This is a genomic window from Chryseobacterium sp. GW821-FHT04C04 (assembly GCF_059420365.1).
On the sequence record NZ_JBWKTO010000009.1, the window covers coordinates 1 to 57,671 of the forward strand.

A 57,671-nucleotide genomic window follows, 5' to 3' on the forward strand; every position below is an offset into this window, starting at 1 on the left:
AAATCAATGCTAAATTTTTCTTTTTTATACATAAAAAATGCCCCTAAAAAGTGTCTAACTTTTTGGGGGCAGTCTACACATATAATGTGAGACGGACTTTTATTTTAATTCGTACTAACTAATTAGCATTTTCCGAATGACTGACTGATAATTGTGATTCCAGCTATAATAATAGTTACTCTAATTCCTGTTGGAATTCCCCAAGTAGTACATATAGACAAGCAAGCCTGCCCAGCCGTTCCATTAGGAATACTTAATGGTATGCTGAAACAATATTTTCCAAAACCTAAAGGTAGGTTGATGCACACTTTGTTGTTCTCAACAGTGATTGAAATACACTCTGCTGTTACTAGAAGATACCCTGCGCTAGTATTAGCAAGGCTTAAGTCTGAATCCGCTCCTGATGAACGACGATTTGCCTGACTGTCTTCGTGTGATCTTTTTGCTGCTTCTAATGCGTGTGAAATAGCTTCTTCGCTAAATTTAAATTCTGCCATGATTTTATAGTTTTTGTTTTCTTACTCGTTTGGCTTTTCAGAATCCGCCTCGTTTTTAAAGTGGTTCCTGAACTCCACTGTAATATTACGATGTAAAACTACAGAATTAAAATACTGTATATCACAGTCTTAGTACGGAATTTTCCATTTACGTATTTATACCTAGACCTACGTGGTAAGCGCGCGTGAAGGTTAATTCTCGATACAGAGAAATGTATTTAATGATTAAAATGATGCAATTTTCACATTTTTTGAAATGATTATAAATGAAAAGCACAGGTTAAAAAACCCATGCTTTCATTTAATATCTGACTTCATAAAAGCAAAAAGCACAGACCAAAATCTGTGCTTTTATATTCTATTAAAGATTATTTATTTCTTAGCTGCCGGTTTCTTAACCGCAGGTTTTTTTGCTGTTGCAGTTGTTTTCTTAGTAGTAGCCACTTTTTTAGCCGCAGGCTTTTTCTTCTCAGCAAAGGCTTTAGGATCCTGGTCGGTAATCCATTTTTTAACCTCATCTAAAGAAAGTTCTTTCAATTCATCAGCATCGTATTTTGTATCGTCTGCTTTCTTTGGAATTTTGAACATTGCTTTTCCGAACTTGATGAAAGGTCCCCATCTTCCGTTTTCAATAGAAATTTTTTCTTTTTCCCACTGTTGGATGTATCGGTTGGCTTCTTTTTCAAGCTTTGCATCAATCAGTTCATTGATATCACTTTGAGAAAGATTTTCAAAGTCATATTTCTTTGGAACATTTACGAAAATAGCTTTGTATTTGATAAATGGTCCGAATCTTCCTGTTCCTTTCGTTACGGGCTCTCCTTTATAAGTGGCAATTGGAGCATCAGCAATTTTCTTTTCATTGATGATTTCTTCCGCACGTTTCTGATCTACAGAAAGTGGATCTTCACCTTTCGGAATACTGATATAAGTTTCTCCCCATTTCACATAAGGACCAAATCTACCAACCCCTACAGAAACTGATTGACCGTCAACTTCACCTAAATCGAAAGGTAATTTGAAAAGTTCTAAAGCTTCATCAAAAGTGATGGTTGCAATATTTTGCCCTGTCATTAATGATGCGAAAACAGGTTTTTCTTCATCATCCGTTTCTCCAATCTGGATCATCGCTCCAAATCTTCCGATTCTTGCATGAACATTTTTACCCGTCTTAGGATCTACTCCTAATAATCGGTCTCCTGTTGCACGGTCTGCATTTTCTTCTACATCCTCAATTCTTGGGTGGAATTTTGAGTAGAAATTCGTCATCATTTCTTTCCATTTCTGATCACCGCTTGCAATTTCGTCAAAACTTTCTTCTACTCTTGCCGTAAAACCGTAATCAAGAATTTCTTTAAAATTATCTGTTAAGAAATCATTGACCACTTCTCCGATATCTGTAGGAAGGAATTTATTTTTATCCCCCCCGAATTTCTCATCAAGAACTACTTTTTTGATCTTATCTTTTACCAAAGACATTTTGATCACTTCACGGGTTTGAGGTTCTATTTCCCTCTTATCCACATATTCTCTGTTCTGAATGGTTTGAATAGTCGGAGCATAAGTAGAAGGTCTACCAATTCCCAGCTCTTCAAGTTTTCTCACCAATCCAGCTTCAGTATATCTTGCACTTGGTCTTGTGAATTTTTCAGTAGCAGTAATGGCTTTATAATTTAATACCTCCCCTACGTTTACTTTCGGCAATAGCTTATCGTTGTTCTCCTCATCGTCCTCTTCTGTCTTTACAATACCATAAGCTTTCAGGAAACCATCAAAAATGATTACTTCTCCCTGTGCTTCAAAATGGTGAGGCAATGAGGCATTCCCGATCTCGATCACTGTCTTTTCAATTTTGGCATTCGCCATCTGAGAAGCTAATGTTCTTCTGTATATTAATTGGTATAACTTATTCAGCTGTACATCTCCTATACTTTTCATTCCGAAATCTGTAGGACGGATCGCTTCGTGAGCTTCCTGTGCTGAAGAAGATTTTGTAGTATAATTTCTTGGAGAAGAATATTCTGCTCCGTATTCTGAAGTAATTTGTCTTTTTGCTCCTTCAATAGCTTCTTGGGAAAGGTTTACTGAGTCTGTTCTCATATAAGTAATAAACCCTTCTTCGTACAGTCTCTGCGCAAGACGCATTGTATTGGTAACATTATACCCAAGCCTTGATGAAGCTTCCTGCTGCAACGTAGATGTTGTAAACGGAGCCGAAGCCGAACGTGTACCTGGTTTGGTTTCAACATTCAGAACTTTAAATTCTGTAGTTTTTGCCTTCTCAAGGAATTTTTCAGCGTCTTCTTCTTTTTCAAAGTCTTTTTTCAGTTTGGCAGCAATTTCCTGCTCTGTTTTATTTAAAAAGATTCCATCAAGTTTAAAGCTCGCTTTGGGAGTAAACTCACGGATCTCTTTTTCTCTTTCAACAATTAATCTTACTGCTACAGACTGTACTCTTCCTGCAGAAAGCCCCGGTTTTACTTTTTTCCATAAAACAGGTGACATTTCAAAACCTACAATTCTATCCAGCACTCTTCTTGCCTGCTGGGCATTTACCAGGTTCTGATCAATATCTCTTGGATTGTCGATTGCTTTTAGAATGGCATTTTTGGTAATCTCATGGAAAACAATTCTTTTTCTGTTTTCAGGCTTCAGTTTCAATTCATCTGCAAGATGCCATGCAATAGCTTCTCCTTCACGGTCCTCATCGGAAGCAAGCCATACCATCTCGGCTTTCTTTACTGCGGCCTTCAATTCGGTTACCAATTTCTTTTTGTCTGCTGAAACTTCGTAATCAGGACTGAATGTAGTAAGGTCTATCCCCATCCCCTTTTTAGGAAGGTCACGGATATGTCCGAAACTGGATTTTACTTCAAAATCCTTTCCTAAGTATTTCTGAATAGTTTTTGCTTTGGCCGGGGACTCTACGATTACTAAATTTTTCGACATTCTAACTAAAAATTTTTGCAAAAGTAAAGCTTTTTTATTATATACTTTTTGTTAAGCGGTTTTAATTTAACAATCCGGTCAGTTTACATCTTCTTTAAACACCTATTTTCTAAAGAAATAAATCCTTTTGTAGCGTAGGTTTTAGACTGTTATATACATATCAACAAATAATGATATAGAATTTTTCACCAGCCGTAATAGATGCAAGAAATATGTTGATCAGTAGAAAAACTGAACAAGGACTCTTCTTCCCCTTTTTACTTGATTATTTTAAAGAGTTTATCGTTTTATAATTTTTACAACCGCTTCAGAATCGTTTATCCTTATTAGATACATTCCAGTACTTAAAGACGAAAGATCTGTCTGGTTGTTGATAAACTGTCCAGATTTTACAAGTTGTCCCAGTGCATTAAAAATTTCATAGTCATATTCTTTATTCTCCGCAGCCTTGATATAAAGGATATTGGAAACAGGACTTGGGTATAAGGAAATCTTGTTATCCACAGCTTTAAGCTCAGTATTTGCAGTGCTTAATGTAGGAATATTAGGAATGATTGTAAGTCTTGAGGCCGGCCCTTCCTCATCACCATTGGCATCATATTTTATTTTTACACATCGGCATCCCACCCCGAAATATGGATCGTTATTATCATGAAAGACCATTATCCTATTCATTGTAGGAGCTGCATCAAAAAGGACATTCACTGCTCTTCCAAGATAATTTGAAGTTAAAGCAGCCGTCCAGACAGCAGGATACTGAAAATTGAGACTATTGAATGTTCCTTGGGTTGTTTGATTGGCAATTACACTTCTGAATCCTCTTGATCCTGAATCTGGATAGTTCCCGACAGAATATACAGGATTATTAAACATATATCCTATTGTGAAGTTGGCAGCGTTTCTCACTCTTGTTCCTAAATAATCGGTGGCAATAGTATATGACGTGGCCACATTTTTATCTTTTTTATACCATGGAGTCTGCCCAAAATCAGCTGCGGAAACCAATGCAACATTCGTAAGATCGGGAATCCTCCATCCTTCAGGACAAGGATCAAAAGGGGATTTCTCACCTCCTCTTCCCCATCTGTCAGGAGCTAAATTGGGTTCTGCAGCCAGCCAGTCAGTTCCGTTGGTATAATTGGGTGTTGCACTGTTAAAAGGCGCTAAAGTACTTGGAATCATATATACCAGAGGATTTTTAATAGAATAAGATATGATCTTGGAAATCTTATCTATGGGCTTATCAGTGACCTGTACATTTGATACTGCAGCATACGTATTGTAAGGGATGATATAAGTACCCGACAGATTATTATAATCAGCCTGATTAAGAATAGCATACGAAACAGTTCCATTTGTACCTGCAGAGCCTAAAAATATATTGTAGAAACTTCTATTATCCGCATTTTGAAATGCAGGAATAGGATCTTTTCTTCCCCATTGATAGTGCAGTCCTGTGGAGGCTCGTATTTTTAACAATTCAGCAGCAGTAGGTGCAAGAGGGTTGGCAATATTGGGAAAAGCATCTGTGGCTCCAAGGTTACGATCCATGAAGGTGGTCTGCAATATGACATCTGCTTTATTGACATAGTTCACATAGTTGGTGACTGCCGCCGGAGCTTCCGTAGTATACGTATAAGATTCTACAGGAGAATCCGTAACCCAGATATGCCAGCTCCAGTACACCGGAGCTGTTATACTGCCATTATGCAGGGTAACCACAGCATTTCCGCTCTGATCAGGGGCAATCTCAACAGATATTTTAGCATTAGCAATATCCTGTAATGAAGAGGGTGATGGATTCACCACTGAAATTTTATTGATAAGATTGGCATTCGTCGTCCAGAGAACATTTCCTTTTAAATTATTAAAATTGGAAGGATTCAATATGTCAACATTATTCAACAATTGACTTTGTACCGAGAATGCTTTGCTTACTGGAATTTCAATGGTAGCAGGTGTTCCACTCTTCACAATCTGATAAGCATTAGGGTTATTAATTCCTTCTTTATATTCTATTGATGCAGGTAAATATTCTGTAGGAAAATCATAGTCATTGACAAGATACAGCGGATCTTTTACACATCTGCAGCCATTGGCATCAGAGGTATACATTACTGACATAGGAAAGTAATAATATCGTCCTTTAATATTGGGATAGTTAGGATCCGGAATATCGGGTTGCATCTTATCCGGAATCATAGAAAGCCCTCTGACTGTGACAGCCGGAGAAGTATCGAACTGTCGTGCCATAGTAGCTGTCCACAGTGCGATGTGGTGCTGATCGGTATATTGTCCCAAATGAGCACTTCTGATAAGCTGTCCATTTCCAGGAAATACCCCCATGTTGTATCCTCCGACCGCTGAAAGATCAAAGCCCAAATTAGAATACACCTTAAAGCCAGTCATAAATGTGGGAACTCCGGCATCAGTAGGCTTTATAATATGGTACTTATTGGTTTCAAAAACATTTTTAGACATATTGGTTTTCACTCCGAAAGGCGAAAAGTCTATTCTGACATCGTCTACATAGGATGCAGAAGCCAGATTGGCGACCAGCATAGAAGGTATACGCCAGCCGTTGGGACAAGGGTCATAAGAAGATTTGTCCCTGTAGGGTTTTGCTTTGTCGTCGGTATTGTAAACAGTTTCAATTTTACCCTGTGCATTATCAGACCAAAGATTAAGTTCTGAAAGTCTGTTATTCGGTAAAGTTGTGGATCTTCCAAACCAATTGACAGGCAGATTGACGTTATTATTGTAATAGGCCTGACCAGAATTATCATCTTTATTAACATAGATAAGGCTCAAAGGATTTTTTACAGAAAGCCTGAGGTTGTTGGTGACCTCTGCGCTGGAAAGCAAAACAAATTTTCGGAGATCGTCAATACTGGTAGCATTATCCATGTTTTTTGCCCCTCTATGCCTGATTCTTCCCATAGATCCTGAAGCTTCATAGAAGTCATTTCCTCTTGTAACCAAAGGTGGAATAGGATCTTTTCGTCCCCACTGGTAAAGAAGCCCTATACTCCTGTTCCAGTCTGAAGCCGTGATAGAATTTGTAACCGCCCCAAGATTCCTGTCCATCCATTTCCAATCAGCGTCTGGAATAAGCTCAGAGGCACCGTCCGATTTCATCCTTTTAACGTTGTTGAAACTTCTATAAGTTACTCCATTCGTAGGATCATCTGTTACCCAGATATGCCAACTCCAGAAGATCTCCCCATTTACCTTAAGAGCAACAACAGAATTGCCTTTTTTTGTTTTGTTGATCGGGACTTTTATTTTGGCATCCTGACCTGTCCCTACCATCTCGAGGGCATAGTTTACTCCTGATTTTATAAGTCCATGAACATCTTCCCACAGTACATCTGCGGTAATCGTTCCCGCCGGAATACCATTTCCGTTAAGATAGCCCCCTCCTTCCCACATCGCATATGCTTTCCTTACGGGCACCAGTAATCCTTCACTATTTTGGCTGGGATCAAAGATGTAACTGTTGGGAGCTTTTTTCCAATCCGGGAGCAATAGTTTTGGCAAATCATGTATGGGCCTGACCAATGAGTCCATATTGTTAAAACCCGCCACATGATTTATATGCCCGATCGAGGGAAGGCTTCCTCTGATATTACCTTTTGAATAGATCACCAATGATATCAGGCAGAAAACTGCCGCTAATTTACCAACTAAATTTTTCATACCTTATTGATTTGAGTGTCATTAGCGGAATACAATCTTTAAGCCTAAATCAATAAAAAGATATTTATTTTATAAATATTAATAACATATTTGGATTATGTTGTCAATAACCCAAAAACAAAAATCCTGCAAACAGGCCAAATTCCAGCAATGTGGTCGCATAAAAAAAGACAGCTAAAAGCTGCCTTTATATTTTAATCTATCCAATATTATGGAAGGACATAGTTTTTATAACGTTCTATCGAAAATCTTCCTGCCTTGATATTGTTAAAGATAGAGAAGACGACAAAATTGAAGACAACAAGTGAGATAATAAAAGCATAAATCAAGTTCTTAGTTCTCGCTCCAACAACATACATAGCATTCGGAATAATGATATATGAAAACCCAATAAATGCTCCCGCAAGTCTTGACGAGAAAATAGGATTATTTCTAAAGATAAAATACAAACAGACCCCAATCACGGCATAGTTCCTATGGTATTCGTAGTAAGGATAATATTCTTTCATTTTATTATCAAAAGCAAAAAGGAAAAAGGTCAGAATAGCCATCATCACTTCAGGAATTCCAATACCTCCATTCAGTCGCTGTACGGTTTCATCCATATATCCATTGAATCCCTCTACAAGCATATTATCAGAGGCCATCCCATCTAAAAATCCACCAAAGCTCCTATAGATTTCAAACGGAGATAAAAAGACTGAGCCTATAATCATAATAAGCATCACCGTTTTGTTCAAAGGAACTCGGGCCAGCCAGTACATCGGGAGGAATAAATAGGCAACACTATGTATACCAGAGCCTATGAATATGAAAAATAAGTAATGCCAGAATTTCCGTTCTTTGATATAGCGTATGGCGAAATAAACGATAAAGGTCCCAAGGTTTTGTCTGATCTGTCCACTTTCCCCAATAAAGAAGTTGGGAATAAACATAAAAAGAGTAAAGGTAAAAGGATAAAAAGTATTCTCTTCTGTATACTCCACCTTAAAGATCATCGCAAAAATAGCAATGACCAGGGTCAGCATATAAAAGGGGGCATTAAAGAAATTGAGAAGAACTTTATTAATCAGCGTATACAGCCACTCCACATCCAGGTTTTCTGTTCCCTCCATATGAAGCATCTTCATAAAGATACTGTAATAGCTTTTGGTATCAGAGTAAATATAAATTCCTTTGTAACTTCCGTAATCCGGACCTACATCATTTCTAAGTCCTACAATAATAATGAAATAAACTGCAAGGAACCAGAACCATTTTTTATCAACCTTTTTTCCATATACCTCCTGAATACTGAAGAACAGCATATAGAGGATCGCAATTATATAATAAGGGTGTAATAAACTCATGCTAAATCTCTGATGTTTTTTTAAACTGATGATATGCTGTAATGATTCCAGTCAGAATCAGAGGCAAAAAAAGCCTCACTTCCCAAAAAAGCCCTACTAAAGTAATCATAATAAGGTAAGGAATTGAAAAGAAAAAATATTTCCCAAAAACGGTTCTATTTTCTTCGCCAATACAAAGTCTGTATATAAAGTAAATCACAATTACTGCAAATACCAACCCCGCAAGGTTGAAGGGACTCGAAAAATTTCTATTGATATAAAACCCTTCTACAAAGGTCGTTTCATCTTGTACAACCAAAGCTCTCAATCCCAGATAAGGAACAATAAACGCGATCACCAATGGTATTATTTTCCAGATTACCTGATAATTTCCTTTTTTTAATTCATCAATATTGAAAAATACAGCAGCAAAGAAAGCAATATTCAAGCAGGCTGTTTCTCTTACCAAAGTAGAGATTCCGATCAGGCCAATAAGAATAAAAAAGAATATATTTTTTTGGGTATCTAAATACTTAAGGGTCAAAAACACACCCGTCAGATAACAAAAAAGAGCAATAGTATCACAGTTTGTCGGGGCATATTGTGTTATGACAATAAAAAAAACAGCCAGAAGGTGAATAATTCTCCTTGCATTAAGATTCAAAAGAAGCCCTGTTGACCTCAGTTTAAATATGGCATTCAAAATAAGGGAACACAAAATAAAGAAAACGCTGTTCATCAGGAAAAGCCCGTGATAAAAAGGGGTTCCGTTTTTGGATAAAAAATCTTTGAAAAAAGAAAGAGGTCCATTAATTAGGTGGTACATCAGATCTGTCATCTGTATACTCAGATAATTGGGAATGACTCTGTAAGCATATACCGAGGAAAATAAAAAGTCGGGGGTTGTTTCTGATGTTTTTAATCTTGTATAGGAAGATTCAAATCCATAATAAGACATCGCAAACAGCAGAAGCGGAAGTACTATTACAAATAGGAATCCGTTTATTTTTTCATCATTTCTTTTCAACATATCTAAAACAGATTCTTATTTTTTTAATAATAATTGTGGTTTAAAATACATTTTTTTAAAAGGGAACTTCTGCAAAAGTAGAATATTTTTTCATTCTTCCTAGAATATTTTATTGATTTTCAGTCAAAACTTATCGCTAACTATTTTGAACTAATGCTTAAAAAATTAAATTTGCAGACTTGATATACATGCAATGCATCGCTTTTTTATATTTTTATATTATCTGATTTCCAAAAATAAAATCCTATCTGTACTGACAGCCTTAGGAATTGCCGTTTTATGCCTATTTTTTGCCTCGAAGATTAATTTTGAGGAAGACATCAATCAGATCATTCCTAAAAATGAAAAATCCGATCTTACCGCAAAAGTTATTAAGCAGCTTAACTTCTCGGATAAAATTATTGTCATTATAGAGAATAAATCCCAAGAAGATAACTTTCAGCTTTCTGAAACGGCGGATACTTTTCTACAAAAAATAGAACCTTTACAAAAGTATATAGGTTCTGTGCAGGGTAAAGTGAACGATAATGAAATTTCAGAAACGTTTGATTTTGTCAGCCAGAATCTGCCATTATTCCTCAATGAAAATGATTATAAGGAAATTGACAGAAAGCTTCAGAAAGACAGTATTGCCAAACAGGTAGAGAACAATTACATCTCCCTCGTTTCTCCCACAAGCCTTGTTACAAAAGAATTTATCAAAAAAGATCCTTTGGGGCTTACTTTTTTGGGGATCAAAAAACTGAATGCTTTAAATATCAGTAAGGATTTTAAGCTTGAAGACAGCTACATTGTAACCAAAGACGGAAAAAACCTCTTACTTTTTATTGATCCTAAAAATAAAAGTAATGATACAAAAGCGAATGAAGCATTTGTAGATCAGCTCAACTCCATAAAAGACGCTATCAATAAGCAATTCAAAGGAAAAACAGAAATAAGTTACTTCGGATCTCCGGTGATTGCTGTAGCGAATGCCAAGCAGATCAAAAAAGACATTCAAAATACGGTAGTTATTTCCATGACGGTTCTTTTGATTCTCCTGATCTATTATTTCAGGAACATTTTCACACCTGTTATCGTCTTTTTACCCACCGTATTTTCTGTACTTCTTGCGTTATTGGTTCTTTATTTTATTAAAGATAAGATCTCAGCAATTTCCTTAAGTGTAGGAGCCATTCTAATCGGGATTACCATAGATTATGCCCTTCATATCCTTACCCATTATAAGCACAACAATAATATTGAAGAACTTTACAAAGAAATTACCCAGCCTATTATCTTGAGTAGTGCAACCACAGCCGTCTCATTCTTATGTCTGGTTTTTGTACGTTCTGAAGCATTGAAAGATTTAGGCCTTTTTGCGGCGATCACCGTTATTCTTTCCTCCATCACAGCTTTAATTATCGTTCCTCAGCTTTATAAACCAAAAGAAAAGGGAGAACATCTCAATACCAACTTCATTGATAAAATCGGGGCTTATCCTTATGAGAAAAACAAGCCTTTGATTATTGGATGTTCCATCATCATTCTTGCCTGCCTTTTCGGATTCAGACATGTAGGTTTTAATGAAGACATCGGTGAGCTGAATTACATCCCGAAAGAACTGAAAATAAGTGAAGCTAAACTTCAGAAACTTTCAGATATCACTTCAAAATCTATCTATACTATTTCTTACGGAAATTCTGAAGAAGAAGCCTTAACCAGAAATTCTGAGCTAAGCAGTTTCCTTGAGAAAGAGAAAAAAGAGGGTAAGATTTTAAGTTACAATTCTATCGGAAGTATTGTGCTTTCAGAAAAAGACCAGCAAAAAAAGATTGAGAAATGGAACAGCTTCTGGAGCGACTCTAAGAAGAATCAGACGATTTCCGAACTGACCAGTAATGGAAATAAATTTGGGTTTAACGGTTCAGCTTTTGATAATTTTAATGAAGCTCTGCATAAAAACTATTCTGAATTAAGCCTGAAAGACTATCAAAAAGTAAAAGCTCTTCAGATTTCAGAATTTATGAGCAATGAAAATGGTTTTTACACGGTTTCCAATGTAGTAAAAGTAGACGAAAACAAAAGGGACACTTTCATCAAAGATATTGAGAAGAAGCATGATGCCATTGCTATTGACCGACAGCAGATGAACGAGAATTTTCTTGGTTTGCTGAAAAGAGACTTCAATACACTAATCAACTACTCTCTTCTAGCGATTGTTCTGACCATTATTGTGTTCTTCAGAAATTTTGAATTAACGCTTCTTACCATGTTCCCGATTGTGTTAACGGGGGTTGTAACCGCTGGAATTCTTTATTTCTTAGGATTGGAATTAAATATTTTCAGTACCGTAGTCTGCACACTCGTATTTGGAGTTGGCGATGATTTCAGTATTTTCCTGACCCAGGCGATGCAAAAAGAGCATACAACAGGCAAAAATGAATTGCCAACCTATAGAACTTCAATTATTCTTGCTGTTTTCACCACCATTCTTTCGATTGGTTCCCTGATCTTTGCCAAACATCCGGCTCTGCATTCTTTAGCTTTGGTCGCATTGATTGGAATGTTCTCCGTGATTATTATTACCTCTACTCTATATCCTTTCTGGTTCAGATTATTGATTACCAACCGGGCAAAGAAAGGTCTTTCCCCGATTACTTTCAGGTTATTTTTACGGGCTGTATTCTCGTTTTTATATTATGGATTAGGAGGATTAGTTTTTTCTGCTTTCGGAAGTTTATTTATTAAAAACTCCAGGGGAAGAACGTTAGATATCATCAAATTAATTCTCGCTAAGTTTTTGACATCAGTACTTTATTTAACCCCTTTTGTAAAGAAAAGAGTGATTAAAAATCCGTCAGAAGACTTCAGCAAACCGGCTGTCATCATTGCCAACCACACCTCTTTTTTAGATACACTGGCGATTGCAATGGCCACCCACAAAATCATCTATCTGGTGAATGACTGGGTATATGAATCTCCTGTTTTTGGAAAACTGGTAAGAGCACTTGGCTTTTATCCCGTTTCACAGGGAATTGAAAATGGAATGGATAAGCTGAAAGAAAAGATTGCACAGGGATATTCTTTGGTTGTTTTCCCTGAAGCAGAACGTTCTTATACCAATGATGTCAAAAGATTCCATAAAGGAGCATTCTACCTTGCTGAGCAATTTGGTCTGGATGTTCTTCCACTTTACATCCACGGAAATTCTGAAGTATTACCGAAGGGAGATTTTATTATATACAACGGAAGCATTACGGTAAAAGTAGGCAACAGGATCAGTAAAGATGATGTGAGTTTCGGAAAAAACTATTCTGAGAGAACCAAAAAGATCAATGCTTATTTCCGGGAAGAATTTGCCAAGCTGAGAGAAGAGATTGAAGATGAAAATTATTTTAAAAATAAATTATTCCTGAGTTATCTATATAAAGACAGTGAAGTAGTAAAAGAAGTAAAACAAGATTTTAAAACCAACAAATCCGTATATTTCGAACTTAATAAGCATATTTCCAATGAAGCCAATATTCTGCATATAGCCAACGATTTTGGGCAAAAAGATGCTTTATTAACCTTATATCAGGCCAGCCGAAGAATTTTTTCCCTGATAAAAAATGATGACAGAAGAGCAACAGCAGCACACAGTTATCTGGTAAAAAGAAGAAAGATTCAGTATATAAAAGACTTTTCTGAGGTGAACAAAAAGATTGATGTTCTTCTGATCTCAGATGATAACTTTACCATGAATGATCTACAGGAGCTTCCTGAAACTATCATTTTTTTAAATACGAAAAACACTTCATTTGAAAGTAATAATTATACACAGGAATTGAGTTCCGAATCATTAAAAGTATTTAAAACTCAATAATAAATATGAAAAACATATTTTTGTAAACGCTAAAGAAAACTAATGAAGAAAAATATACTTGTCATATATTATTCACAAACCGGTCAACTCGAAGATATTGTGAGAAACATAGCCAAGCCTTTTGAAGCTCAAAAGGATGCTTATGATATTACGTATTACAACATTCAGCTCAAGGAAGATTTTCCTTTTCCATGGCCAGGTGATGTTTTTTTCAACACTTTTCCTGAATCTTATCTGCAGATTCCGAAAGAAATTCTGCCCCCATCCGAAGAAGTTCTGAACAAAAAGTATGACCTCATCCTTTTCGGATATCAGGTATGGTATCTCACACCATCCATTCCTATTATTTCATTCTTAAAGAGTGGCTATGCAGAATGCATCCTTAAAGATACTCCTGTAGTCACCATTTCCGGAACCAGAAATATGTGGATGCTTTCCCAGGAGAAATTAAAAGTATACTTAAGAGACTTGCAGGCAAAACTTGTTGGGAACATAGCCTTGGTAGACAGACACGATAATTATACCAGTGTACTGACCATCCTTCGATGGCTGACAACAGGTCAGAAAGAAAAATCAGGAATGCTTCCCGCAGCAGGGGTTTCTGATGAAGAAATCACAGGTTCAGTAAAGTATGGCGAGATTATTGAAAGACATTTTAAGAATAACGACCTGAATAATTTACAGCCGGAGCTCGTTAAAAATGGTGCCATTGAAATCCGGGCATTTTTGGTACGGGTAGAGAAGGTAGGAAACAAAATTTTCACAGTATGGTCTAACCTGATTATCAAGAAAAAAGAGAAACGTCCATTGCTGATAAAATTCTTTAAGGTATATTTGATGGCAGCGATATGGATTATCTCACCTGTCGTTTTGGTATTACACCTGCTTACAACCCCTATATTTTGGTTTAAAAGACAAAAACAAAAAAGATATTTACAAGGAATTAATTTAAAATAGAATGTACGACGTATTTATAACAAAAGCATCAAAATACTTACCCAATGAGCCGGTAGCGAATGATGAAATGGAGACTTATCTTGGGCTTATCAATGATGCGCCATCTAAAGCAAAATCACTTATCCTAAGAAATAATAAAATCACGACCAGATACTACGCTTTAGATAAAGAAGGAAATCCTACACACTCTAATGCGCAGCTTACTGCAAAAGCAGTTGAAGGACTTTTTGACGAAAATTTCAAAAAGGAAGATATGAAGCTATTATCCGTAGGAACTACTTCACCAGACCAGATACAGCCTTCTCACGCTTCTATGGTTCACGGTGAACTGAACATCGGAAAATCTATTGAAATTAATACTTCAACAGGTCTTTGCAATTCGGGAATGAATGCCCTGAACTATGGATTCCTTTCTGTAAGAGCCGGTGTACAGGAAAACGCAGTATGTGCAGGTTCCGAAAGAATGTCTGCTTGGATGACTGCTGACAAATTCAACCACGAGGCTGAAAATTTAAAATTACTGGAAGAAAGACCCATAATTGCGTTCAAAAGAGAATTCCTTAGATGGATGCTTTCTGACGGAGCAGGGGCTTTCCTATTGGAAAACAAGCCAAGAGAAAACAGTATTTCTTTAAAGGTAGAATTCATTGATTTCTACTCTTATGCTCACGAAATCGAGGCATGTATGTATGCAGGATGTGACAAACTGGAAGATGGAAGCCTGAAATCATGGGCAGACTATCCTTCTGACGAGTGGCTGAAGCAATCTATTTTTGCCATCAAACAGGATACTAAAATCCTTGATAAATATATCCTTGTAAAAGGTGCAGAGAGTTTAAGATCTTCTTTTGACAAACATAATCTGGATCCCGAAAAAATTGATCATGTATTGGCTCATATTTCTTCAGGATATTTTAAAGACGGACTGAAAGAAGAATTTGCTAAAAAAGGAATGGATTTCCCTGCGGAAAAATGGTTCTACAACCTTTCTGAGGTTGGAAACATCGGAGCAGGATCTATATTTATTGCTCTTGAAGAATTGATGAACTCCGGGACCTTGAAAAAAGGAGAAAAAGTACTTCTTTGTGTCCCTGAAAGTGGAAGATTCGCTTATTCTTGTGCCTTATTAACAGTTTGCTAATGGAAAATAAACTGCCTACGTCTGATAAAGACTTTGTAGAAAGCCTTATTCCACAACGATTCCCATTTGTGATGGTGCATGAGTTATCAGAATATTCTGAAAGTCATCTCTTATCTGGTTTTGAGATCAAAGAAGATAATCTCTTCATCCAGGACGGATTATTTCAGGCTTCCGGATTGATTGAGCACCAGGCACAGAGTGTTGCCCTGCACACCGGATATAAATATTATCTGTTGGGGAAAGAGGCCCCTACAGGATATATTGGAGCCATCAAATCTTTTGAAGCTGAAATATTGCCCAAAATAGGAGACCAGCTGAAATCTGAGGTAACCATCCTCAATGAAGTAATGGGAGTTACACTGGTAGATATTGTTACCAAACTGAACGGTGAAGTGATTGCAAAATCTCAAATGAAAACCGCTGTAAAATAAACTGAAATGGAAATAAAGGAAGAGAATATCATCAATATACACAACTTTTTACCGCATCGTGAACCGATGCTTATGGCAGACTATATCCTGGAGCTGACGCAAGAAAAAGTAGTGACTTCCTTTGAAATAAAAGAAGACAATATATTTGTTCACAACAATGAATTTGTAGAAGCCGGCTTAATTGAAAACCTGGCACAGACCTGCTCATCCATCCTGGGACAAAGCTTCTTTGAAAATCCGGAAGCAGATACCAAAGTGATTGGGTTTATTACCAATATCAAGAAAATTGAGGTTTTTGCCCTTCCAAAAGTGAATGATAAAATTATTTCCAAAGCCTCACTTATTTCACAATTTGAAAACATCTGCCACATCTTCTGTGAAACATTTCATAATGATGAATTATTGATCAGAGCGGAAATCAACCTTTTTATTCAGGAAGTAAAGTCGTAAAGATCAATTCAACATATAATAAAAGCTGTACCAACGTACAGCTTTTTTGTTTTTAAGCCATTCGGTATTTAATGCTTTCAATAGATCCGTGAATATTTGTGTAATTCATTTGTCCCCTTTGTGTTTAAAATCAGTTGATGTTTCCCATTTTTTGAAAACGGGCTAAAGCCCACTCCTATTGAATTGATTATAATGATCTTACAATAAAAACATTTATTTTTTATCTATTTCCACACTCATCACCCCGCAAAAAAACAACTGATAACCAGCTCATTAAAATACAAAAAACCTCATCACAAGATGAATTATTTCACGTGAAACATTGGTGAAATGCGTGAAACTATGATGGTCAGGGAGAAATAATTTTCAGCAACAAAAAAGCGGAACATTCCTGTCCCGCTTTTATGATTATTTTTAACAAAAGAATTAATATCCGAAGATCTCTTCAAGAGATACTTCCTGGAATTCACCCATTTTGTTGATAGATTCCATATTCAGGTTTTCTTTCTTACCGATGATGGCTGTATTGTATTTTACAGGCTTCACTTCAGTATTGTAGAATCCTGTAAGCTGTGGTAATGTCAGCCCTTGGATTTCAGCATAAACATCTTTTCTTAAATCGTAGTCTACACCTAATTTTTTCAAGGCTAGCTGATTGAAGAAAATATTCGTTCTGTTGATTCTGTTAGAAGCAATCTGCTTTAATGCAGATCCTCTTGCGTTTTCAAACTGTGCAGGAATCTGTGGTAAAGATACCATCAGATCATTCATTGCATTTACAGCTAAAGGAAGCTTGTTTGACTGTGTTCCGATATAATTTGTAACATAGTTTGCTTTGCCTTTTTCCGAAGCATTTCCATAAGAAACATAAGCAGTATATGCCAAAGACTTACTTTCTCTGATTTCCTGAAAAACGATTGAAGATAACCCTCTTCCGAAGTACTCATTGAAAACATTTGCTTTCCCGAAATTGCTAAGGTTTACTGTATTTGCTTTTGCGACTTTAGACATTTCCATCTGTACCATGTCATAGTTGGTGAAATATACTTTCCCTTCAGTAGCCGGTTCAGCATATTCTTTTGCCTGCGCAGGCTGAAGACTTGTATTGGAGATAAAAGGCTTCACTGCTTTTTCCAGACCAGACTGATCCTGTCCATAAAGAAGGACCTGATAAGGATATTGGTTCAGGGTTTTCACTTTCTTCATCAATTCTACAGCATCAATGCTCTCAAGACGTTCTTTGGAAACGATATCCGTCATTCTTGAGTTTTTACCATATTTAGAATAGTTTGAAAGGGCAGCCATGATTCTCACTTTATCTTTCTTAGCAGACGCTCTAGACTCCAGAATTGTTTTTACAGTCTGTGCATAAACAGCTTTATCTGCTTTTACATTCGTCATCCAGTGGTTCATCAGCTCTACTCCTTTCTTCATATTGCTTTCAAGACCGCTCAATGTGACAATCATCTGATCGTTGGAAGTTCTCAGGCTATAGCTGATTCCCAGTTTATAAAATTCTTCTTTCAGCTGTTCAGAAGTGTATTTATCTGTTCCAAGATATTCAAAAAGAGTTCCTGCAATAGAAAGTTCTTTGTCATTATCTGTTCCGAAAGGGAAAACATAGCTTACCTGAGCAATCTCATTATACTTGTTTTTCACAAAACTTACCGTCTTATCCTTGATTTGTGAAGTCTGAATAGCCGTTTTAAAATCAATAAATTCAGGCTTGATTTCCGCAACCTTTGTATTCAGAATATCTTTAAGGAAAGGAGACTGAGCCTCTCTGTTCAGCTTAATAGGGGTAATTCCCGGGTTCTGTACACGAACAAGCTTATCATTCACTCCTTTTTCCTTATAAAGAACAACATAATTGTCTTTAAAGAAATCGTTGGCAAACTTCACCACATCAGCTTTAGTGATCTTGTCATACTGATTGATCTCATCAAGCTCCTGCTCCCATGTTCTCACATTGATATAGGAATCATACAGTTCTGTAGCTAATCCGTCTGCTGTTTCCCAGCCTTTCATACGCTGAACTTTTTTATCATTGACGATAGCTTTCAGCATCCAATCTGGAAACTGGCCTTTTTTCACAAGCTCCAGCTGATCCATCAATAGTTTTTTGGCTTCATCAAAGCTTTGTCCTTCTTTAGGAGTCACTACCAGTCCAAATGTGCCATACATTTTGTAAGGCGACTCATAAGCACCAGCTCCAAGCGTTTTTTGCTTCTGGTTGATGTTAAGGTCAATTAATCCCGCATCTCCTCTGTTGCTTAAGATTTCAGAGACTACATCTGCTAATCTTGCTTCCTGCGTTCCATAAGAATCTGTTCTCCATGCAATCGTCATTCTTGGAGTAGTCGGGCTTTTTACTGTTCTGGTAATAATGCCGGTCATTGGCTCTTCTGTAACCATTTTTTTCATCGGAAGCTCTTTATATTTGAACGCTCCGAAATACTGATCAACTAATTTTATAGTTTTATCAAAATCAAGGTCTCCAACCAATACTACCGCCATATTATTAGGCACATAATACGTATCAAAATATTTGTGAATAGCCTCCATAGAAGGACTCTTCAAATGTTCTGAAGTACCTATTGTAGTCTGCTGTCCGTTTGGATGTTTTGGGAAAAGTGCCTGCATCAATGAATAATATACAAGACGGCTGTCATTATCCTGCGCTCTGTTGTATTCCTCATATACCGCTTCAAGCTCAGTATGGAAAAGACGTAATACCAATTCTGAAAAACGTTCTTTCTCTACTTTTAGCCATTTTTCCAATTCATTGGAAGGGATATTGTTTTTATACACCGTTTCATCCAGCGATGTATGGGCATTTGTTCCTGTTGCTCCTAATGAAGAAATTGCTTTGTCATATTCATTAGCAATAGCATATTTAGAAGCTTCCTGAGAAACTTCGTCAATTTTTTTATAAAGCTCTTTCTTTTTTTCAGGATCTTTTTCTGCTTTATGCTGCTCATAAAGATCAGAGATCTGCTGTAGCAAAACCTTTTCTTTTGCCCAATCCTGAGTTCCCAGGTGTGAAGTTCCTTTGAAGACCATATGCTCAAGGTAGTGAGCCAATCCGGTATTATCACTTGGATCATTGTTCGATCCTGTTCTTACCGGAATGTATGTCTGAATTCTCGGTGCATCATCATTTTTAGCAAGATAAACCTTCAATCCGTTTTTCAATGTATAAACACGAACTCCGGCACGGTCATTTTTTACAGTTTCATAAGTGTACCCTTGAGCATCTGTAAGCTTTTGGGTCTCAAATTTCTGTGCCATTGCGCTTATCATACAGAAAAGCGAAACAGAAATAAAAAACTTTTTCATAGTTGTTATTTAATAATTATTTTTTTATCCAAATTTCTAATCCATTAGTCTTACTTATATAAACACTTGTTACAAAAGAATTGTTACAAGCGAAAACAATAACCCTTCACAGATCCCCTTTAAGATTCTTATATATATGATTAGTTAAAGACCTCTTTCAAAAAGGAAAAAATAAAAATCCATTTTTATCACGATTTTGGAGATTTTTTTTGATACTCCCTCTATTTCACAGTAATAACTCTCTCAGATTTAATATGATTTACATATAATGTATTTTCACTATTTTAGCCACCTGATTAAAAGAATCAAAAATAGGTGAACCCTATTTCATCTGGAATTTAAAAAATTAACATTATTTAGATGAAAAAACAAGACCTGCCTCAAGACGAAAGTAACCTAAAATCCGCCAACATGACAGAAGTTCTGTATGTAACGGATGAGAATGATAACTACACGACAGCAAACAGCACAGGCTGGGATGCCAAGAAAGCGGCTCTGGATGAATCGATGGAACTCATTTATGAAAGAATTGAGGAAGCAAAACAAAATGTTGCTAATAATATAGTAAGTCCCATCGTTTATTTTATGGAACTGAATAAAATGGACCCACCTGTACTTGCTTCTTACGTAGGAATGTGGCAATGGAGGGTGAAAAGACATTTTAAACCCGGAATATTCAAAACACTAAGCGAAACTGCACTGAAAAAATATGCCGATGCATTCGGAATTTCAGTGGATGAATTAAAAAACTTCAACGGAAAATAAATGAAATAAGGCCTATATAAAGTGCCGGATTCCATTTGACCAATGAAAAGATACAATCTGCAAATGAAATTAAACTTTGAACACCATCAGACTGCGCATTGCGAAAACGGTGTTGCTTCTAATCTACTGCTTAATAAAGGCCTGAAACTAAGCGAGCCGATGATCTTTGGGATCGGTTCAGGATTGTTTTTTGTCTATCTGCCTTTTTTAAAGGTAAATTTTGCTCCGGGCTTCAGCTACCGTCCGATGCCGGGTGCTATTTTCAGTAAAGCAGCCAAAAGATTAGGAATTAAAATCAAAAGAGAAAAATTCTCAAATCCTAAAGATGCCCAAAAAGCTCTTGAAAGAAACCTGGATCAAAATATACCTACAGGACTTCAGGTAGGCGTTTTCAACCTTACCTACTTCCCGGAGGAATATAAATTCCACTTCAATGCCCACAATCTTGTGGTATACGGAAAGGAAGACGGGAAATTCCTGATCAGTGATCCGGTGATGGATTATACAACATCCCTTTCTGAAGCAGAACTGGAAAAAGTAAGATATGCCAAGGGAGCACTGCCACCAAAAGGGCACATGTATTACCCTATTTATGTTCCTGAAAATATCAATCTTGAAGAAGCCATAAAAAAAGGAATCAAAGACACCTGCAAAAATATGCTGGCACCGGTACCCCTTATCGGTGTAAAAGCTATGAGATGGGTGGCGAAAAGCATTCCGAAATGGGCAGAAAAGAAGGGAACCAAGGTCACCAACCATTATTTGGGACAATTGATTAGAATGCAGGAAGAAATCGGGACCGGAGGCGGAGGTTTCAGATTTATCTATGGAGCATTCCTTCAGGAAGCTTCTGTCATTCTTAAAAATGATGAGCTGAAAGAATTATCAAAAGAAATCACTTCTATTGGTGACCTTTGGAGAGATTTTGCAGTGGATATTGCCAGAGTGTACAAAAATAGAAACTCAAAAAGCAATATTTATAATGAACTTTCAAAAACGATGTTGCATATTGCAGATCTGGAAGAAGCTTTCTATAAAAAACTGAGAAAAGCGATCTGATATGGCAGAAAATATGATTGAGATCAAAAACTTATATAAGAAGTACAAAAATTCTGATGATTTTTCTGTAAACGATATCTCTTTGAATATCAATAAAAATGAAATTTATGGAATTCTCGGACCTAACGGAGCTGGAAAAACAACTTTAATTTCCATGCTTTCAGGACTGATAAAACCTACTTCAGGACAATTTACCATCAATGGTTTATCTCCACAGAAAGATGGTTTCAAAATTAGACAGATTATAGGGATTGTTCCGCAGGAATATGCTTTGTATCCTACTCTTACGGCTAAAGAAAACCTGATGTTTTTCGGGAGCCTGTATGGTTTGAAGCACAATCAGCTTAAAAAAGCAATTGATGAATCCCTGGAAATCATGGGACTTTCAAAATTTGCTAATAAACAGGTAGGACAATTTTCCGGAGGAATGAAACGCAGATGCAACCTCATCGCCGGCACCCTTCACAATCCTAAAATTTTATTTTTGGACGAACCCACTGTAGGAGTGGATGTTCAATCTAAAAAAGCCATTATTGATTATCTCCTGGATTTAAATAAACAGGGAACCTGCATTATTTATACTTCCCATCACCTGTCGGAAGCTGAAGAGTTCTGTACAAAAATTGCCATCATCGACCATGGAAAAATTCATGCGGTGGGAACCCCTGAAGAACTTGTTGCACAGATCGCCAATGCCGAAAACCTTGAAGATGTTTTCATTTCATTAACCGGAAAAGAACTAAGAGATGTTGTTGTATAAACTATGGAGAAGCTTTATTAAGGAAATTCTTCTTCTGAAAAGAGATATCGGAGGAATCGTCATCATCTTCGTGATGCCGCTGCTTCTGATTGTAACCATTACCCTTATTCAGGATTCTACTTTTAAAAATCTGGAAGGATCAAAAATCCCGATTATTTTTATTGATCAGGATCAGTCTGATGTTTCAAAAAATATAAAAGCCGAACTGGAAAACAGTAAAACCTTCCAGCTGCTGACCAATTTCAATGAAAAATCTGCTCAGGAGGCCGTTTTTTCCGGAGATTATCAGATGGCAATTGTCATTCCTGAAAATTTAACAAAAGACTTAAATTCCAATATTGATTCTAAAGTTCAGGCCATTGTAAGTTCTTTTGGTCTGGAAGGAGATTCTGCAAAAGTAAAAGCCGTTGCTCCGAAGACAAAAGAGATTCATTTATACTTTGACCCTGCGACTAATGCAGGATTCAAAAACTCAGTGATGAATTCTGTCAATAAAATGGTTTTTGAAATTGAGAATAAAAAGATCTACAAAGCATTCCAGGATCAGCTGGGAACTACGGAGAATCTTGACGAAAATAAAAATCTGATCAGCTTTAAAGAAATCACGCCCAAGAAAGGAGCAATGGATATCATGCCAAATTCTGTTCAGCACAACGTTCCTGCATGGACTCTTTTTGCGATCTTCTTTATTGTAGTTCCTTTATCCATCAATTTGGTTAAAGAAAAAAGCCAGGGAACAAGTGTAAGAGCGAGAATAAGCCCTACTCCCTATTTTGTCCATATTTTAGGAAAAACATTTACCTATCTGATCATCTGTATCATTCAGTTTTTATTGATGGTAGCGGTGGGAATTTATCTTTTCCCTTATATGGATCTTCCGGCGTTTGATGTGTCCGGAAAAATGTTCCAGCTTGTAACAGTAACGTTGTTTGCAGGGTTGGCCGCCATCGGATTCGGAGTTTTATTGGGAACTATTGCCGATACACAGGAACAGTCTGCCCCATTTGGAGCAACTTCTGTAGTAGTTCTGGCAGCTATCGGAGGAATCTGGGTTCCTGTATTTCTAATGCCGGAATTCATGCAGACCGTAGCCAAATTCTCTCCCATGAACTGGGGATTGAATGCTTATTACGATATTATTTTAAGAAACAGCGGCATTGGTGGAATTGCTAAAGAGTTGGCATTCTTATTATTATTTTATATTGCCACCGTATCTATTTCCATTTTTTACGAAAAGAAACAAAATGCAGTCTAAAGAAAATATATTAACCTGTACCGAAGAAGTCAGAGTACGATTCAATGAGACAGATCCACTGGGAATTGTCTGGCACGGACATTATATCGTTTATTTTGAAGACGGAAGAGAAGCTTTTGGGCGCCAACATGGCCTCACTTATCTTGACATTCAGAATGAAGGATATGTGACACCGATTGTAAAAAGTACCTGTGAACATTTTCTTCCTTTAAAATATGGAGAAACCTTCAGGATTGTAACGACGTTTATCAATTCTGTTTCTGCCAAGCTTATCTACAGATATGAGATTTTCAATCAGGAAGACAAGTTGGTATGCAGTGGTGAAACGATCCAGGTATTTCTGGACAGCAATGGAGGTTTGTGCCTGTACAATCCGGACTTTTTTCAAAACTGGAAAGACAAAATGGGATTATCATGAAGAAGGAAATTTATATCACAGACTACAATTGTGTAACTCCCCTGGGTTTCGATGCTGATTCTAACTGGAAAGCCCTTTTAGAAGGAAAATCAGGCGTTGCTTTACATAAAATTATAGACAATCAGGAGGCTTTTTATGCTTCCATGATTGATTCTCAAAAACTGGATGAAGAATTCAACAGATTCTTCGACTACGCTCAGAATGACATTCATAATTTCACAAGACTGGAGAAGATGCTTCTTTTAAGCTTACAGCCTCTTGTTGAAAAACATGCCCTATCAGAAAACACCGCTTTTATTCTTTCAACGACAAAAGGAAACATCAGCCTGTTAAAAAATCAGTCTGAGCTACCGGAAGGCGTTTATTTATCAAAATTAGCACAGAAAATAGCAGACTTTTTTGGATTCAAAACCAAACCTATTGTGGTTTCTAATGCTTGTGTTTCCGGGGTAATGGCCATTGCAGTTGCCAAGAATATGATCCTGGCAGGAAAATATAAAGATGCCTTCGTGATTGCCGGTGATGAACTCTCTGAATTTGTTATTTCAGGATTCAATTCATTCCAGGCTATAGGATCAGGACCATGCAAGCCTTATGATAAAAACAGAGATGGAATCAATATTGGTGAAGCTGCTGCTGCTATCTATATGACTAGCCGTCATTCTGAAGAAGGAAGAATCTCTGAAAATGAAAAATTCAGATTTAAAGTTTTGGGAGACTCTGCCATTAATGACGCCAACCATATTTCCGGACCTTCAAGAACCGGAGACGGTTTATTTGCCAGTATTAAAAATGCAATGACCGAAGCCCAAGTTTCTGCAGAACAAATTGATTTTATTTCTGCCCATGGAACCGCAACGTTATACAATGACGAAATGGAAGCCATTGCCTTCAACAGAATGGAGCTTCAAAATGTTCCTTTGAACAGCATGAAAGGATATTATGGACATTGTCTGGGTGCATCCGGACTTCTTGAAAGCATTATTTCTATGGAAAGTGCTATTTACAGTACGCTGCTTCCATCCAAGAATTTTGAAGAAAATGGAGTATCCCAACCGTTGAATATTATCAAAGAAAACCAATCAGCAGCAATACAATATATTCTGAAAACAGCTTCAGGTTTTGGCGGCTGCAATGCAGCAGTTGTTTTGGAAAAATGTTAAAATGAACGTGATGAAGAAAATAAATAGCTGTACCATAGAACATTCAAAAATAACCATTGACGGAAATATCGTTTTTGAAAGTCAGAGCGAAAACTTTCAGGAATTTGCCAAAGAAGCGTATAAAAGTTTAGACCTCAGCTATCCAAAGTTTCATAAAATGGATAACCTGAGTAAGCTTGCTTTTCTTTCTGCTGAAACCATTTTGAAAGATGAAGACCACAGCAGAACGGCCATCGTTTTTGCCAACAGAGCATCCAGTCTGGATACCGATTTCAAATATCAGGAGAGCATTAATGATCAGGATAACTTCTATCCAAGTCCTGCAGTTTTTGTCTACACCTTACCCAATATCTGTGTAGGCGAAATCAGCATTAAACACAAAATGCAGACAGAAAATGCTTTTTTCGTTTTGGACGAATTTGATGAAAATTTTTTAAACGATTATTCTGAACAAATTCTGCAGTCCGGAAAGGCTGACAAAGTATTATGCGGCTGGGTAGAATTGTATCAGGAAAATTATAAAGCTTTTGTATATTTGCTAACCTTATAAAAATGTAATAATATAACAGTGTAGCAATGCTTCAGGCTTAGTTGATAAGCTGATTCCCTGATACTCTGGAAAATTAACTTAATTATGGAAAACTTAAAAACAGAATTGAAACACAAAATTATTGAAGTCCTTAATCTTGAAGACGTATCTATAGAAGAAATCAAAGATACGGATCCTTTATTCGGAGGAGGATTGGGACTAGACTCTATTGATGCTTTGGAACTGATCGTTCTTCTTGATAAAGACTACGGAATAAAATTAGCTGATCCTAAAAAAGGAAAAGAAATTTTTCAATCTATCGATACGATGGCTAAATTCATCGAAGAAAACAGAACAAAATAATTCATTCAATCTAGCAATATACCAATATTATCAGATTGGTATATTGTTACATTATTTAATACAATGAGTCAAAAAATTGCCATAACGGGAATGGGCATCATTTCCTCCATCGGAAACAATGTGGAGGAAAATTTTATTTCATTACAATCCGGAAAACATGGAATTTCAGACATCGAAATGTTTGAAACCCGTCACGCCGGAATCATTAAAACGGGTGAAATAAAATTATCCAACGAAGAACTTGTACAGAAACTTCAGCTTGATGAAGACAACAACGTAACAAGAACTTCTCTATTGGGAATGATTGCTGCGAAAGAAGCTTTAGAAAGTGCAGGAATTTCAGATATCAATGGTTACAGAACCGGGCTGATCTCTTCTACCAGTGTAGGCGGGATGGATATCACTGAAAAATACTTCTACTCTTACGAAGATTTCCCTGAAAAGCAAAAATATATTGACGCTCACGATGCCGGAAGCTCCTCATTGGCAATTGCTGATTATTTAGGATTAAAAGGCATGGTTTCCACCATCAGCACAGCCTGCTCATCGGCAGCCAATGCTATTATGATGGGGGCCAAACTGATCAAAAACGGAGTTTTGGACCGTGTCATTGTTGGGGGAACAGATTCTCTTTCCAAGTTTACTTTGAATGGATTCAATACCCTGATGATTCTTACGGATTCTTACAATACTCCTTTTGACAACGACAGAAAAGGACTGAACCTTGGGGAAGCAGCCGCTTTCTTAGTTCTTGAGTCCGAAGAAGTAGTCAAAAAAGAAAATAAAAAAGTTCTGGCTTATCTTTCCGGATACGGTAATGCTAATGATGCACACCATCAGACCGCCTCTTCTGAAAACGGACAGGGAGCATTTTTAGCGATGCAGCAGGCCCTGAAAATCTCAGGATTAACTAAAGAAAACATAGATTATATCAACGTTCACGGAACAGCTACTCCCAATAATGATTTATCTGAGGGGATTGCCATGATTAGAATCTTTGGTGAAAACCAGGTTCCTGAATTCAGCTCTACAAAAGCGTTTACAGGACATACTTTGGCCGCTGCGGCCGGAATTGAAGCTGTATTTTCAATTTTAGCCATGCAGAACAGCATCATTTTCCCGAACCTGAATTTCAAAACAAAAATGGAAGAGTTTGATCTTACTCCTGTTACCGAATTGAAAGAGAAAAACATCAATAATGTGCTTTCCAATTCATTTGGATTTGGAGGAAACTGTTCAACCTTAATTTTCTCAAAATCATGAGTGCAGTATACATCAACAGTGCATCCTGTATTTCTGTTCAGGACACGTTAAACGAAAATATCCTTCAGAATCTTACACCGGAAAATTCTTCAAACATCATCAAAGCAATAGAACCTCATTACAAAGAGTTCATTCCGCCTGCCATGATCAGAAGAATGTCCAAAACGGTAAAGATGAGTTCTGTAGCATCAAAAAATGCTTTGAAAGAAGCAGCTATTGAACAACCGGATGCCATTATTGTGGGGACCGGAATGGGCTGCTCACAGGATTCAGAAAAGTTCCTGAAAAATGTGATTGATAATCATGAAGAGTTCCTTACGCCTACCTTTTTCATCCAGTCTACCCACAACACGGTAGCGGGACAAATTGCTCTTGCATTACAATGTCATGCTTATAATTTCACGTATGTGAACACCTCTTCTTCACTGGAGTTTTCATTATTGGATGCTCAGCTTCAGATCAACGACGGAGAAGCAGAAAATGTTCTGGTAGGTTCTACAGATGAACAGACTGACAGAACAATGGAGCTTTATTGTTTAAATAATACGATAAAAAAAGAAGAAGATCTTCCTGCCGATTATTTGAATTCATCTAGTGATGGAGTGATCTGGGGCGAAGGTGCCAGCTTTTTTGTTGTAGGAAAGGATAAGACTGAAAATTCTTACGCAAAGCTTAAAAATATTCAGATCAGTAACAAAGTTGAATTGAATGAAGTCCAGGATTTTATCCAAAATTTCTTAGCTCAAAACAATCTTTCCAATCATGATATTGATGCTGTTATTCTAGGATTCAGCGGAGATGCAGATTCTGATGTTTATTATACGAAAGCTGCAGATATGTTTCCAGCTTCATCACAGTTGTATTATAAACATTTGAGTGGAGAATTCAATACAGCCAGTGGTTTTTCTACCTTTATAGCCTGTCATATTCTTAAGGAACAGCAAATTCCGGAAGTGATGATGATCAATTCTGTGAAAAAAGAGAACGTGAAAAATGTACTTCTTTACAATCATCTGGGAGGTGATGATCATAGTTTGGTGTTACTGGAAAAAGCTTAATGAAAGAGAAGCAATAAAAAAAGTGCTGCTGTCATTCTCACGAAGGAAGAATCTGTGCTTTTATATGATAGATTCTTCATTTCGCTTCGCTACACTCAGAATGACAAAATGGGTATAAATTCAGGAAGTTTAACAATATAAAAGTAATTAGCAATGAAACATTATCCCTTTATCCTGTTCTATCTTTTCTGCAACGTTTTTATTTATGCGTTTCATGGAAGTTTTTGGGTATATCTTTTTTGCTTTTTTGCTTTTTCTGCGGTCGTAGTCTGGGGTTCATTTGATATCGAACTGGGATATTTCGTCAACAGCATTACCCATAAACGCACCAGAATCAAAGAGGTAGCTCTTACTTTTGATGACGGTCCTACTGAATTTACTCCAGCATTTTTAGACTTACTTAAAGAACATCAGGTAAAAGCGACTTTCTTCTGTATCGGGAAACAGATTGAAAAATATCCTGAAACCTTTCAGAGAATTATTGCAGAAGGTCATACTATCGGAAATCATACGTTATCACACTCTAATTCCACAGGGTTTTTATCGACTTCAAAAATGATTGAGGAGATTGAAAAATGTGATGAAGTCATGAAAAATACAGGAAATATAAAAACTCATCTTTACAGACCTCCTTTTGGGGTAACGAATCCCAATATTGCCAAAGCGATCAAAAGAACCCATAAAGAAAGCATCGGATGGAATGTCCGGTCTTTAGACACCATCATTGATGATGAAAAGAAAATCTACAGCAGAGTTACCAAAGGTTTGAAAAAAGGGAGTATTATTCTCCTTCATGATACGTCGGAAAAGACCTATCGTGTTCTGGTAGATTTATTAGTATTTTTGAAGGATAAAAAATATTCAACCTTTACTGTTGATACAGTTATAAATTCAACGAAAAATGATTAAAAATATAGCTCTCGGAGCATTCTTACTGATCTCAGGATTCTTTTTTGCCCAAAATACGTCCATGTCAGGAGCTGAGGCCAAAGCATTTGTATCAAAGGTTTCTTCTGATACGAAAGAGATCAAAACTTTACAGAGTGATTTTACCCAGACCAAGAAGATGGACTTCCTGGATAAAAGCATTGTTACCTATGGAAGAATGTCGTTACAGACCCCCAATATGCTGAGCTGGAAGTATACCAAACCTTATCAGTACAGTATTGTTTTTAAAAGCAATAAAATATTCATCAATGATCAGGGAAAAAAATCGTCTGTAGATGCCAAGAGCAAAACATTTGAAAAAATCAATAAGCTGATTGTAGGAAGCTCAAATGGAACGATGTTCAATGACCCCGAATTTACGGTAACGTATTTTAAGAACGGAAATTACAATGTTGCGAAGTTTATTCCTAAAACCTCTCAGCTATTGAAATATATCAAACAGATCGAACTGTATTTCCCAAAGAATCAGTCGACGGTTTCCCAGGTTAATATGACTGAGGCATCCGGAGATACTACCAATATTGTTTTCAAAAATACTAAGATCAATGCTTCAATTCCTGCGTCAGAGTTTACTTTATAGCCTTATCCTGATTCTGGCTGTTTCCTGTAAAAGCTATCAGCTTACTGGTGTCAGGTCTGTTTCTACCTCTGAGAAAATGGTAGAAAATTTATATTTCTCTACCGGCGAAGATTATGTATACAAATGTCAGATGGATATTTATAAAAACCATGTGAGTGGTATTCTGATCATCAAAAAACTGAATGAAACAACACATCGTGTCGCTTTAACTTCTGATTTTGGGAATAAACTAATTGATTTTGAGGTTTCTGAAAATGATTTCAAACTGAATTATGTTCTTCCTGATCTGGATAAAAAAATTGTCATCAATTTTCTGAAGAATGATTTCCAGCAGCTTCTGAAAAAACAGTATCCGGTGAGCGAAAGTTTTGAGAATGATAATGCTAAAATTTATCTTTCAAAAATAGAGAATAAAAGCTATTATTTATTCTTCAATAAGGAAAACAATTTACTGAAACAGATCATCTACACAAAAAATAATACGGAAAAAATCGATTTTACTTTTGATGCAAAAAAACCTATCTTCGCGGATAGCTTACATCTGCAGCACAAGGATTTTAAGATCAATATAAAACTATTTCAAATAACCGAAACGGAATAATTTCCAATATGAAAAACGGTACAGCATACGAGTGTCATTTTCAAACCGAAGTGTATTGTACATTTAATCTTAAAAAATAAGATCATGCAAACCATTCTTACAGACTTTTATACGTTAACATCATACGAGAAGACAGAGGACGGAAAGTTTACTGCCCACATCAACCTCAATAAAGATCACGATATTTTCAAGGGACATTTCCCTGGAAATCCGGTAACTCCCGGTGTTTGCATGATGCAGATCATCAAAGAACTTACTGAGGAATTTACAGGTTCGAAATTATTCTTAAAAACAGCATCGAATGTAAAATTCATGGCGATCATCAATCCTTTTGAGACTCCGGATTTACATCTTCAGCTGGATATTAATGAAAACGAGGAGGATGTTAAAGTAAAAAATATAACTTCTTTTGGCGAGACTATTGCATTGAAATTGTCTGTAAGCTATAAAAAAATACCGTCATGAAACTTATCTTATCATTTGTAACAGCATTTATTTTTTTCTTTCAGTCTGATCTTGAAACACTGAGAAACAGCTACGCTAAAGCCAACGAATCCAACACCAATACGGCGACCTTCATTGAAACAGCTGAAAAACAATCCGGTTCTGATGCTGTAACGCTTGGATATAAGGCCGCTGCAAAGATTATGGAGGCAAAAATTGCCAAAAGCAACAGAAAATCACTGGTGAAAACAGGAGCTACAAGTCTTGAAGGTATTATCAAAAGTAACCCAAGCAATGCTGAACTTCGTCTGATCAGATTAAGTGTCCAGGAAAATATCCCTAAAATTGTAGGATACCGTGGAAGCCTGAAAGATGACAAAGCATTCCTATTAAGTAATTACAGCAAACAGAATACAGCATTAAAAGGTTATATCAAAAGGTTTGCTATGCAGTCTAAAACCATTACAGAGGCGGAAAGAGCCACTTTAAAATAAAAGAATGTCCCTTGCTGAAGTACAAAATGCCATTTCTGAAAAGAAGATATGCATTTTAATACCTACCTACAATAATGAAAAAACCCTGAAGAGGGTTATTGACGGTGTTCTCAACTACACCGAAAGTATTATTGTGGTCAATGATGGTTCCACTGATTCTACGCCTCAGATTCTTGCTCAATACCCTCAGATCACAGTCGTATCCTTACCCGAGAACAAAGGGAAAGGAAACGGGCTTAAAACAGGCTTTAGAAAAGCAAAGGAATCAGGGTATGATTACGCCATTACGATAGATTCAGACGGGCAGCATTATCCGGATGACATTCCCGTATTTGTAGAAGCCCTTCTTCAGGAAAAAGAGGAAGTTCTTCTGATCGGAAACAGAAATATGTCTCAGGATGGCATTCCTAAAAAAAGCAGTTTCGGAAACCGGTTTTCCAATTTCTGGTTCTGGTTTGAAACCGGCATCAAGCTGGAGGATACACAGTCCGGCTACAGGCTTTATCCTTTACATAAAATTCCAAAGAAATATTTTACTCCTAAGTTTGAGTTTGAAATCGAAATCATTGTAAGAACTGCATGGAGGCATGTTCCGGTAAAAAACATTCCAATCAAGGTTTTGTATGACCCGGCAGAACGTGTTTCGCATTTCAGGCCTTTCAAAGATTTTACAAGGATCAGTATTCTGAATACGATTTTGGTAACCATCACTTTACTTTATATTATTCCGAGAAACTTCGTGAATAATTTCAAAAAAAAAAGCTTTAAAAAATTCATACAGGAAGATGTCTTAGAAAGTGACGGGAGCAACCGTACAAAAGCATTTTCCATAGCACTGGGAGTCTTTATCGGGTTTTCTCCTTTCTGGGGATTCCAAACGCTTTTGGTCATCAGCTTATCGGTACTTTTTAAACTCAATAAAGTACTTTCGTTCGTTGCTTCCAATGTGAGCCTTCCTCCTTTTATTCCATTTATTATTGCCGCTTCTCTGTTTCTCGGGGCTCCTTTTGTAGGTGGTGACAGCGATATTTTAAGTCAGGACTTAAATTTTGAATTGATCAAAAACAATCTGCTCCAATATATCATTGGCAGTTTTATTTTAAGCACTACACTTTCTGCTTTATCAGGAGTAGCTGTCTTTTTATTTTTGAATAAAGTAAGCCCGGAAAACAATTAAAAAGCCCGGAATAAAATTCCAGGCTCATTACAATTCGTTATTATTTTTCTATTTTACACTGAATATACTATTTCAGAATAAATTGGGTAAGGTCTTTCAAAAACTGTTCATCAACTTTTCCTTTTGTTTCATAATCTTTTGGCGATGGTTTTTCGGAACCAGCCATGAATAAGTGACTTAAAGTTGGGTAGAATTTAAATACCGCTGTTTTATCATTTTTCAATGTTTCTTTCCAAAGATTGAAATCTTTCTCCGTTACCTGATAATCTCTTCCTCCCTGTGCAAAAAACATTGGAGTTTTTATTTTTTTAACCTCATTAAGCTGGTTATAATCCTTTAAATATTTCCAATACGGAGCAGACTGTCCCAAAGGAAGTTTTGACGCCGGGGAATTTACGTTAAATTGAGATGACTTTAAATAGGCAACCTGTTGTTTTACCTCCTGAACAGCTTCAGCAGGAATTTTAGCCGAATCTAAAGAGTGAAGATATTCATACTGCTCAACCAGCAGATCTTGCAGTGGTCTCGCATTTCCAGCCATAAAAACATATTTTGAAACCTGAGCCCTTTCTGCAATTTTTGGCATCATATAAGCTCCCTGACTGTGTCCCAGGATAATGATCTGATATCCTTTATAGTCTGCGTTGTTTTTAAAATACAAAGCTGCATTTACTGCATCATTGATGGTTTCCTCTTCTACAGTAGATTTCTCGGTGAATGTTTCAGGGTAAGAATAGGTTCTCTTATCATATCGGTAAGAAGCAATTCCGTTGTTGAGAAGATATTCTGCAATATCTTTAAATGGTTTGTTTTCTCCAATCGTTTCGTCTCTGTCATGAGCCCCGGAGCCATGAACAAAAATAACCAGTTTCTTTTTATCATTCGAAGGAGGAATCAACAGTGTTCCATCCAATTCAATGGCATCACTTTTTATTTTTAATGTGGTTTTTTCGTCCGGTTTTTCAACTGTTTTGTGAGGAACTAAAAAGAAGCCCAGCATTTTATTGTTATCCCCAAAGGTAAGCTGAACATCCAGCTTGGTCTTTTCAAATTCAGTATAGTAATAGTAAATATTTCCTTCGTTGTTTACTTCAAGAATATTTTTCAAGCTTCCAATCTGCCCCTGAAGTTGTTCTGTAATGGCTTTAAGCTGATCTACCGGGATCTGCTGCGCTATAGAAGGATCAAAATAAGAATGTGCTTTTTCTATGTTTTTATCGACTAATAAAGTTTTGATAAAAATTTTTCCTATTTCTTTTCTGTCCTGAGAAAATGACAATAGAAACCATGTGGTAAGGAAAAGGGTTAAAAGTTTTTTCATAATCAATTATTTATAAACAATATCAGAAAATGCTAATGGCGTCATCATGATGGTGACAAATATCGCAATAATTACCAGGGCCAACTGTGTTATATGATATATTTTTTCTCTTTCGTTTTCTTTTATTTCGAAAGTAAATTTTATCTTATCCGGTCTTCTTATAATCAACCAGATAAATATAAGAACGGCCAGATTCATGAGTATCGGGAACACAACAAATATTTTACTTCCATAGTTATCTTTCATATTTCCATAGCCGTGAATGGGTATGACGTCAGGGATGGAACTGTATACTGTACACAGATACACCGAATAGCAGATAATAATGACAAAAGGAATGCAGAATAGCAGTTTTATATATTTAGGGATCATTTCAGTTTCTTTAAAGTTTTCTTCAGGTATTTTTCTACGTTTTTTCTGTCCGGAACGGTTGTAATTTCTTTCGTTAAAGCTTTTTCAAACTCAACTTTTGCCTTTGAATATTCTTTTTTATTGAAATAATATTTCCCTGACTGATAATAGACCAGCCAAAAATCAGGGTTCATGGACTGGTAATAAGGGATAAGATCATCTGTCAGCAATATGTCTTTATTGTCCGCAGCCTCATTCAGTTCTTTCCCCAACATTTTAGACTGCTCATATTTTTCGAATTCTTCAGAATCTGCGAAGGGATCACGGGCAATATTCAATGCTGATTTTGAAAAATCATCAGGCCGCAGTCCTTTGTCTGAGAAGATTTCGTTCAGATCATAACATACAAATTCTCCCAGCTGATAAGGATTTGAAGAAACCCAAACCAATTTTTTCTGTGGTGAAAATATAACGGCATGATGCGCCAGAAGCTGATTGAGTGCTTTTTCATTGCCATAACCGATCTTTTCACCTTTCAAACCGGACCTGTCTCTTAATACAGAAGCTATCTTTTCCGGAGTCATCTTTTTCTCTTCCTGCAAAAGTTCCTGAAGTCTTTCATACCGGTATTCTGAGTGACTTTCTTCGATATGTTTCTGATTTCTTTTATCATTTTTATAGGCGTCTGACTGGAAATGATTGGTACAAAGAACCCTGCTGGTGTTCTGTACTTTATACACACCGAGATTTTCAGGTGATACTTCAATGATTACAGCATTTTTATCTGCAGCACTTCCTACCAGAATGGATTCTGAAACGAAAACTTTTCTTTTTTTAGCAATGGCAATCGCTTCATCAATATTTTTAGCATACTGCAGAATTTCTCTGGTAACCAGGGAAATAGGCGTTTTTGCGGTCAAAGGAATTTTTGATTTCCCAGCATTGATTGTTACGGTAATTCCTTCTTTATTCATTCCGGAAACCACCCCAATCATTCCCGGCCAGCTTACCGACATGTAGGGGATTCCCTCTTCCGGCTGAACAAATTCAACCAGCTTATTTTTTGCAAAATCATCACCTACATAAAAATCAAAATTTCTTCCGATCAGCAGATCTCCATCCTCTGTATTTTCGTTCCATACCGCAAGGGAAGTACAGCCTACCATCGCCAGATCCTGCATGGCATGCCCAATATCATGAGCCCCATGCAGATAAAGGTTTCTTAAATATTTCGGAGCAATAAAATTGTACTGATCAGATGAGTATTGTGACAACCCATATAATTCTGCCTGGTAGTCTTCTCTTACATTGAGGTACATTTTCCTGTTGTACCATTTTAGAAAACCTCTTAGCAGTCTCTGTTTGAATTTTGAAGGTACAAATCCCTCAACTTTTGAAAAGAAGATTTCTTCCTGTTTCTGCATTAAGCTTTGCGTCAATGCCCCATTATTATATCCCAGCTGCAGTGGATTTCCTTTGATATAAAGCTCCCAGAGCTGTTGTTTATTCTTCGTAAGATAGTTCTGATTATAACGGAAAGTACTGTCATTGATCCGGGTTACTTCTGGGATTTCCAGTGAGTACTGTTTTATCTCAGGAAGATGATGGAGAGACTTTGAAATCCCGCAGGAAGCCAGAAAAATGCAAAAAGTGAAATAAAGAAGAGCTCTTTTATAAGATGGATAAATAGTATTAGGCTTTTTCACTTTTAGTTTTTATTAATCATTTGTGTCAACCGCATGTCGATCGTTTCCTTTCCCAAAATCTCAGCACAGGTATTAAAAGCACCGATGGTAACTCCCAAAATCCCATGCATATTCACCGATTGCCCGGTAAGAAAAAGATTATCTATTTTGGTACGGGGAGAAACCATTGTTTTAAGAGGATTCTCCGAGCTTTTCATGTATCCGTACATATTTCCTTCATAATTTCCGATATAGTCTCTGTAAGACAAGGGAGAAGAAGTATAAATGGTTTTGATGGCATGCCTTACATTAGGAATTTTCTTTTCCAGGGCATCCAGCATTTTCTCAATTTTCTCAAGCTTAAATTTTTCATAAGATTCTCCTCTTTCATCTTCATATGCTACCGTGTTGAATGTATTCTCCCATTCTTTAACCTCATCAAAATCCATATAGGAAATCGCTGTAAGGCTTTCTGCAAATTCGGGATGATGCTTTGAAGGGGTGGATGAAAGCATAAAAGTTTCCGGCCATGCTTCTTTCCGGTAACGGAATGCATTCCAAACCTGCTCTTCTGATGAATAGTGATATTTGTTGTAATTAAAGTTCGGCAGGCTTTGAGGTTTTAAAACCAGATAAATACTAAAGCATGATGAAACCGGCTTCCAGCTTAAAACTCTGTTCAGAAAAGATTTCTTAAGTCTTTCTTCCCCGATCAGCTTAATGCTAGAGCGGATTTCTATATTTGAAATAAACTGTTTTGCAGCATATTCTTTTCCTTCTTTCGTTTTTACAGATGACAACACATTATTTTCATTAAAAATAAATTCAGAAACTTCTGAACGTTTGTGAACCTCTACTCCATATTCCCGAAGCTTCCGGATAAGAAGTTTAGAGATCTGACTTCCTCCGTTCACGCATTTGTAAGCACTTTGCATATAAGAATTTACCGTTAAAGCGTGTACATAAAAAGGTACATTTTCAGAATCTCCGGCATATAAAAAGTTGGACCCCAGTAAAACAGCCTGAAGCTTTTTATTTTGGGTAACAGATTCTATAAATCTTTTGGTATTAAGATGCAGGATTTCCTCGTTGTAATTGTCTTTTCCTACTACATGATATCTTGGAAACTGGCTGCAGACATATTGAATCTCTTCGCAGTAGTTTTCAAGGTTTCCTTTTTCTTCCGGAAAATATTTAGAAAGCTGTTCAACGAAATTCTGGTAGCCCTGTGCATGCGGATATTCTATTTCATCCTCTCCAAAACTGATCCTGTCATATCCATCTTCATCCATCAGCTGAAGCTCAAGATCATCCATAATTTCCAGATAGGAAAAGAATTGGTTCAGGTTCTGCCCTTTCGTGAGACCACCCAGATAATGCACTCCTGTATCAAAAATCAGTTTTTCCCGTGAAAAAGTCTGCAGATTTCCTCCGTATTGGTTATTCTTCTCCAGAACGCATACTTTCAGGCCTTCTTTCGCCAAAATAAGAGCTGAAACAAGACCTCCCAATCCGCTTCCGATTACAAGTATGTCGTATTCTTTCTTCAAAAGAGAATGTGCTTTTAAATAATTAAGAAACAGGGAATTTAAGATAATTAAAGCTTACTTTGGTACAGTAAGCAAAGAAATTCTATTTCGATACTGCTATTTGACAATCTTAAATCTCGGTAAATCTTAATGGTTGTTAGTTTTTTGTTAGTTTTTTGTTAGTTTTAAGGGATAAAAATAGAAAAATTAATCAACATCGTCCCAAAAATCAAAATAATTAAACCATTGAAGCGGATATTTTTTGACCATCGTTTCAAGATTCTGGACATAAGAATGTAAAAGTCCTTGTGAATCACGGTTTTTGATATTCTGGGCCACTCTTGCATACAGATGGTAATGAAGATTATTCTCCTTCATCACATACACATAGACAACAGGAACTCCCAATCTTGAGGCTATCAAAAACGGACCCGCCGGAAATTTTGCACTTTTTCCTAAGAGTTCTGCTTCCAGATATTTTGATCCTTCAAAATAGCGGTCTCCTGTAAAGCAGATCAATTCATTGTCTGACAAAGCTTTGTTGATCTCGAAGATATGAGACATGTCTTCTTTTACATAAATGAATTTGATATTACTCTCTTTTACAGCAACACTTTCCAGATACTCCTTAATCACGGTAACTTCCTGATCTGTAGTCACCAGATTGATCTGACAGTCGAAGTCGATATCTGCAAAAAAATGCTCTGCAATTTCAAAATTACCAATATGAGCACTGATCAGGACTCCTCCTTTTTTAGCCGCTAAAAGATTTCTTAGGTTTTCAATACCGTCAAATTCATAGGTATATTTCCCTCTTAGCCCGGCAGAAATAGCCGTTTTATCGATCAGAACTTTTCCGAACGTAAAATAGCTTTTAAATATAGATACTTTGGATTTCCAGTATCCATAGTTCAGTCTTTTTTGGAAATAATAAAGAATATACTGGTTGCTTTTTTTCTGAAACAGCGAGTAATAAGCTGCCACAAAGTAAAGCACACCATATGAACTTTTGATTCCGATATTTCTAATACACCAGACGAATATTCTATATCCGAGTACTGTTCCTTTAGATTTACCTTTCCACTTGTTCATAGATAGAATTTAATATAACAGAGAACCAATGTAATAATACCTTTTTTTAAAAGTGATCGTTACCGAAACACTGTGATATTATTACATTGGCACATTTTATAGAATAAAGATTTACTCAATAACTAAGCGTTTTTTTCAGCAATCTTATGTTCAATCGTTGTATAGAAATCGTCAAATGTTATCATTTTCTTGAAATCTGCTTCTCCTAATTTCACTCCGAAATTGGATTCAATCACGACGACCATGTCGATATAATCCAGGCTGTCTAAGCCCAGTGTATTTTTAAGGTTGGCATCGTTACTGATTTCGTCTCCGTCTACCTCGAATTCATTTATCAGAAAATCATTAACAATGGCAACAATTTTTTCCCTTTCCATGTTTTTAATCAAATTTTTTAACTATTAGTGCAGAATTGGTTCCCCCAAACCCAAAAGAATTCGACAAAAATACATCAATTTTTTGATTTTTTGTTTTTGCGACCAAATTTATCCTTTGTGCTTCATTATCAGTATTTTCCAGATTAATATTTGGAGCAACGAAATCGTTCTGCATCATCAGAATTGAGTAGATAACTTCACTTGCGCCTGCCATCCAGCACTCGTGTCCGGTCATAGATTTGGTAGAACTTACAGGAACTTCACTGCCGAAAATCTCATAAATTGCTTTTGCTTCATTGGCATCCCCAATAGGAGTAGAAGTTGCATGAGCATTGATATAATCAATATCTGAAGCTTTTAATCCTGACTGTTTAAGCGCTCTGTCCATTGCCAAAGCTGGCCCGTCCACATTTGGGGTTGAAATATGTCCTCCGTTGGAAGAGAAACCATATCCAATAATTTCAGCAATAATAGGTGCTCCTCTTCTTTGGGCAGATTCTAAGCTTTCCACGATCAAAGTAGCGGCACCTCCGCTTGGGATCAATCCGTCTCTTTCTGCGTCGAAAGGTCTGGATGCTTTTGTTGGTTCATCTTCTCTGGCTGAGAAAACGCCCAATCCGTCAAAGCTCGCCATAGAATATTTATTGGTTTCCTGAGCTCCTCCACAGATAATCATATCCTGAAAACCATTCTTGATCATCACATAAGCCAGTCCCAATGAGTGTGAGCCGCTTGCACATGCTGCACTTATGGTAAGGTTGATCCCTTTCAGCCTAAAAATCGTAGAAAGGTTCATGGTTACTGTAGAGTTCATTGATTTGAAGATCGCTCCCGACCCCATCAATGTTGTATCTTTCTTTTCTCTTGCAATATCGATAGATTCTACAACTGCCTGAGAAACACTGTCATTTCCATATAAGATTCCCACTTCATGAGAATCTAAGAACTCTTCATCCAGATTTGCCTGCTTCAGTGCATCTATGGTAGCCAGATAAGCATATTCGCTTTCTTCTCCCATACTGATACGCTGGCGTCTGTTTAAGAGATTTTTCAGATCTGGTTTCGGAACAACGCCTGTAAGACCTGATCTGAAACCAAATTCTTTTCTGTCCTGATCTAAGACAATACCGGATTTTCCTTGATATAGGGATTCCCTGACCTCTTCTAAAGACGTCCCGATGCAGGAATAAATTCCCATTCCGGTAATTACAACCCTATTTTCCATATTATGAATAAATTCCTCCGTTAATATTAATTACTTCTCCTGTAATGTAGGAAGATTTTTTAGATGCTAAAAATGCGACAAGATCAGCAACTTCTTCTGCTTCCCCGAATCTGTTGGCAGGAATCATTACTTTCAATTCTTCTTCATTGAATTCCTGGGTCATATCTGTTCTGATGAAACCTGGAGCTACTGCATTTACAGTGACATTTCTTTTGGCAACTTCCTGAGCAAGAGCCTTTGTAGCCCCTACCAAAGCTCCTTTTGCGGCAGAATAATTCGTCTGGCCAGCTGTTCCTTTTACTCCGGACACAGAAACCATATTGATGATTCGTCCGTATTTGTTACGAAGCAGCTTTTGGATAAAGAAATTGGTTACATTGAAAAATCCATCCAGACTTGTGTTGATTACACTATTCCAGTCTTCTTTCTGCATCCACATAAAAAGACCATCCCTCGTGATTCCGGCATTATTGACAATAACTTCTACCAATGCATCGGGGTTTTTCTCTTGCCAATCCGTTAAAACAGATTTTGTCTCTTCGGTATTTCCTACATCAAATTTAAGAATTTCTCCTGTAGCACCCAATTCTTCCACTTTAGCCAATGTTTCTTTTGCTGCCGTTTCATTTGAAGCGTAGTTGATGAGGATGTGATAGTTTTTCTCTTCAGCCAGTTTTATACAGATTGCCCTCCCGATTCCTCTGGAGCCACCTGTTACAATTGCACATTTCATGCGTTAGTGTTTATATCGTTTTTAGTTTTTTTAAGTTGAGTATCATGTCTTTCTTTAAAGACAATTCACAACAGTGAATAGTTACATTCCTTTCAGATATTTCTTTACTTCCTCCAGATACGGATACATGACCATATCATCTGAGAAAGCAGGAATTATTTTTCTGATGTCATCATACAATTCTTTTGTAGAGGATGAAACTTTATCCTGGAACCCAAGATATTCAACAGCCTGAATAATCGTAATGGCTTCAATAGCCAATACTTCAAAAGCATTTTCAATCACTTTTCTGCAGATCACCGCAGCATTGGTTCCCATGCTTACGATATCCTGGTTATCATTATTGTTTGGAATACTGTGAACATACATAGAATTCGACAGCATTTGGCTTTCTGCCGTAGTAGAAGTCGCCGTAAACTGCACGCCCTGCATCCCAAAATTGAAACCTAATTTACCTAAATTTACAAAAGGAGGCAAAATTTCATTGATTTTAGCATTCAGAAGATAGTTTAGCTGTCTTTCTGCAAGCATCGTCAGTTTCGTTACCACAATTTTAAGCTTATCCATTTCAAGAGAGATATAATCTCCATGGAAATTTCCTCCATGATAAACGTGTTGATCTTCAACATTGATAATCGGGTTATCATTGGCTGAATTGATCTCATTTTCAAGAACTTTCTCTGTATATTCCAAAGTATCCAATACCGGACCTAAAATCTGAGGTACACATCTTAATGAATAGTATTCCTGAACTTTTTCCTTGAATACTTTTTCCTGTTCTTCAAAATGGGTATAAAGGTGATCTTCTCTTTTTCTGATCAGCTTACTGTCTGCCAGGTGAGCACGCATTCTTTCTGCCACTTTCTGCTGACCATAATGTTTTTTCGTTCCATTCAGAGCTTCTGATAAATGGTCATCATAAGCCTGTACAATCTCATTGATAGCACAAGAAAGTCTAAGAGATATATCTGTAAGCTGATTGGCTTTATAGGCATTCACAATACCGATTCCTGACATCACGGAAGTTCCGTTCATTAAAGCAAGACCTTCACGGATCTCTACTTGTATCGGTTCCAAGCCTTCAATTTCAAAAACTTCTTTGGTAGATTTTCTTTCTCCTTTATAAAAGACTTCTCCTTCTCCTATCAACACCAAAGCAAGGTGAGCCAGCTGAACAAGGTCGCCGCTTGCTCCTACTCCTCCATGTTCAAATATCAATGGGATAATATCTCTGTTGATAAGCTCCTGAAGAAGATAAACAACAGACTGGTGTACTCCTGAATTCCCTAATGATAAGGTATTCAGTCTTGCCAGCATACATGCTTTTACTTCGTCTGCAGGTAAAGGATTTCCAATGCCTGAAGAATGGCTCCTTATGAGGTTGTATTGCAGCTGGTGAGTATCTTCGTCACTGATTTTAAACTGAGCCATGGGCCCAAAACCGGTGTTTACACCATATATTACTTTATTTTTTGAAAATTCCTTTAAAAACTGAAAACTCTTATCCACTCTTGATAAAAGTGATTCATCCAGTTCTATTTTTTCATTCTCAATGATAATTTTTTGAAAGTCTTTCAGTTCTAAAAAGTTATTTATTTTCATCAATTAAAAGTAATAGTTGATAATTTTGTAAAATATTAATTATTTGTCACTAATTTTGCGGCAAAGATAAAAGTTATTATTAAAATAAAAAATCAAAGATGAGCAAAGAATTTGTTGACGTTCTTGTAATCGGAGCTGGACCTTCCGGATGCGTCTCTTCTTCTTACCTGAAGAACAATAACGTCAGCGTAAAAGTGGTCGAAAAGACACGATTCCCAAGATTGGTAGTCGGAGAAAGCTTAATTCCAAGGGTAATGGACCACTTTGAGGAGGCCGGGCTTTTCCCTGCATTAGACAAAATGGGCTTTGAAAAAAAGCTGGGGGCACGCTTCCTTCGCGGCGACGAGGTCTGCATCTTTGATTTCAGCAACAAATTCGGGGAAGGCTGGGACTGGACCTGGCAGGTTCCGAGGGCTGATTTTGATAATACTCTTGCTCAAGAGGTCATTAATAAAGGAATTGATCTTGAATTTGAGACTGAAGTTATTGACATCAAATTTGACGGAACAGATTCTATAACGACGGTAAGAACCAAGAATGGAGAAACAAAAGAGATCCATGCTAAGTTTGTTATTGATTCCAGCGGTTATGGAAGAGTACTGCCTCGTCTTCTGGATCTTGAAAAGCCTTCAAAACTATCTCCTCACTCTGCCATTTTCTCTCATGTAAATGATATTAACAGAGAACCGGGAGAAGAAGGTACTTTGATTTCTTTCGACATCATTGAAACAGAAGTATGGCTTTGGGTAATTCCTTTTTCCAACGGAAATACGAGTGTGGGAATTGTAGGTCCTACTGAATATATTGATACATTATCTGAAAGCGGAGATCCCGCTGAAGCGTTGAAAAAGGCGATTTCTCTTTCTGATTATTATGTAAAGCGTTTTGGGGATGTAGATTTTCTTTTTGAACCCAAACATCTGAAAGACTATTCATGTTCGGTTAAAAGTTTATTCGGGGACGGATTTGCTTTAACGGGGAATGCTTCAGAATTCCTTGATCCGGTATTTTCTTCAGGAATGGCTTTTGCCACAGAATCCGGAATGCTGGCCGCAAAACTTGCGTTAAGACAGCTCAACGGTGAAAAAATCGACTGGCAGACAGAATACTCGGATTATATTTTATACGGAGTAGATGTTTTTACCACGTATGTGAAAGAATGGTATACCGGAAATCTTCAGGAATTATTTTTCCATCAACCGGAAAATCCGGATGTAAAGAAAAAGATATGTGCTGTTTTAGCAGGCTATGTCTGGAACAAAGACAATCCTTTTGTGAAAAAGCATGATACAGTGATTAAAAATCTTGCCAACCTGATCAAGTTAGAAAAACAGGAACAGCAAAATCAAGCATAAAAAAACGGTCTGAATTTTCAGACCGTTTTTTTTATTTCATAGATTTTTTGATTTCTCTTCCCAGATACCTTCCGGCAGATTCATAGGCTGCGGCTATTCTGCCGTACTCCATTATAAATTCTGGATTTTGCACAGATTTATCAAATTTTTTAAGCTCTATTTCAGCTAATACAGCAGAGGGATTATTGGTTTCCACCAGTTTTATTTTGCCCGTTATTTCAGCTGTCATTGCAGTAAGCCCCGCATGCCAGCCGGGAAAAACCCAATTTGTCTCTACCAGCAGTGTATATTTTGCAGAAGCATCTTTTTTAAATGAAATATTTTTGTAGGTTTTGTTCAGGCCCTTTGCAAAATAATCAGCATAATATTCTTTTTTATACGTTTCCCATTCTTCAATCCATTTTTTCCAGGCTTCTTCACCTCTTTTAGGATTGTCAAGGACTTGTTTTTTTCTGTTTTCAAGGTATTGAGCTTCTGTAATATTTTCTTTCATAAACAGTACATTCTCAAATTTAACCTCAACATTTACTTTGGGCTGATCTTTTAAAACAGTCAAACTTCCGGCAACTATTTTCATTTTTTCCTGTCCGAAAGCTGCTGTCATTATAACTATAAAAACCAGCAATAATAATTTTTTCATAGTGTATTAGCTTTACTTTTTAAGCTTGCAAAGATATTTACTTTTATTTATAAAAAACCGGTCTGAAAAATAATTCAGACCGGTTTTTTTATTCAGCTATTTATTTTAGTTTATCTTCTTTTTTGATCTTCTCATCTTCTGTCATAAGTTTCTTATGATCTTCTGTCAATTTCTTGTGATCAGCCATTACCTGTTCATCATCTTTCATCATCTGATCATGATCTGCCTTTAATTTTTCCACATCAGTATTTTCTACTGCATGTTCCTTTTCTAGCTCTTCATGCTTTTTAATGATTTCAGAATGTTTAGCAACAAGGGTAGAATGTTGTTCCAAAATCTCTTTATGAGCAGATTCTATCATATTATGCTTACTTGTAGCAGGCTCATTCATTGCATTATGTGCCTTATTAAATTCTTCATGTTCTTTTTCCATTAATGCATGCTCAGCTTCTAAAGTCTGATGATCCGACTCCAATTTTGTGTGGGATACTGCCAGCTCTTTTTCTAATTCAGCACCAGAAGGCTTCTTACATGATGTAAGAGAGAATGCCATCGCAAAACCTATCAATAAAATTAAATACTTTTTCATTTTTATAAATGTTTGATTCGGTTAAATCTACAATATAAATACTTAATTATCAATATTTTATAAAAAATACTACATTTTCTATATCTTAAAGAAAAATAATAACGATTCAATTCAAACAGTCATAAAACACAACAAAATAAATCAATTCTAAAGAAAAATTTATTAGCGTAAATCAATAAAAGTAATGGGTTTTCTGCTGTTTGGATTAAAAACAGTTTTAGACAAGATATCAAAATCAATGATTTCAATTTTAGGGCTTACCCTTAATTTGGCTCTGAAGTGATCTCTGACTTCATTGACAAAACTATCGTGCTCTTCGTCTGTACTCAGTTTAATGATAATTTCGTCAAGACCAATTTCGTTGGCCTGAATGACAATCTGATAACATAAAATAGTGTTGAAGTCATTCAAAATATCATTCATTGCCGGCGGATACAAGGTTGTTCCTTTGTATTTGATCATCTGCTGTTTCCTTCCTACTACAGGACCTAACCTCATCGTTTTTCTTCCACACGGGCACGGCTCATAGTGGGCTTTGACAATATCTCCGGTTTTAAATCTTAACAGAGGAATCGCTTCCACTCCTAAAGTAGTAATCGTCAGTTCACCGCTTTCTCCTTCTTTCACCGGATTGCCGTTATCATCCAGAATTTCCGTAATGATTAATTCCGGGTGATGGTGTCCTCCGATCTGAAATTCACATTCTGTAAAAGCAGTACTCATTTCGGTAGAAGCATAAGTTGAAAATAGTTTTATATTCCACTTTTCCTTGATCTTCTGTGAAAGAATATTATCTGTAAAATTCTGATTTTTGATACTTTCCCCAATACATACAGCTCCATAAACACTTGAATTTTTATAATCCAATCCATGTTTCTCCGCATAATCAATCATTTTCAACAGAAAAGAAGGAACGGTAATCAAATATTTAGGTTTGTATCTGAAAATAGAATCCCATTGCAGCTCAGGAATTCCCGGGCCCATTCTCACCACACTTGCCCCCATTTTTCTTAAGCCTAAAAAATAAGCAAGTCCCGCCATAAACCGCTTGTCTATGGTGGTAATCATCTGAACAACATCTCCTTTCCGAATTCCTGCACAGGCAAAAGAGATTGCTTCATTGTAAGCAAGCCTTTCAAGGTCACTGTCAGAAAGTCCGAAAGTAACGGGATCTCCTAAGGTTCCGGAAGTGGTACTGTAATCAACAATTTTATCCGGTGTTATGCAAAAAAAATCATGGTTGTACTGTTGCAGATCATTCTTCGTGGTCGTAGGAATTCTCTGAAGATCCTCCAAAGTACGGATATCGGCAATATGGATGTTGTTTTCTTTGAACAGTTTCTGATAAAAAGGTGATTGATTTTCAAGATAAGCCAAAAGCTCATGAAGTTTTCCTTCCTGAAACTTTTTTATTTCCTGAATATCTGCTTTCTCGATTGACGGATGAAATTCCAATGATTTTAATTTTTAAAGAGCAAATTTATTTAATTAAAATTAAAAGATTAAAGTATTAAAGAGCTATTTATCTCTGAAACGTAAAAGTTTGTGTATTGGTATTTCCAGCGGTATTGATCGTTGTCACTTTTAAAGTATGAGAACCTGATCCTTTGGGGCATTTTTCATCAAAAGTATAAACAAAATCATCTTTTATACGGGCAAAACGGAGCCATTTTCCGTCCAGTTCAGCCTGGAATGAAATAATATCTCCTATTTTCGTTGTTCCTTTTAGCCTCAAAGAGCTGCTGTTGACCATCGTCCCTTCGGCCCAGCCTGATGAAACTGATGGCATATTATAATCTACCAGTAATTTTGCTGTTCCCAATCTATTGAACTTTCCTTCTGCCCAATCACCATTCCATTTTACCTTGACAACATTATTATCACTGCCATAATCAAGGAGAATAACAGCTTTATCTTTTTCTGTATTGGATAATTTTCGATTAGGTTTTATCTTTAAAGTATATTCATCCTGAACAGGAATGTATGGGCTATGTAAAACAACACTATTTGAAACAGCATTCGGGTCAGTATCCGCTTTTTCATAGGCATTGAAATTTACAGCATCATAGACTGCGTTTTTGCTGAAATTAATTTCCGTACTCTCTGTGGTAATGGTCTTACTTTCATTGGGCAGTACTGTCTTACCTGTAGAAGATACTTTGTCTGAGGTTTTACTGAATTGCAGTTTTGTTGCTAAGCGGCTTGTATTTCCTTTTACATCTTTTAAAACAATTTCAATGGTATGAACTTCCTCATCCTGAAGATTGATGATTCCTGTTACATTTGAAAGACTGTAATTCTGAAGCTTCATTCCCGGTAAGGAAGACAAATGTTGAATTCCCATTTTATCCCTGATGAATTTAGTATAATCTATACAACCGTTGATGTATCGGGTATCGTCATAGTGTATTTTATCAATTTTAAAACTGTAGATCAGCTTGCCATCCATCGATAGTTCTGCATTATAAATCCCTAGATTAAAACCTTGATTAGCTTTATCTACTGCTTTAATGGCAAAACTTATTTCTGGAGAATTAACCTGTACAAGATTAGAAGTATAAACATTCCCCGCTTTTTTCACTGCAATTCCATTCGCTCCTGGTTCGTAAGTACTGAAACGCCTGTCATACCAGTAAAGCCCGCTGATAATAGGTGCTATCGTATCGGGAATAGTAAAGCCAAAAAGCAACGGATTGAGACATTCTTCTGTTTTGTTATCTCTTATTTCAAAATGCAGATGTGGCCCTGCCGAGCCTCCGGTATTTCCACTCAAAGCAATTTGCTGTCCTTTTTCTACAGGAAACTGCCCGGGCTGAAAATTGATATCCTGTTCCCACTTTTCGTCTTTATACTGTCTTTCTTTTACATATTCATCAAGCTTGTCAAAGTATTTGTTCAAATGAGCATACACTGTGGTATACCCGTTGGGATGTGTAATGTACACGGCATTTCCAAAACCATATCGTTCCACTTTTATTCTGCTTACATAGCCTTCTGCCGCAGCAAGAACCGGTACATTTTCCTGACTGTTGGTTCTCAGATCCAGTCCCATATGAAAATGATTAGTTCGGACAGCTCCGAAGTTAGCCGCCAGCTGCATGGGGATATTTAAAGGGTTCCTGAAATAATTCTGGGAATAATTATTTTGAGCTTGTACAATGCCAGCGTTGATACAACAAACAAAAAGCATCACTTGATAAAAGATTTTCATACAGCATTTGGATTTACGTCTACTTAAATATACGAATTCTTTAGTATTAGCTTTTATTTTTTCCTGCAAATTGTCACAAATGAGCATCAATGAAATAGTGGTGACAAGTTATTTTCAAGTTTGGGCTAAAGCCAATGGATCATGATCTTATTTTTAAGCGGGCTAAAGCCCTCTTCTATTGAATTAAATACCCTAAAGTTCATATAAAAATACCAAAGAAAATTCACTTATTCCCCATTCATCATTCACTTTTCAACACTTTCTTCATTTATATTTCTGAGATTGAACTTTTTAATAGAAATTACCTAAATAAAACATATATTATAAACCGACAAATTTTAGTAAATTTGCAGACTTAATTAATCAACGATATTGAGATATTTACAATGAGCCAATTTAAAGAATACAAAAACCTCAACCTTATTGACGTAGCAGAGAATGTAGCGGAATTTTGGAAACAAAATAAAACTTTCAATAAGAGTGTTGAGATTCGTCAGGGAAATCCTGAGTTTGTTTTTTATGAAGGTCCACCTTCAGCAAACGGTATGCCTGGAATTCACCACGTAATGGCAAGAGCGTTGAAAGATATTTTCTGCCGTTACCAGACTCAAAATGGAAAGCAGGTTTTCCGTAAAGCAGGCTGGGATACGCATGGTCTTCCTGTGGAACTGGGTGTAGAAAAAGAATTAGGAATTACAAAAGAAGATATTGGCAAAAAAATCTCTATTGAAGACTATAACCAAGCTTGCCGTGAAGCAGTAATGCGTTATACGGATGTATGGAATACCCTTACCGAGAAAATCGGGTATTGGGTAGACCTTGATGATCCGTACATCACGTACAAGTCAAAATATATGGAAACCGTTTGGTGGTTGTTGAAGCAGTTGTATAGCAAAGACTTGTTGTACAAAGGGTATACGATCCAACCTTACTCTCCAAAAGCGGGAACAGGACTTTCTTCTCACGAGCTGAATCAGCCCGGGACTTATCGTGATGTTTCAGACACAACGGTTGTGGCTCAGTTTAAAGTGAAGAAAGATTCTTCAGCATTGTTCAACGATGTTGAGGGAGATGTACATATCCTTGCGTGGACGACGACTCCATGGACGCTGCCATCCAATACCGCTCTTACCGTAGGTAGAGATATTGAATATGTTGTAGTGAAAACCTTCAATCAATATACATTTGAACCTGTAACGGTTGTTTTATCGAGCGTTCTTTTACCTAAGGTTTTCGGTAAAAAATTTGCAGAAGGTACAGATGAGGATTTTGCGAATTATACTCCGGAGACTAAAGTAATTCCTTTCAAGATATTAAAAGAATTTACAGGAGAAAAACTTGTTGACACAAGATATGAGCAATTGGTTCCTTGGTTTACTCCAAATGATAACCCTGAGAATGCATTCAGAGTAATCTTAGGAGATTTCGTAACCACTGAGGACGGTACAGGTATCGTTCACACAGCACCTACTTTCGGTGCTGATGATGCGAGAGTTGCTAAAATGGCTCAGCCTGAGATTCCGCCAATGTTGGTAAAAGATGAAAATGACAATCTTGTACCATTGGTAGATTTACAGGGTAGATTCATCAAAGGAGAAAATGTTCCTGAGATATTCTCCGGAACCTATATCAAAAACGAATATTACGATGAAGGAACTGCTCCTGAGAAATCTTGGGATGTAGAGCTTGCGATCCTGTTGAAAACAGAAAACAAGGCTTTCAAAGTAGAAAAATATGTCCACTCTTATCCACACTGCTGGAGAACAGACAAGCCGATATTGTACTATCCGCTGGACTCATGGTTTGTGAAAATGACTGCTGTAAAAGACAGACTGGTTAATTTAAACAAAGAAATCAACTGGAAGCCGAAAGCTACCGGAGAGGGACGTTTTGCCAATTGGTTGGAAAATGTAAACGACTGGAACCTTTCCCGTTCAAGATATTGGGGTATTCCGTTGCCTATCTGGAGAACAGATGACCTGAAAGAAGAAAAGATCATCGGTTCTGTAGAAGAATTGTACAACGAAATTGAAAAATCAGTTGCAGCGGGATTGATGACTGAAAACCCATTCAAAGGTTTTATCATCGGAAATATGGCTGAGTCTAACTATGAGCTTGTGGATCTTCACAAAAATGTAGTAGACAAAATAGTATTGGTTTCAGATTCAGGAAAAGCAATGAGACGTGAGAGCGACTTGATCGACGTTTGGTTCGATTCAGGGTCTATGCCTTATGCCCAATTGCACTATCCTTTTGAAAACAAAGAATTAATTGATAACAATAAAGCTTTCCCTGCTGATTTCATCGCAGAAGGGGTTGACCAGACTCGTGGATGGTTCTATACGCTTCACGCCATCGGAACGGCTGTTTTTGATTCTGTTGCTTATAAAAATGTAATGAGTAACGGTCTCGTTCTGGATAAGAACGGACAAAAGATGTCAAAACGTTTAGGAAATGCGGTAGATCCGTTCGAAACGCTTTCTGTATACGGACCGGATGCTACCCGTTGGTATATGATCTCCAATGCGAACCCATGGGAAAACCTGAAGTTTGATATTGAAGGAATTGACGAGGTAAGAAGAAAGTTCTTTGGAACACTTTATAATACCTATTCATTCTTTGCTTTGTATGCGAATGTGGATGGCTTCAACTATTCAGAAAAAGAGGTGGAAAACCGTCCTGAAATCGACAGATGGGTTCTTTCCGAACTGAATCTTTTGATTAAGGATGTGAAAGCATTCTATGAAGATTATGAACCTACAAGAGTAGCAAGAGCGATCAGTAACTTCGTGAATGATAATTTAAGTAACTGGTATGTAAGATTATGCAGAAGACGTTTCTGGAAAGGAGATTATTCTGATGACAAGATTTCTGCTTACCAGACTTTATATACTTGTTTGGAAACTGTTGCTAAATTATCTGCACCAATTGCTCCATTCTTTATGGACCAATTATACCAGGATTTAAATAAAGTAACCGGAAAAGAAAGTTTTGAATCGATACACTTAACGGACTTCCCAATAGCTGATGAAAGCTTAATCGATCAGGATCTGGTTGAAAAAACGCATTTGGCTCAGAATATTACCAGTATGGTTTTCTCATTGAGAAAGAAAGAAAATGTAAAAGTTCGTCAGCCATTACAAAAAGTATTGGTTCCTGTATTGGATAAGAAAACGGAAGAGCAGATTCTTGCTGTAGCTGATCTTATCAAACAGGAAGTGAATGTAAAAGAACTACAGTTAATCAATGCTGAAGAAGCATCTCACTTAATTGTAAAACAGATAAAGCCTAACTTCAAAGCTCTTGGTCCTAAATTAGGAAAAGACATGAAGGTAGTAGGTGCAGAAATTGCCAATCTTAGCACAGAACAGATTGCCGGTCTTGAAAAAGAAGGAAAACTGGATATTCAGGGATATGAGATCACTCTTGATGATGTGGAAATCTCAACCAAAGACATCCCGGGATGGACGGTTACTTCCGACGGAAAAACAACTGTGGCATTAGATTTGACGTTAACCGATGAATTAAAATCTGAAGGGATCGCAAGGGAGTTCATTAATAGAATTCAAAACCTGCGAAAAGATAAGGACTTTGAACTGACAGACAAGATTAATATCTCCATTGAAGAAAACTCGCCATTCCTTGATGATATTAAGAAAAATGAGGAATATATTTCTTCTGAAGTCTTGTCAAATAAAATAGAAATTGTATCTTCACTTTCAAATTTTAACGAAATCGAGATAGATGAGGTTAATTTTAAGATAAATGTTGAAAAAAATTAACATGTAGTTATTATATTTCAAATTCCATTTCATAATTTTATTAAAAAAGAGAAAGAATATGTCAGACGAAAGAGTTAGATACAGCGATGCTGATTTACAGGAATTTAAAGGGATCATAAAAGAAAAAATAGAAAAAGCAGAAAAAGATCTTCAGCTTATCAGAGAAAGTTTCATCAATGACCAGAATAACGGAACCGATGATACCTCTCCTACCTTCAAAGCTTTTGAAGAAGGAGCAGAAACGCTGAGCAAAGAGCAGAACTCTATTTTGGCAGGAAGACAGGAAAAATTCGTGCGTGACCTTAAAAATGCTTTGATCAGAATCGAAAACAAAACGTATGGTGTTTGCAGAGTAACAGGAAAATTGATTCCAAAGGAAAGACTTTTAGCCGTTCCTCACGCTACGCTGAGCATCGAAGCGAAAAATATGCAAAAATAGCCGTAAGGTTTGTAAAATACTATTGGGTTTATATTGTATTCACGGATACTTTATAGACCTAATTTTTAATGTATACCCATGAGCGGATTATTAATTTTGGGAGCTATTGTTGCAGTAGTATTGTTGTTTTTCAACAGAGAATGGATCAAAAACAGATTCTTCCCTGATCAGAAGAAGAACTATACTATTGATGATCAATTCAATTCTGATAAGCGTGACAGGGAAAAAGAAATTGACAGACTTTTGAGCAAAATGGGCAAAAACGGAGTCAATGATTTGTCAGAAAAAGAAAGAAAACGGCTCGACGAATTGTCCAAAATGTAAAAATTAAATATAAGAAATGGAATCTATTATAGTACATCCAAAAAATGCAATGGAGCTTAGTGCCCTGAAAACTGTTCTGAAAGAAATGAACATTAAGTTTGAAAAAGCTCACGTCAAGAGTTCGTATAACGGACAGAAAGTGATCAAGAAAGCAAGCGATAATAAAAATGTAAAACCTGCTGCAAAACCTTCAAAACCTAAAGGACAACAGTAATGAAAAAGATATTAGCGATAACATTTTTAGTGTTGTTAATTGATCAGGCTTCAAAAATTTACATTAAAACCCATTTTAACCTGGATGATAGTGTAACTGTTTTACCAGGCTTTAAGCTAACCTTTGTGGAAAACCCGGGAATGGCCTATGGATTTCACTTTGGAGGAATTATCGGAAAATATTTCCTGGTTATCCTAAGAGTTTTCCTTATCGGAGGAATGGTGTACATGTTTAAAAAATGGCTAAAAGAAGGAGCTTCCAATTATCTTTTGATTCCTATGGCTATCATCTTTGCAGGAGCTATCGGAAACCTTATCGACGGAATGTTCTACGGAATGATCTTCGACAGCGGAACCCTTTATGACCCAAGCATTGACCGATGGATAGGCTATGGCGGAATTTCTAAGATGGCTCCTTTCGGACATGGATATTCTACTTTTATGAAAGGGTGTGTGGTAGATATGCTTCACTTCCCATTGGTAGATTGGACTGTTCCTGAAAGCTGGCCGCTAATAGGAGGAAAGCATTTTGAATTCTTCAAATATATTTTCAATGTAGCAGATTCTGCTATTACCATAGGAGCAGTATTCCTATTAATCTTCAGAAAAAAAGCATTCCCGAATGGGCTTGAGTTTTAAAAAGATCTATTTTCGGATGAAAAAAATAATCAAAAATATTTTTAAAATTTTCCTGCTTCTTCTGGTTGCAGGAATTATTTTTATTGCCTGGGCCAATTACAGCATTAAAAAGGACAGCGAATCCTTTGTTTCCTATACTATTGCTGATGTACCGGAAGCCAAAACCGGACTGTTACTGGGCACTGGAAAAACATTAAGCAATGGAACTCCAAATGCTTATTTCTACAACAGAATTAAAGCTGCTGCAGATTTATTTAAAAGCGGAAAAATAGAGTACATCATCGTCAGCGGTGATAACAGCACTAAAGATTATAACGAGCCTGAAGATATGCAGCTCGCATTGATGCAGGAGGGAATTCCACAGGATAAAATTATTTTAGATCATGCCGGATTCAGAACGCTGGATTCTGTGGTAAGGGCAAAAGATATTTTCAGCCAGACCAAGGTGATCATTATTTCTCAGAAATTCCATAATGAAAGAGCTGTTTTCCTTGCCAGAAAAAATGGGATGGAAGCCTTTGGGTATAATGCTGCCGATGTGAATAAATACGCAGGTTTAAAGACTAATATGAGAGAGTATCTTGCCAAAGCTAAAGCATACTGGGATCTTCTTTTCGGAGTAGAACCTAAATTTGGAGGTGAGAAGATTATAATCCGTTAATTGTTCTTAGCCACAGATTACACCAGCTTTTACAGATGATTGGAAAGAAAATGTTAGAAGGCTGATAGATTTGGCTAAAGCCAATGTATGTTTTTTAATCTGGCTGGGCTAAAGCCCACCCTTATTGAATTTTAAATCACAACATCTTTTATCTTTTATCTTTCGTTATTCCCGGCAAACCTCGTAAATTTGCTATTCATTAATTTTTAAATATAAATTTTAAACAAATGTCAAGAATTCTTACCGGCATACAAGCCACCGGAACACCCCATCTTGGAAATTTATTAGGGGCCATTATTCCTGCTATTGAACTATCCAAGCAGGAAGGAAATGAATCATTTTTATTTATTGCGAATCTTCATACGCTTACTCAGATTAAAGATGCGCAGACTTTAAGACAGAATACCTACGAGATTGCTGCGGCTTGGCTTGCTTGTGGATTAGATACTGAAAAAACATTTTTCTACAGACAAAGTGATATCGCTGAAACCTGTGAACTATCTTGGCATTTATCATGTTTTTTTCCTTATCAAAGATTAACATTGGCCCACTCATTCAAGGATAAGGCTGATCGTCTTCAGGACGTGAATGCAGGTTTGTTTACCTACCCTATTTTGATGGCTGCGGATATTTTGCTGTATGGTGCTGAGATTGTTCCTGTAGGAAAAGACCAGCTTCAGCATTTGGAAATTGCAAGAGATGTTGCTTCGAGGTTTAATAACCAGATGGGTGAAATTCTTGTATTACCTCAGGCAGAACTTCAGCAGGACACCAAATATGTTCCCGGAACCGATGGGCGCAAAATGTCTAAATCAATGGGAAATATCATCAATATTTTCTTACCTGAAAAAGAGCTGAAAAAACAGATCATGAGTATTGAGTCTGATTCTAAATCGTTGGAAGAACCTAAGAATCCTGAAACGGATAAAACCTTCCAGATTTATGAGCTTATTGCAACTCCTGAGCAAACTGAAGAGTTAAGAGCAAAATATCTTGCCGGAAACTTCGGATACGGACATGCTAAAAAAGAATTGCTGGATCTTATCCTGGTTCGTTTTGCCAAAGAAAGAGAAACGTTCGCTTATTATATGAGTAATCTTGACGAACTGGAAGCAAAGCTACAGCAAGGTGCTGAGAAAACCAGACCTATCGCTCTGGAAACTCTTAAAAGAGTAAGAACAAGCTTAGGATTTTAATTACAGAATAAATAATATTAAACTACAATAAACTTCATTTATTGTAGTTTTTTATATAAACATTTGATATTATTAACCTGTTCCGTATTAGAAAAAATTGCATAAACAATTTATTGGAAATATAAGTAATGTTGTATTTTAGCAGCTACAAACTAATAAAAAACATGTTTAAACAGATTCTTTTTTTACTAACCCTTATTCCCTTTTTTATAAAAGCCCAGCTATCTTTAAGTTTTGAAGACCCTGTTTCTGGGCCAAATATCCCAAATTGGAATGGTGTTATGGTTATTAATGATTTTGAAAGCTCATACAGTTATAATTTAAACGGATTTAATGCTTATGATGGTATTAAATGTGTATCTTTTTATGGCTCTACCACAAGTTACTTAATAACCCCTTTAATTAATGTTACCAGTGGTGTATCAGATCATATTTCATTTTGGGCGAGGAGAAGAGGTGGTAATGTTCCTGGATTTTCGTTAAAACTTTCCAACACTACCTCTGATATTGCCAGTTTTAACACAACATTAGCTTCCATAACCCCTCCCGATGATACTGTATTTTATAAATACACTTTTGATCTGTCTCCTTATATAGGGCAGTCTATACGCTTGGCTCTTTACAATTCGCAATCAGGTGATAACAGAATAGACATAGATAAATTAGAAATAAATGGTGGTGCTTTAACAAATTGTATTGAGCCTTTAAATCCTTTAGTTTTCAACAATATAACGCCAACATCCGCACAGTTATCGTGGTCATCATCGAGTACAAATGATGGGTATGAGATTTACTATTCTACCAACAGTACTCCTCCCAATATCAATACCGTTCCCAATATCATAGTGGGATCAGGAACAACCTCACACCCCCTTACCAATCTAAATCCCGGACTTAAATACTCTGTTTATATCAGATCAAAATGTGGGTCAAATTACTCTGACTGGGGAGCTGTGGGCAGATTTTCCACGTATATCATTCCTCCTTATAGTAATGATTTTGAAAACAACCCTAATGGAGGTCTCCCGGCTGGATGGAAAAACAATCTTGGGGCATTGCCAGGTATGTACCTCAACAACGATCAACTTAACGCTCATTCAGGATCACTTTATTTAAAAAGTGGAGGTACATCTAGTGCAAATAGTATACTCAATACTCCACCTTTTTTCCTTACTGCAGGTACAACATATAAGATAAGTTTTTACGCTAAAAAAAGTTGGCAGGCGGCGCGAGATTATTCAGTATCTATTAATCATTCCAAAGGTAATACATCAAGTTCAGAACCTTTTGATTATATTTTCTCATTTTATAATGCTAATATTGATTACACCAAATATAGCGGTCTATTTACACCAACAGAAACAAGACCCTATTATTTTAAAATCCGAGCAACTACAATGCTTCTTGATCCAACACTGAATCTTTCTTTTTCAGCTTTTCTTATGGATGATTTCAGTGTTGAAATTGAAAACGCACTGAGTACAAATGAAACTTCAAAACCTAAAATAACCATTTCCCCTAATCCAGCAAAAGACATTTTAAATATAAACAGTAGTAATACTATACTGGAAATTACCATTTTAACATCAGATGCAAGACTGATAAAAACGTACAAAGTAAATTCAAAAAATACTCAAATTAATATTTCTGATTTATCCTCAGGAACATACTTTCTTAATTTGAAAGGCACAAAAGATACAGAGAGCCATAAAATTATCAAAGAATAATCTTGACGAACTGGAAGTAAAACTACAGCAAGGTGCTAAGAAAACCAGACCTATCGCTCTGGAAACTCTTAAAAGAGTAAGAACAAGCTTAGGATTTTAATTCTGAGTTTTAAACATAAGAAAGAGGCTACCTCAAAAGTCAAATAATTTGGCTTTTGTCATTCTGACGAAGGAAGAATCTTATTGCTATTCAAGTATATTAGATTCTTCGCTACATTTCATTTCGTTCAGAATGACACTTTTGAGGTAGCCTCTTTTTCTATGGATGTATATTATTATTCTTTGTAAGGATAAAGTAATGCATTTGGTCACCGTATTCATAAGTAATATCCCAGCCTGGATATTGTTTTATAATGGTTTTAATGATAGACAGTCCCAATCCGGTGGAAGTATGATCTGATCCCTGTTTATAGAAACGGTTGAAGATCTTGGATC

At 36.6% G+C, this 57,671-nt stretch carries 50 protein-coding genes (1 of these 50 running past the window's edge); 30 read left to right on the forward strand and 20 right to left on the reverse strand.

What is annotated here, in order from left to right; genetic code table 11:
* Positions 1-122 precede the first annotated feature (122 nt).
* The 5 genes from AC07UM_RS22960 to AC07UM_RS22980 form a co-directional block, all read right to left on the reverse strand.
* Positions 123-497: a hypothetical protein gene (locus tag AC07UM_RS22960; RefSeq protein WP_124535670.1), complete on the reverse strand. Its 375-nt coding sequence runs from the start codon at positions 495-497 to the stop codon at positions 123-125.
* A 372-nt stretch (positions 498-869) separates the two neighbouring features.
* Complete coding sequence (gene topA, locus AC07UM_RS22965; protein ID WP_494685084.1) at positions 870-3,446, reverse strand: type I DNA topoisomerase; 2,577 nt, start codon at positions 3,444-3,446, stop codon at positions 870-872.
* Positions 3,447-3,725: 279 nt separating this feature from the next.
* Positions 3,726-7,145 (reverse strand): T9SS type A sorting domain-containing protein, encoded by a 3,420-nt coding sequence (locus tag AC07UM_RS22970; protein WP_494685085.1) that lies wholly within the window; start codon positions 7,143-7,145, stop codon positions 3,726-3,728.
* A 209-nt stretch (positions 7,146-7,354) separates the two neighbouring features.
* Positions 7,355-8,494 (reverse strand): EpsG family protein, encoded by a 1,140-nt coding sequence (locus tag AC07UM_RS22975; protein WP_494685086.1) that lies wholly within the window; start codon positions 8,492-8,494, stop codon positions 7,355-7,357.
* Between the two features lies 1 nt (position 8,495).
* Positions 8,496-9,503, reverse strand: coding sequence for a hypothetical protein (locus AC07UM_RS22980; RefSeq protein ID WP_494685087.1), 1,008 nt, complete (start codon positions 9,501-9,503; stop codon positions 8,496-8,498).
* A gap of 193 nt (positions 9,504-9,696) precedes the next feature.
* On the opposite strand from AC07UM_RS22980, the gene AC07UM_RS22985 reads away from it, so the two are divergent.
* The 5 genes from AC07UM_RS22985 to AC07UM_RS23005 are packed head-to-tail and all read left to right on the forward strand — an operon-like array spanning position 9,697 to position 16,329.
* Positions 9,697-13,350 (forward strand): MMPL family transporter, encoded by a 3,654-nt coding sequence (locus AC07UM_RS22985; protein WP_494685088.1) that lies wholly within the window; start codon positions 9,697-9,699, stop codon positions 13,348-13,350.
* A gap of 42 nt (positions 13,351-13,392) precedes the next feature.
* The gene (locus AC07UM_RS22990; RefSeq protein WP_494685089.1) at positions 13,393-14,307 is read left to right on the forward strand and encodes a dialkylresorcinol condensing enzyme DarA; all 915 of its coding nucleotides are present in this window, start codon (positions 13,393-13,395) and stop codon (positions 14,305-14,307) included.
* Between the two features lies 1 nt (position 14,308).
* Positions 14,309-15,448: a dialkylresorcinol biosynthesis protein DarB gene (gene darB, locus AC07UM_RS22995; protein ID WP_103231417.1), complete on the forward strand. Its 1,140-nt coding sequence runs from the start codon at positions 14,309-14,311 to the stop codon at positions 15,446-15,448.
* Positions 15,448-15,879, forward strand: coding sequence for a hotdog family protein (locus AC07UM_RS23000; protein WP_494685090.1), 432 nt, complete (start codon positions 15,448-15,450; stop codon positions 15,877-15,879). Before darB ends, AC07UM_RS23000 begins: the two co-directional genes overlap by 1 nt.
* Before the next feature lie 6 nt (positions 15,880-15,885).
* Positions 15,886-16,329 carry a hotdog family protein gene (locus tag AC07UM_RS23005; RefSeq protein ID WP_103231419.1) on the forward strand — a complete coding sequence of 148 codons (444 nt, stop codon included), beginning with the start codon at positions 15,886-15,888 and terminating at the stop codon, positions 16,327-16,329.
* Positions 16,330-16,755: 426 nt separating this feature from the next.
* On the opposite strand, the gene AC07UM_RS23010 is transcribed toward AC07UM_RS23005, so the two are convergent.
* Entirely contained in the window at positions 16,756-19,668 is a 2,913-nt protein-coding gene (locus AC07UM_RS23010) for a M16 family metallopeptidase (protein WP_494685091.1), read from the reverse strand.
* Positions 19,669-20,028: 360 nt separating this feature from the next.
* Here AC07UM_RS23010 and DarG point away from each other — a divergent pair, with 360 nt between their 5' ends.
* From DarG to AC07UM_RS23090, 16 genes are all read left to right on the forward strand, one after another.
* Entirely contained in the window at positions 20,029-20,433 is a 405-nt protein-coding gene (DarG, locus tag AC07UM_RS23015) for a flexirubin biosynthesis protein DarG (protein ID WP_494685092.1), read from the forward strand.
* A gap of 63 nt (positions 20,434-20,496) precedes the next feature.
* On the forward strand, positions 20,497-21,492 hold the full coding sequence (darH, locus tag AC07UM_RS23020; RefSeq protein ID WP_494685093.1) for a BtrH-related acyltransferase DarH: 996 nt from the start codon (positions 20,497-20,499) through the stop codon (positions 21,490-21,492).
* Position 21,493: 1 nt separating this feature from the next.
* Positions 21,494-22,252: an ABC transporter ATP-binding protein gene (locus AC07UM_RS23025; protein ID WP_494685094.1), complete on the forward strand. Its 759-nt coding sequence runs from the start codon at positions 21,494-21,496 to the stop codon at positions 22,250-22,252.
* The gene (locus tag AC07UM_RS23030) at positions 22,239-23,507 is read left to right on the forward strand and encodes an ABC transporter permease (RefSeq protein ID WP_494685095.1); all 1,269 of its coding nucleotides are present in this window, start codon (positions 22,239-22,241) and stop codon (positions 23,505-23,507) included. Before AC07UM_RS23025 ends, AC07UM_RS23030 begins: the two co-directional genes overlap by 14 nt.
* Positions 23,497-23,925, forward strand: a complete 429-nt coding sequence (locus AC07UM_RS23035) for an acyl-CoA thioesterase (protein WP_494685096.1) — start codon at positions 23,497-23,499, stop codon at positions 23,923-23,925. Before AC07UM_RS23030 ends, AC07UM_RS23035 begins: the two co-directional genes overlap by 11 nt.
* Positions 23,922-25,088 (forward strand): beta-ketoacyl synthase N-terminal-like domain-containing protein, encoded by a 1,167-nt coding sequence (locus AC07UM_RS23040; RefSeq protein WP_494685097.1) that lies wholly within the window; start codon positions 23,922-23,924, stop codon positions 25,086-25,088. The genes AC07UM_RS23035 and AC07UM_RS23040 overlap by 4 nt, the downstream gene beginning before the upstream one ends.
* 10 nt (positions 25,089-25,098) lie before the next feature.
* Positions 25,099-25,638 (forward strand): 3-oxoacyl-ACP synthase, encoded by a 540-nt coding sequence (locus tag AC07UM_RS23045; RefSeq protein ID WP_494685098.1) that lies wholly within the window; start codon positions 25,099-25,101, stop codon positions 25,636-25,638.
* Between the two features lie 84 nt (positions 25,639-25,722).
* The gene (locus AC07UM_RS23050) at positions 25,723-25,980 is read left to right on the forward strand and encodes a phosphopantetheine-binding protein (protein ID WP_103231426.1); all 258 of its coding nucleotides are present in this window, start codon (positions 25,723-25,725) and stop codon (positions 25,978-25,980) included.
* A gap of 63 nt (positions 25,981-26,043) precedes the next feature.
* A complete protein-coding gene (locus AC07UM_RS23055; protein ID WP_494685099.1) occupies positions 26,044-27,243 on the forward strand; it encodes a beta-ketoacyl-[acyl-carrier-protein] synthase family protein in 1,200 nt (399 codons plus the stop codon).
* Complete coding sequence (locus tag AC07UM_RS23060) at positions 27,240-28,301, forward strand: beta-ketoacyl synthase N-terminal-like domain-containing protein (protein ID WP_494685100.1); 1,062 nt, start codon at positions 27,240-27,242, stop codon at positions 28,299-28,301. Before AC07UM_RS23055 ends, AC07UM_RS23060 begins: the two co-directional genes overlap by 4 nt.
* Positions 28,302-28,454: 153 nt before the next feature.
* Positions 28,455-29,210: a polysaccharide deacetylase family protein gene (locus tag AC07UM_RS23065; RefSeq protein WP_494685101.1), complete on the forward strand. Its 756-nt coding sequence runs from the start codon at positions 28,455-28,457 to the stop codon at positions 29,208-29,210.
* The gene (gene lolA2, locus AC07UM_RS23070; RefSeq protein ID WP_494685102.1) at positions 29,203-29,829 is read left to right on the forward strand and encodes a flexirubin biosynthesis/transport protein LolA2; all 627 of its coding nucleotides are present in this window, start codon (positions 29,203-29,205) and stop codon (positions 29,827-29,829) included. The genes AC07UM_RS23065 and lolA2 overlap by 8 nt, the downstream gene beginning before the upstream one ends.
* On the forward strand, positions 29,795-30,430 hold the full coding sequence (lolB2, locus tag AC07UM_RS23075; RefSeq protein WP_494685103.1) for a flexirubin biosynthesis protein LolB2: 636 nt from the start codon (positions 29,795-29,797) through the stop codon (positions 30,428-30,430). The genes lolA2 and lolB2 overlap by 35 nt, the downstream gene beginning before the upstream one ends.
* A gap of 84 nt (positions 30,431-30,514) precedes the next feature.
* The gene (locus AC07UM_RS23080) at positions 30,515-30,895 is read left to right on the forward strand and encodes an ApeI family dehydratase (RefSeq protein ID WP_494685104.1); all 381 of its coding nucleotides are present in this window, start codon (positions 30,515-30,517) and stop codon (positions 30,893-30,895) included.
* Complete coding sequence (locus AC07UM_RS23085; RefSeq protein WP_124535710.1) at positions 30,892-31,368, forward strand: hypothetical protein; 477 nt, start codon at positions 30,892-30,894, stop codon at positions 31,366-31,368. Before AC07UM_RS23080 ends, AC07UM_RS23085 begins: the two co-directional genes overlap by 4 nt.
* A gap of 4 nt (positions 31,369-31,372) precedes the next feature.
* Entirely contained in the window at positions 31,373-32,545 is a 1,173-nt protein-coding gene (locus tag AC07UM_RS23090) for a DUF2062 domain-containing protein (protein ID WP_494685105.1), read from the forward strand.
* 67 nt (positions 32,546-32,612) lie between these two features.
* Here AC07UM_RS23090 and AC07UM_RS23095 read toward each other — a convergent pair whose 3' ends face one another.
* The 9 genes from AC07UM_RS23095 to flxA form a co-directional block, all read right to left on the reverse strand.
* A complete protein-coding gene (locus AC07UM_RS23095) occupies positions 32,613-33,866 on the reverse strand; it encodes an alpha/beta hydrolase (RefSeq protein ID WP_494685106.1) in 1,254 nt (417 codons plus the stop codon).
* Between the two features lie 6 nt (positions 33,867-33,872).
* A complete protein-coding gene (locus tag AC07UM_RS23100) occupies positions 33,873-34,238 on the reverse strand; it encodes a hypothetical protein (protein WP_494685107.1) in 366 nt (121 codons plus the stop codon).
* Positions 34,235-35,923, reverse strand: a complete 1,689-nt coding sequence (locus tag AC07UM_RS23105; RefSeq protein WP_494685108.1) for a C45 family autoproteolytic acyltransferase/hydrolase — start codon at positions 35,921-35,923, stop codon at positions 34,235-34,237. The genes AC07UM_RS23100 and AC07UM_RS23105 overlap by 4 nt, the downstream gene beginning before the upstream one ends.
* 2 nt (positions 35,924-35,925) lie before the next feature.
* Entirely contained in the window at positions 35,926-37,452 is a 1,527-nt protein-coding gene (locus AC07UM_RS23110; RefSeq protein ID WP_494685109.1) for a phytoene desaturase family protein, read from the reverse strand.
* A 186-nt stretch (positions 37,453-37,638) separates the two neighbouring features.
* Positions 37,639-38,523 carry a lysophospholipid acyltransferase family protein gene (locus AC07UM_RS23115; RefSeq protein ID WP_494685110.1) on the reverse strand — a complete coding sequence of 295 codons (885 nt, stop codon included), beginning with the start codon at positions 38,521-38,523 and terminating at the stop codon, positions 37,639-37,641.
* A 122-nt stretch (positions 38,524-38,645) separates the two neighbouring features.
* Positions 38,646-38,900 carry an acyl carrier protein gene (locus tag AC07UM_RS23120; RefSeq protein WP_236852684.1) on the reverse strand — a complete coding sequence of 85 codons (255 nt, stop codon included), beginning with the start codon at positions 38,898-38,900 and terminating at the stop codon, positions 38,646-38,648.
* Between the two features lie 4 nt (positions 38,901-38,904).
* Positions 38,905-40,125, reverse strand: a complete 1,221-nt coding sequence (locus AC07UM_RS23125) for a beta-ketoacyl-[acyl-carrier-protein] synthase family protein (RefSeq protein WP_494685111.1) — start codon at positions 40,123-40,125, stop codon at positions 38,905-38,907.
* A 1-nt stretch (position 40,126) separates the two neighbouring features.
* Positions 40,127-40,858 (reverse strand): flexirubin biosynthesis SDR family reductase FlxB, encoded by a 732-nt coding sequence (flxB, locus tag AC07UM_RS23130; RefSeq protein ID WP_494685112.1) that lies wholly within the window; start codon positions 40,856-40,858, stop codon positions 40,127-40,129.
* 81 nt (positions 40,859-40,939) lie between these two features.
* Positions 40,940-42,460 (reverse strand): flexirubin biosynthesis tyrosine ammonia-lyase FlxA, encoded by a 1,521-nt coding sequence (flxA, locus tag AC07UM_RS23135; protein WP_494685113.1) that lies wholly within the window; start codon positions 42,458-42,460, stop codon positions 40,940-40,942.
* 98 nt (positions 42,461-42,558) lie between these two features.
* Here flxA and AC07UM_RS23140 point away from each other — a divergent pair, with 98 nt between their 5' ends.
* Positions 42,559-43,815 carry an NAD(P)/FAD-dependent oxidoreductase gene (locus tag AC07UM_RS23140; protein ID WP_494685114.1) on the forward strand — a complete coding sequence of 419 codons (1,257 nt, stop codon included), beginning with the start codon at positions 42,559-42,561 and terminating at the stop codon, positions 43,813-43,815.
* Positions 43,816-43,846: 31 nt separating this feature from the next.
* On the opposite strand, the gene AC07UM_RS23145 is transcribed toward AC07UM_RS23140, so the two are convergent.
* The 4 genes from AC07UM_RS23145 to AC07UM_RS23160 all read right to left on the reverse strand — a co-directional run bounded on the left by AC07UM_RS23145 (position 43,847) and on the right by AC07UM_RS23160 (position 48,255).
* The gene (locus AC07UM_RS23145) at positions 43,847-44,455 is read right to left on the reverse strand and encodes a hypothetical protein (protein WP_494685115.1); all 609 of its coding nucleotides are present in this window, start codon (positions 44,453-44,455) and stop codon (positions 43,847-43,849) included.
* A 100-nt stretch (positions 44,456-44,555) separates the two neighbouring features.
* Positions 44,556-45,044 carry a hypothetical protein gene (locus AC07UM_RS23150; RefSeq protein WP_494685116.1) on the reverse strand — a complete coding sequence of 163 codons (489 nt, stop codon included), beginning with the start codon at positions 45,042-45,044 and terminating at the stop codon, positions 44,556-44,558.
* Between the two features lie 162 nt (positions 45,045-45,206).
* A complete protein-coding gene (gene flxY / locus AC07UM_RS23155; RefSeq protein WP_494685117.1) occupies positions 45,207-46,499 on the reverse strand; it encodes a flexirubin biosynthesis putative acyl-CoA ligase FlxY in 1,293 nt (430 codons plus the stop codon).
* 67 nt (positions 46,500-46,566) lie between these two features.
* Positions 46,567-48,255 carry a M23 family metallopeptidase gene (locus tag AC07UM_RS23160; RefSeq protein ID WP_494685118.1) on the reverse strand — a complete coding sequence of 563 codons (1,689 nt, stop codon included), beginning with the start codon at positions 48,253-48,255 and terminating at the stop codon, positions 46,567-46,569.
* Between the two features lie 386 nt (positions 48,256-48,641).
* Here AC07UM_RS23160 and ileS point away from each other — a divergent pair, with 386 nt between their 5' ends.
* From ileS to AC07UM_RS23200, 8 genes are all read left to right on the forward strand, one after another.
* Positions 48,642-52,037, forward strand: coding sequence for an isoleucine--tRNA ligase (ileS, locus tag AC07UM_RS23165; protein WP_494685119.1), 3,396 nt, complete (start codon positions 48,642-48,644; stop codon positions 52,035-52,037).
* A 58-nt stretch (positions 52,038-52,095) separates the two neighbouring features.
* Positions 52,096-52,476 carry a TraR/DksA family transcriptional regulator gene (locus AC07UM_RS23170; protein WP_236852675.1) on the forward strand — a complete coding sequence of 127 codons (381 nt, stop codon included), beginning with the start codon at positions 52,096-52,098 and terminating at the stop codon, positions 52,474-52,476.
* A gap of 78 nt (positions 52,477-52,554) precedes the next feature.
* Positions 52,555-52,800, forward strand: a complete 246-nt coding sequence (locus AC07UM_RS23175; RefSeq protein WP_494685120.1) for a DUF6576 domain-containing protein — start codon at positions 52,555-52,557, stop codon at positions 52,798-52,800.
* A 16-nt stretch (positions 52,801-52,816) separates the two neighbouring features.
* On the forward strand, positions 52,817-53,014 hold the full coding sequence (locus AC07UM_RS23180; protein ID WP_152290486.1) for a DUF2683 family protein: 198 nt from the start codon (positions 52,817-52,819) through the stop codon (positions 53,012-53,014).
* On the forward strand, positions 53,014-53,652 hold the full coding sequence (locus AC07UM_RS23185; protein WP_494685121.1) for a lipoprotein signal peptidase: 639 nt from the start codon (positions 53,014-53,016) through the stop codon (positions 53,650-53,652). Before AC07UM_RS23180 ends, AC07UM_RS23185 begins: the two co-directional genes overlap by 1 nt.
* Before the next feature lie 16 nt (positions 53,653-53,668).
* Positions 53,669-54,313: a SanA/YdcF family protein gene (locus AC07UM_RS23190; RefSeq protein ID WP_494685122.1), complete on the forward strand. Its 645-nt coding sequence runs from the start codon at positions 53,669-53,671 to the stop codon at positions 54,311-54,313.
* A gap of 227 nt (positions 54,314-54,540) precedes the next feature.
* The gene (gene trpS / locus AC07UM_RS23195; protein ID WP_494685123.1) at positions 54,541-55,509 is read left to right on the forward strand and encodes a tryptophan--tRNA ligase; all 969 of its coding nucleotides are present in this window, start codon (positions 54,541-54,543) and stop codon (positions 55,507-55,509) included.
* A gap of 164 nt (positions 55,510-55,673) precedes the next feature.
* Entirely contained in the window at positions 55,674-57,236 is a 1,563-nt protein-coding gene (locus AC07UM_RS23200) for a choice-of-anchor J domain-containing protein (RefSeq protein ID WP_494685124.1), read from the forward strand.
* A 259-nt stretch (positions 57,237-57,495) separates the two neighbouring features.
* On the opposite strand, the gene AC07UM_RS23205 is transcribed toward AC07UM_RS23200, so the two are convergent.
* Positions 57,496-57,671, reverse strand: partial view of a sensor histidine kinase gene (locus AC07UM_RS23205; RefSeq protein ID WP_494685125.1) — the 3' portion only. It continues 1,117 nt past the right edge of the window; 176 of the gene's 1,293 nt are visible here — the last part of the coding sequence; its start codon lies off the right edge, out of view; it ends in the stop codon at positions 57,496-57,498.

What these genes read in the sequence shown, in the direction of transcription:
- AC07UM_RS23185 (WP_494685121.1), top strand. Translation starts at nt 53,014, where the DNA reads ATGAAAAAGATATTAGCGATAACATTTTTAGTGTTGTTAATTGATCAG.
- darH (WP_494685093.1), top strand. Translation starts at nt 20,497, where the DNA reads ATGAAATTAAACTTTGAACACCATCAGACTGCGCATTGCGAAAACGGT.
- AC07UM_RS23170 (WP_236852675.1), top strand. Translation starts at nt 52,096, where the DNA reads ATGTCAGACGAAAGAGTTAGATACAGCGATGCTGATTTACAGGAATTT.
- AC07UM_RS23035 (WP_494685096.1), top strand. Translation starts at nt 23,497, where the DNA reads ATGCAGTCTAAAGAAAATATATTAACCTGTACCGAAGAAGTCAGAGTA.
- AC07UM_RS23045 (WP_494685098.1), top strand. Translation starts at nt 25,099, where the DNA reads ATGAAGAAAATAAATAGCTGTACCATAGAACATTCAAAAATAACCATT.
- AC07UM_RS23040 (WP_494685097.1), top strand. Translation starts at nt 23,922, where the DNA reads ATGAAGAAGGAAATTTATATCACAGACTACAATTGTGTAACTCCCCTG.
- flxB (WP_494685112.1), bottom strand. Translation starts at nt 40,858, where the DNA reads ATGAAATGTGCAATTGTAACAGGTGGCTCCAGAGGAATCGGGAGGGCA.
- AC07UM_RS23055 (WP_494685099.1), top strand. Translation starts at nt 26,044, where the DNA reads ATGAGTCAAAAAATTGCCATAACGGGAATGGGCATCATTTCCTCCATC.
- AC07UM_RS23120 (WP_236852684.1), bottom strand. Translation starts at nt 38,900, where the DNA reads ATGGAAAGGGAAAAAATTGTTGCCATTGTTAATGATTTTCTGATAAAT.
- AC07UM_RS23080 (WP_494685104.1), top strand. Translation starts at nt 30,515, where the DNA reads ATGCAAACCATTCTTACAGACTTTTATACGTTAACATCATACGAGAAG.
- AC07UM_RS23140 (WP_494685114.1), top strand. Translation starts at nt 42,559, where the DNA reads ATGAGCAAAGAATTTGTTGACGTTCTTGTAATCGGAGCTGGACCTTCC.
- AC07UM_RS22985 (WP_494685088.1), top strand. Translation starts at nt 9,697, where the DNA reads ATGCATCGCTTTTTTATATTTTTATATTATCTGATTTCCAAAAATAAA.
- AC07UM_RS23150 (WP_494685116.1), bottom strand. Translation starts at nt 45,044, where the DNA reads ATGAAAAAGTATTTAATTTTATTGATAGGTTTTGCGATGGCATTCTCT.
- AC07UM_RS23005 (WP_103231419.1), top strand. Translation starts at nt 15,886, where the DNA reads ATGGAAATAAAGGAAGAGAATATCATCAATATACACAACTTTTTACCG.
- topA (WP_494685084.1), bottom strand. Translation starts at nt 3,446, where the DNA reads ATGTCGAAAAATTTAGTAATCGTAGAGTCCCCGGCCAAAGCAAAAACT.
- ileS (WP_494685119.1), top strand. Translation starts at nt 48,642, where the DNA reads ATGAGCCAATTTAAAGAATACAAAAACCTCAACCTTATTGACGTAGCA.
- AC07UM_RS22990 (WP_494685089.1), top strand. Translation starts at nt 13,393, where the DNA reads ATGAAGAAAAATATACTTGTCATATATTATTCACAAACCGGTCAACTC.
- trpS (WP_494685123.1), top strand. Translation starts at nt 54,541, where the DNA reads ATGTCAAGAATTCTTACCGGCATACAAGCCACCGGAACACCCCATCTT.
- AC07UM_RS23025 (WP_494685094.1), top strand. Translation starts at nt 21,494, where the DNA reads ATGGCAGAAAATATGATTGAGATCAAAAACTTATATAAGAAGTACAAA.
- AC07UM_RS22970 (WP_494685085.1), bottom strand. Translation starts at nt 7,145, where the DNA reads ATGAAAAATTTAGTTGGTAAATTAGCGGCAGTTTTCTGCCTGATATCA.
- AC07UM_RS23125 (WP_494685111.1), bottom strand. Translation starts at nt 40,125, where the DNA reads ATGGAAAATAGGGTTGTAATTACCGGAATGGGAATTTATTCCTGCATC.
- AC07UM_RS23030 (WP_494685095.1), top strand. Translation starts at nt 22,239, where the DNA reads ATGTTGTTGTATAAACTATGGAGAAGCTTTATTAAGGAAATTCTTCTT.
- AC07UM_RS23100 (WP_494685107.1), bottom strand. Translation starts at nt 34,238, where the DNA reads ATGATCCCTAAATATATAAAACTGCTATTCTGCATTCCTTTTGTCATT.
- AC07UM_RS22980 (WP_494685087.1), bottom strand. Translation starts at nt 9,503, where the DNA reads ATGTTGAAAAGAAATGATGAAAAAATAAACGGATTCCTATTTGTAATA.
- AC07UM_RS23115 (WP_494685110.1), bottom strand. Translation starts at nt 38,523, where the DNA reads ATGAACAAGTGGAAAGGTAAATCTAAAGGAACAGTACTCGGATATAGA.
- AC07UM_RS23000 (WP_494685090.1), top strand. Translation starts at nt 15,448, where the DNA reads ATGGAAAATAAACTGCCTACGTCTGATAAAGACTTTGTAGAAAGCCTT.
- AC07UM_RS23090 (WP_494685105.1), top strand. Translation starts at nt 31,373, where the DNA reads ATGTCCCTTGCTGAAGTACAAAATGCCATTTCTGAAAAGAAGATATGC.
- darB (WP_103231417.1), top strand. Translation starts at nt 14,309, where the DNA reads ATGTACGACGTATTTATAACAAAAGCATCAAAATACTTACCCAATGAG.
- AC07UM_RS23175 (WP_494685120.1), top strand. Translation starts at nt 52,555, where the DNA reads ATGAGCGGATTATTAATTTTGGGAGCTATTGTTGCAGTAGTATTGTTG.
- AC07UM_RS23160 (WP_494685118.1), bottom strand. Translation starts at nt 48,255, where the DNA reads ATGAAAATCTTTTATCAAGTGATGCTTTTTGTTTGTTGTATCAACGCT.
- AC07UM_RS23060 (WP_494685100.1), top strand. Translation starts at nt 27,240, where the DNA reads ATGAGTGCAGTATACATCAACAGTGCATCCTGTATTTCTGTTCAGGAC.
- AC07UM_RS23085 (WP_124535710.1), top strand. Translation starts at nt 30,892, where the DNA reads ATGAAACTTATCTTATCATTTGTAACAGCATTTATTTTTTTCTTTCAG.
- AC07UM_RS23010 (WP_494685091.1), bottom strand. Translation starts at nt 19,668, where the DNA reads ATGAAAAAGTTTTTTATTTCTGTTTCGCTTTTCTGTATGATAAGCGCA.
- DarG (WP_494685092.1), top strand. Translation starts at nt 20,029, where the DNA reads ATGAAAAAACAAGACCTGCCTCAAGACGAAAGTAACCTAAAATCCGCC.
- AC07UM_RS23065 (WP_494685101.1), top strand. Translation starts at nt 28,455, where the DNA reads ATGAAACATTATCCCTTTATCCTGTTCTATCTTTTCTGCAACGTTTTT.
- AC07UM_RS22960 (WP_124535670.1), bottom strand. Translation starts at nt 497, where the DNA reads ATGGCAGAATTTAAATTTAGCGAAGAAGCTATTTCACACGCATTAGAA.
- AC07UM_RS23050 (WP_103231426.1), top strand. Translation starts at nt 25,723, where the DNA reads ATGGAAAACTTAAAAACAGAATTGAAACACAAAATTATTGAAGTCCTT.
- AC07UM_RS22975 (WP_494685086.1), bottom strand. Translation starts at nt 8,494, where the DNA reads ATGAGTTTATTACACCCTTATTATATAATTGCGATCCTCTATATGCTG.
- AC07UM_RS23180 (WP_152290486.1), top strand. Translation starts at nt 52,817, where the DNA reads ATGGAATCTATTATAGTACATCCAAAAAATGCAATGGAGCTTAGTGCC.
- lolB2 (WP_494685103.1), top strand. Translation starts at nt 29,795, where the DNA reads ATGCTTCAATTCCTGCGTCAGAGTTTACTTTATAGCCTTATCCTGATT.
- AC07UM_RS23200 (WP_494685124.1), top strand. Translation starts at nt 55,674, where the DNA reads ATGTTTAAACAGATTCTTTTTTTACTAACCCTTATTCCCTTTTTTATA.
- AC07UM_RS23095 (WP_494685106.1), bottom strand. Translation starts at nt 33,866, where the DNA reads ATGAAAAAACTTTTAACCCTTTTCCTTACCACATGGTTTCTATTGTCA.
- flxA (WP_494685113.1), bottom strand. Translation starts at nt 42,460, where the DNA reads ATGAAAATAAATAACTTTTTAGAACTGAAAGACTTTCAAAAAATTATC.
- lolA2 (WP_494685102.1), top strand. Translation starts at nt 29,203, where the DNA reads ATGATTAAAAATATAGCTCTCGGAGCATTCTTACTGATCTCAGGATTC.
- AC07UM_RS23190 (WP_494685122.1), top strand. Translation starts at nt 53,669, where the DNA reads ATGAAAAAAATAATCAAAAATATTTTTAAAATTTTCCTGCTTCTTCTG.
- AC07UM_RS23145 (WP_494685115.1), bottom strand. Translation starts at nt 44,455, where the DNA reads ATGAAAAAATTATTATTGCTGGTTTTTATAGTTATAATGACAGCAGCT.